Source organism: Xanthomonas sp. 3058 (assembly GCF_014199765.1).
In the GTDB taxonomy this organism is placed as follows: Bacteria; Pseudomonadota; Gammaproteobacteria; order Xanthomonadales; family Xanthomonadaceae; genus Xanthomonas; species Xanthomonas campestris_B.
Window position 1 is genome coordinate 1 of sequence record NZ_JACHOF010000017.1, and the last position, 57,671, is coordinate 57,671.

The 57,671-nt window shown below is 63.1% G+C and carries 29 protein-coding genes, 2 tRNA genes and 2 pseudogenes (1 of these 33 running past the window's edge); 12 read left to right on the forward strand and 21 right to left on the reverse strand.

Annotated features, from left to right (window positions below; genetic code table 11):
• Positions 1 to 80 precede the first annotated feature (80 nt).
• From GGR61_RS16810 to GGR61_RS16840, 7 genes and pseudogenes are all read right to left on the reverse strand, one after another.
• Positions 81 to 4,238 (reverse strand): annotated as a pseudogene (locus GGR61_RS16810) (hemagglutinin repeat-containing protein); the annotation flags it as partial.
• A 772-nt stretch (positions 4,239 to 5,010) separates the two neighbouring features.
• A pseudogene (locus GGR61_RS16815) lies at positions 5,011 to 9,564 on the reverse strand (hemagglutinin repeat-containing protein); the annotation flags it as partial.
• Between the two features lie 455 nt (positions 9,565 to 10,019).
• Positions 10,020 to 10,418 carry a hypothetical protein gene (locus GGR61_RS16820; RefSeq protein WP_184622792.1) on the reverse strand — a complete coding sequence of 133 codons (399 nt, stop codon included), beginning with the start codon at positions 10,416 to 10,418 and terminating at the stop codon, positions 10,020 to 10,022.
• 11 nt (positions 10,419 to 10,429) lie between these two features.
• Positions 10,430 to 24,694 carry a hemagglutinin repeat-containing protein gene (locus GGR61_RS16825; RefSeq protein WP_260288199.1) on the reverse strand — a complete coding sequence of 4,755 codons (14,265 nt, stop codon included), beginning with the start codon at positions 24,692 to 24,694 and terminating at the stop codon, positions 10,430 to 10,432.
• A 70-nt stretch (positions 24,695 to 24,764) separates the two neighbouring features.
• Complete coding sequence (locus GGR61_RS16830; RefSeq protein WP_184622794.1) at positions 24,765 to 26,465, reverse strand: ShlB/FhaC/HecB family hemolysin secretion/activation protein; 1,701 nt, start codon at positions 26,463 to 26,465, stop codon at positions 24,765 to 24,767.
• 291 nt (positions 26,466 to 26,756) lie between these two features.
• Entirely contained in the window at positions 26,757 to 27,029 is a 273-nt protein-coding gene (locus GGR61_RS16835) for a hypothetical protein (protein ID WP_184622796.1), read from the reverse strand.
• 124 nt (positions 27,030 to 27,153) lie between these two features.
• Positions 27,154 to 27,227 (reverse strand) — tRNA-Arg (locus GGR61_RS16840).
• 137 nt (positions 27,228 to 27,364) lie between these two features.
• Between GGR61_RS16840 and GGR61_RS16845 the strand changes: the two genes are divergently transcribed.
• The 6 genes from GGR61_RS16845 (at position 27,365) to GGR61_RS16870 (ending at position 33,307) form a co-directional block, all read left to right on the forward strand.
• On the forward strand, positions 27,365 to 28,897 hold the full coding sequence (locus tag GGR61_RS16845) for an aldehyde dehydrogenase family protein (protein WP_184622798.1): 1,533 nt from the start codon (positions 27,365 to 27,367) through the stop codon (positions 28,895 to 28,897).
• Between the two features lie 340 nt (positions 28,898 to 29,237).
• Entirely contained in the window at positions 29,238 to 29,522 is a 285-nt protein-coding gene (locus GGR61_RS16850; RefSeq protein ID WP_184408983.1) for a DUF4190 domain-containing protein, read from the forward strand.
• Positions 29,523 to 29,524: 2 nt separating this feature from the next.
• Positions 29,525 to 30,292: a class I SAM-dependent methyltransferase gene (locus GGR61_RS16855; protein ID WP_184408984.1), complete on the forward strand. Its 768-nt coding sequence runs from the start codon at positions 29,525 to 29,527 to the stop codon at positions 30,290 to 30,292.
• Positions 30,293 to 30,297: 5 nt separating this feature from the next.
• Positions 30,298 to 31,353, forward strand: coding sequence for a quinone-dependent dihydroorotate dehydrogenase (locus tag GGR61_RS16860; protein ID WP_184408985.1), 1,056 nt, complete (start codon positions 30,298 to 30,300; stop codon positions 31,351 to 31,353).
• Positions 31,350 to 32,402, forward strand: coding sequence for a UDP-N-acetylmuramate dehydrogenase (gene murB, locus GGR61_RS16865; RefSeq protein ID WP_184622800.1), 1,053 nt, complete (start codon positions 31,350 to 31,352; stop codon positions 32,400 to 32,402). The genes GGR61_RS16860 and murB overlap by 4 nt, the downstream gene beginning before the upstream one ends.
• Positions 32,396 to 33,307 carry a DMT family transporter gene (locus GGR61_RS16870; protein WP_184622802.1) on the forward strand — a complete coding sequence of 304 codons (912 nt, stop codon included), beginning with the start codon at positions 32,396 to 32,398 and terminating at the stop codon, positions 33,305 to 33,307. The genes murB and GGR61_RS16870 overlap by 7 nt, the downstream gene beginning before the upstream one ends.
• A 164-nt stretch (positions 33,308 to 33,471) precedes the next feature.
• Here the strand turns inward: GGR61_RS16870 and GGR61_RS16875 are convergent, their stop codons facing one another.
• Together GGR61_RS16875 and ispG are read right to left on the reverse strand one after the other, a co-directional pair.
• Positions 33,472 to 34,203, reverse strand: coding sequence for a phosphatase PAP2 family protein (locus tag GGR61_RS16875; protein ID WP_184622803.1), 732 nt, complete (start codon positions 34,201 to 34,203; stop codon positions 33,472 to 33,474).
• Complete coding sequence (gene ispG, locus GGR61_RS16880) at positions 34,184 to 35,449, reverse strand: flavodoxin-dependent (E)-4-hydroxy-3-methylbut-2-enyl-diphosphate synthase (RefSeq protein ID WP_184622805.1); 1,266 nt, start codon at positions 35,447 to 35,449, stop codon at positions 34,184 to 34,186. Before ispG ends, GGR61_RS16875 begins: the two co-directional genes overlap by 20 nt.
• Before the next feature lie 120 nt (positions 35,450 to 35,569).
• Here ispG and GGR61_RS16885 point away from each other — a divergent pair, with 120 nt between their 5' ends.
• Positions 35,570 to 36,796: an ATP-binding protein gene (locus tag GGR61_RS16885; protein ID WP_184408990.1), complete on the forward strand. Its 1,227-nt coding sequence runs from the start codon at positions 35,570 to 35,572 to the stop codon at positions 36,794 to 36,796.
• Positions 36,793 to 37,371: a response regulator transcription factor gene (locus GGR61_RS16890; protein WP_184622807.1), complete on the forward strand. Its 579-nt coding sequence runs from the start codon at positions 36,793 to 36,795 to the stop codon at positions 37,369 to 37,371. The genes GGR61_RS16885 and GGR61_RS16890 overlap by 4 nt, the downstream gene beginning before the upstream one ends.
• 647 nt (positions 37,372 to 38,018) lie before the next feature.
• Here GGR61_RS16890 and GGR61_RS16895 read toward each other — a convergent pair.
• Positions 38,019 to 39,005, reverse strand: a complete 987-nt coding sequence (locus GGR61_RS16895) for a cellulase family glycosylhydrolase (protein WP_184622809.1) — start codon at positions 39,003 to 39,005, stop codon at positions 38,019 to 38,021.
• Positions 39,006 to 39,346: 341 nt separating this feature from the next.
• On the opposite strand from GGR61_RS16895, the gene GGR61_RS16900 reads away from it, so the two are divergent.
• Positions 39,347 to 41,203 carry an EAL domain-containing protein gene (locus GGR61_RS16900; protein ID WP_184622811.1) on the forward strand — a complete coding sequence of 619 codons (1,857 nt, stop codon included), beginning with the start codon at positions 39,347 to 39,349 and terminating at the stop codon, positions 41,201 to 41,203.
• Between the two features lie 107 nt (positions 41,204 to 41,310).
• Here the strand turns inward: GGR61_RS16900 and GGR61_RS16905 are convergent, their stop codons facing one another.
• Positions 41,311 to 42,873: a sodium/sugar symporter gene (locus GGR61_RS16905; RefSeq protein WP_184622813.1), complete on the reverse strand. Its 1,563-nt coding sequence runs from the start codon at positions 42,871 to 42,873 to the stop codon at positions 41,311 to 41,313.
• Between the two features lie 257 nt (positions 42,874 to 43,130).
• Positions 43,131 to 45,743 carry an exo 1,3/1,4-beta-D-glucan glucohydrolase gene (locus tag GGR61_RS16910; RefSeq protein WP_184622815.1) on the reverse strand — a complete coding sequence of 871 codons (2,613 nt, stop codon included), beginning with the start codon at positions 45,741 to 45,743 and terminating at the stop codon, positions 43,131 to 43,133.
• A 436-nt stretch (positions 45,744 to 46,179) separates the two neighbouring features.
• Between GGR61_RS16910 and GGR61_RS16915 the strand changes: the two genes are divergently transcribed.
• Complete coding sequence (locus GGR61_RS16915) at positions 46,180 to 48,135, forward strand: alkaline phosphatase PhoX (protein ID WP_184408997.1); 1,956 nt, start codon at positions 46,180 to 46,182, stop codon at positions 48,133 to 48,135.
• Between the two features lie 888 nt (positions 48,136 to 49,023).
• Here the strand turns inward: GGR61_RS16915 and GGR61_RS16920 are convergent.
• The 8 genes from GGR61_RS16920 to pcnB all read right to left on the reverse strand — a co-directional run bounded on the left by GGR61_RS16920 (position 49,024) and on the right by pcnB (position 55,708).
• Positions 49,024 to 49,650 carry an AAA family ATPase gene (locus GGR61_RS16920; protein ID WP_184622817.1) on the reverse strand — a complete coding sequence of 209 codons (627 nt, stop codon included), beginning with the start codon at positions 49,648 to 49,650 and terminating at the stop codon, positions 49,024 to 49,026.
• 3 nt (positions 49,651 to 49,653) lie between these two features.
• Positions 49,654 to 49,998, reverse strand: a complete 345-nt coding sequence (locus GGR61_RS16925) for a type II toxin-antitoxin system prevent-host-death family antitoxin (protein ID WP_184622819.1) — start codon at positions 49,996 to 49,998, stop codon at positions 49,654 to 49,656.
• Between the two features lie 163 nt (positions 49,999 to 50,161).
• Complete coding sequence (pgi, locus tag GGR61_RS16930; RefSeq protein WP_184622821.1) at positions 50,162 to 51,676, reverse strand: glucose-6-phosphate isomerase; 1,515 nt, start codon at positions 51,674 to 51,676, stop codon at positions 50,162 to 50,164.
• A complete protein-coding gene (gene panD / locus GGR61_RS16935; RefSeq protein ID WP_184409001.1) occupies positions 51,673 to 52,053 on the reverse strand; it encodes an aspartate 1-decarboxylase in 381 nt (126 codons plus the stop codon). Before panD ends, pgi begins: the two co-directional genes overlap by 4 nt.
• Positions 52,054 to 52,161: 108 nt before the next feature.
• Positions 52,162 to 53,004: a pantoate--beta-alanine ligase gene (gene panC / locus GGR61_RS16940; protein WP_184409002.1), complete on the reverse strand. Its 843-nt coding sequence runs from the start codon at positions 53,002 to 53,004 to the stop codon at positions 52,162 to 52,164.
• Positions 53,001 to 53,816 (reverse strand): 3-methyl-2-oxobutanoate hydroxymethyltransferase, encoded by an 816-nt coding sequence (gene panB, locus GGR61_RS16945; protein WP_184409003.1) that lies wholly within the window; start codon positions 53,814 to 53,816, stop codon positions 53,001 to 53,003. The genes panC and panB overlap by 4 nt, the downstream gene beginning before the upstream one ends.
• Positions 53,817 to 53,851: 35 nt before the next feature.
• Positions 53,852 to 54,337 carry a 2-amino-4-hydroxy-6-hydroxymethyldihydropteridine diphosphokinase gene (folK, locus tag GGR61_RS16950; protein ID WP_184622823.1) on the reverse strand — a complete coding sequence of 162 codons (486 nt, stop codon included), beginning with the start codon at positions 54,335 to 54,337 and terminating at the stop codon, positions 53,852 to 53,854.
• A 3-nt stretch (positions 54,338 to 54,340) separates the two neighbouring features.
• Positions 54,341 to 55,708, reverse strand: coding sequence for a polynucleotide adenylyltransferase PcnB (gene pcnB / locus GGR61_RS16955; RefSeq protein WP_184409016.1), 1,368 nt, complete (start codon positions 55,706 to 55,708; stop codon positions 54,341 to 54,343).
• A 47-nt stretch (positions 55,709 to 55,755) separates the two neighbouring features.
• On the opposite strand from pcnB, the gene GGR61_RS16960 reads away from it, so the two are divergent.
• Together GGR61_RS16960 and GGR61_RS16965 are read left to right on the forward strand one after the other, a co-directional pair.
• A tRNA-Glu gene (locus GGR61_RS16960) sits at positions 55,756 to 55,830 on the forward strand.
• A 666-nt stretch (positions 55,831 to 56,496) separates the two neighbouring features.
• On the forward strand, positions 56,497 to 56,877 hold the full coding sequence (locus GGR61_RS16965) for a hypothetical protein (protein WP_184622845.1): 381 nt from the start codon (positions 56,497 to 56,499) through the stop codon (positions 56,875 to 56,877).
• A 120-nt stretch (positions 56,878 to 56,997) separates the two neighbouring features.
• On the opposite strand, the gene folE2 is transcribed toward GGR61_RS16965, so the two are convergent.
• Positions 56,998 to 57,671, reverse strand: partial view of a GTP cyclohydrolase FolE2 gene (gene folE2 / locus GGR61_RS16970; RefSeq protein WP_184409005.1) — the 3' portion only. The gene runs 250 nt beyond the window's last position; 674 of the gene's 924 nt are visible here — the last part of the coding sequence; its start codon lies off the right edge, out of view — the gene reads right to left on this strand; it ends in the stop codon at positions 56,998 to 57,000.

The following is a 57,671-nucleotide window of genomic DNA, read 5'->3' on the forward strand; positions in this document are numbered from 1 at the left end:
CCGGAAACGGCAAAAAAATCGAGGATCTGAGCGCCGTCAGCCTGGTCGATGTGGTTAGGCTCATCCTCCGATGCCGTTGATCAGACCATCCCTAGGCCATAAGTACCAATAAAATTACCAAACGGATCAACCAGATACTGCTGCTTCTTGTTCTGCAGGAACTCTCCTGGCGCAGAGTTTTCGAACAGCGTACTCGCGACGGTCTTGACCGGGCCGCCAGCAGCCGCCATCGCGACGTAGGCAAGCGCCATTGCTGTGTCTTGACCCAGCCAGTTGCTTGCCTTCTCAACGCCGCGACCACCACTCTCGATGACTCCGCTGACAAGCTGACCAGCGTGCAGGAGCCCACCGGACGATTTACCGACTACCTCTACCGTTGGAAGCTTCTCGACACCTCCAACAGCAACAAGAGGCTGTCCATCAGGACCAATGCTCTGTACATCTTCAACATAGACCCTGCCCACCATTCCAAGAAGAATCTTCTGATCCTCCAGGCCCAGCGCACCAAAACTCTTGCCGTATTCCTTCTGTGCCGATGCTTCAACCAGCGCCATGCCCGCCATGTTGTTGGCAACGCCAGGCGTTGTCAGCGCCGCCGCGAGGCTGGCTGGATCCGCGCCATTCTTGATTGCCTCGTTGATCAGCGTACGCATGCCTTGCAGCAAAGCCTCGTCACCGCCCGCCATCTCACGCAGAGCGTCGGAGGCTAGCAGCTGTCGCTTACCATCCCGGTAGTCGTAATAGCCGTATTGCTGGGAAGTATTGGCGGCGATGGCGCCCGACGTAGCATCCCCTATCAGACCGCCAGCGATCAGACCCAGGCCAATGCTGGCCAGGTTCATCGCTCCTTCGTGGGCTACACCATCGCCATCCAAGCCCTTATTGATGCTTGCTGATAGCTTGGTCAGTAATCCTTCGTTGGCAGCTACACCAGCAGCAGCGCCTAGAGCACTGCCCCCGCCCAGACTGGCCTGGAATACGCCTGCCAGTACCTGCGTTGCCATCTTGGCATTACCGCCATCGGACCACTGCTTCAGACTGGACTGAGCGGCGTCACGCCGCACCGCTGCTGCCGCACGCTCTTCATCGGTTGTAGCAGCTTGATAGTCCTCGGCTGCGGCTTTGAGCTCTTCTGTTGCCGCGTCACGCCGTGCAGCAATCACTTCCTTGGCAGTACGGAATCCGACTTCGCCTGCAACCTGGCTCAGCTCGACCTGTTCCTGCAACTTGTTCGTATCAATCGCCTTGACGCTATTGCCGTCAAGCATTGAGGTGCTACGTTCCAGACCTTCCAGGGCACTGAGATCCTTATTACGTATTTCAATAGCACCAGCAGCAATGTCACTGCGAGTAGTACTCGTTGCATTGCTATTGGCGCTGCCCAGAGCACTGAGTCCTGCACTTGCGGCGGATTGCGCTAATCCAGCACCACTGGTTCCCGCGCCGACACCGATGTTCGATGCCTTTGCCTTTGCTTCGTTTTGAAGATCGTCTACCGTCAGGCTGTCCGTGGACAGGCGATTGAGTGTCGCATCTGCCGTACTTGCAATTGCGCCGCCAACAAGGTGCGTATTGCCACCAACAGTGATATCAAATCCACCCTTGCCAGCCTGGATGCCGCTTTGTTCATTGACACTGGTGTAGCTGCTGTTGACCTTCTGTTGGCTGTAGTTCGCACTACTGCCGCTAAAGCCCCACACCAGCGTCATGCCTGCCTGTTGCTGCTTGCTCTTGTAGTCGCTGGTGTCTTGCTCACTTTGGATCAGCAGGTTACCGCCAACGTCGGCCAGCACTTTGTCGCCGATTGCTTGTGCGCCCTTGATCGTAGTGTCGTTACCACTGATCAACGTCAACCTGTCGTTGGCGGTCACTACGCTCTCAGCGTGTACGTCACTATTGCCCTTGGCACTGCCTTTACCAGCATAGGCAGTGAGATACACACCTGTCGTGGTCCCGACGCTTACACCAATCTCGCCACCGGCGTTCTTGTTCTCCGACTTATTGGTGTTGGTCTCCAGGTTGCTCAGCAAGTTCAAGTCGTTCGCCGCAGACAGCGCGACATTTTCACCGTTGATCTTGCTACCAATGACATTCAGGTCGCCGCCTGTTGCTGCGATGGTGACGTTGCCGTCGCTCAGGATTCGGCTACCGCCAGTGGTTTCCTCATGCGTGGTCGTCTTGCTCGACGCACTGCTAGCACCGATCCCGATGCGTAGACTCACACCGCCCATACTGCTGCCAGCGGCCGCAGCTGCCTGGTATTCGGCAACGCCATCACTGACGGCGTAACCCGCCTTCGCGGCATAGAGTGCTTTTAGGCGGTCATCCTCTACCTCTGAACCGCGTTTAGTCGCGCTGTACGCCGCTTCCGCTGCTGCAACCACGCCCCCGGTCAGCCCCAACGTGATACCCGCACTCTGCTGCTTGGACGTCTGCACCGTATCCACGGTGTTTTCCGCTGCAGCGATCGTGACTTCCTTGCCGACGATGGTGGTACTGGTCGCGCTCAGCACATCGCTACCGGTGATAGCCACCTTGTTGCCGGCGGTCATCGTCACCGATCCATCTGTACTGCCGACCAGGCTGCCGCTGTTGGTCACCTCGGTGACGTCCAGTCCATCGGTCTTCTTGGTGACACCCAATGCGACGCTGAATCCGCCGCCGCCGTAGAGACCGGACTTCTTGACGGTCTTTTCGTGTTCCTCGCTGTGCGTGTTCTGCACCGTGTCCAGCGTGATGTTGTTGCCTGCGGCCAACACCACATCGCCGGTGCTGGCGACCTGCGCGCCTTGCGACAGCAAATCGTTACCCGCCGCGATCTGCACCGTGTCGCCACTGAGCGTGGTGGTGACCGCCACGTTGTCGTGCCACTCGTCATGTGTGGTCGTGGTCTTGCTGGAGAACGTGCCCTTCTTCTTCTTGGTCATGTCCTGCACGGCATCGTGCTGCTCGCTGGCGGCGAGCAGGTTGACGTCGTTGCCGGCGGCCAGGCTGATAGCACCGTTCTTGCTTGCAGCGGTAGCGGCGGTCAGGGTGATGTCGTTGCCGGCCTGCATGGCCAGATCTCCGCCGGCACTGAACTCCGTGCCGTAGACGGTTTCGTCGCGGGTCGCGGTGGTCTGCTTGAAGCGCTTGCGCGTTTCCAGGGTGTTGCTGGTGTCCACCGTGGTTAACGTGCTGGCATTGATGTCGTTGCCGGCACTGATACCCAAGCCCTTGCCGGCGTCCAGCTTTGCGGCGACCAGGTTGACGTCGTTGCCGGCGCTGAGGATCAGGTTGCCGCCGGCAGTGAGCGCCTGCTGGTCGATGGTCTGGGTGGTCGTGGTGGTGGTGACGCGAGTCTTGCCGTTGCGGCTCTTGTAACTGTTGGTCTCGCTCTCGTTGAGGACGGATTCGACGGTGAGGTTGTTGCCTGCTGCGGCGATGAGATCACCGCCTGCGGTGACCTCGGCCTGACGGATGGTCAGGTCGTTACCGGCCGTCAACTGCAGACTGTCGCCGGTGCTGATGGTGGTGCGGGTGGCGACTTTGCCATCCAGACCAGTGGTCGGGGTCAGCGAGAGGTTGTTGCCCGCCTGCAACGCGGCGCTGCCGCCGGCCTTGATGGTCACGCCATGAAGTTGCAGGTCGTTGCCTGCGGAGACGATCAGGTCCTTGCCGGTGATGACCGAGACCGCATCGCCACCGCGCAGCAGGCCGTTATCGTCGCGCAACGCGCTGGGTGTAAGGCTGAGGTTGTTGCCGGCGATCAACGCCGCGCTGCCATCGGCCTGCACGCGGGTGCCAGTCAGCGTCATGTCGTTGCCGGCGAATAGTTGCAGGGTGTTGCTGGCGCTGATGCCGGACAGGATGCCAACGCCGTTGATGGCCTTGGACGCTTCGCTGACCAGGTTGTTGCCAGCCACCAGCGCCACATCGCGGCCCTGGATCTGGCCCTGGTTGAGCAGGTCGTTGCGGGCTTCCAGCGCCACGCTGCCGGTGCCGCTGATGCGGCCCTGGTTGAGCATGTTGCCGGCGGTGATGCTGACGTCGGCGCCAGCGATGACGCCCTGGTTGCTCATGGAGTTAGTGGCGTTGAGCTCGACGTTGCCGCCGGCAATCAAGGCACCGTTGCCGCGCAGCTGCAGCGAGTTGGAGGCCAAATACACGACCGGCACCAAGACCTTCTGGCCCTGGTAGTCCTGCTCCACCATCCACACGATGTCTTGTGTCAGCGCGGCGGCCTGCGCGGCGGTGAGGCCAACGCCCATGCTCAGCTGCAGCTGACCTGCCGCCGCCACGCCAGATTCCAGCAAGGCGCGGTACTGCGCCACGCCATCGGCGTAGTTGCCCAGATAGCGGCGGCCGGTGAGCTGGGTGATCTGGTCCAGCACCAAACGCTGCTCGTAGAAGCCATCGCCCAGGCGGGTCTGGGTCCACTCCGGGTCCACGCCCAGCTTGTCCAGCAGGAAGTCGCTGCTGATGAAATTGTCGTAGTTGACGAAGCGCGGATCGGTCTCGATCAGGTAACGGCGGCCGGGGCCATTGCTGACTATTCGTTGCGGATACTCAGACCGACATTTCCTCCGACGGCGTTATTATTGATATTTGGCCTGACCCATTTCAGATACTATCCTTCAGAAATTTACTCCGCCCACTTTCAGTTGAATATTTACTCTGACCCATTTATCCGGACAATCCAGCTTGGAACTGCACGGCATTGATGCTCATCAAGCCACCTCATTGGCTTCAGGTGATAGCAGCACCCACAAAGCGCGGCGCAGACACCGCGACTGGCGGCTGAAGCCCAACGCTAATCAAGATACATTTTGCGGTTACTATAACCTAATTCTTAATGCATTCCCAGCACCACATAAATAACACGAGAACTGCCTCTCAATCACTCCCTCATCGTACTTATTTTCTATATCGATCACAGCCAAAATTCCTTCATCACAAACAGGACAGATAATTTTTTCTTCTGGCCTAACTGACAAAACCTTGCCTATTTCAATCCACCTTTTCGTCAAATCAGTGATCAATTTTTTCACCGCTCATATATTTAAAAGCACGCTCTGCAAAATTAAAAGCCTCATCAGTCTCTTTAGCCGCCAGCGGCCCTGTTACACCAACAGATGAAGCACTTGTATTCAACCTATGAAGCTCGTGCAAAATAGTTTTCTGCAGCTCACCTTGAGATTTAAATGCATCCCTACCTATAATAAACCCATCTTCACCAAACATAGTCATTCCGGATGCAGGCATCCCTGGCTCATACATGATTTTTCTCCCACTAACGGTAACCTCCAAAGCAACACCTTGTCGATGCGCAGCTTCAATTTTCGCCAATTCATCCGATCTAACTATCGAACCCGCCTCTTCAAATACTTTAGATTCCACCACTGTAAAGCCAGGTATGATTTTTTGCGGAGGAACAGCACCCGCAAGCAGCTTAGGATCAATCCCTTTAACAATCTCTTCAAACTTACTAGCTGCGGCAGCCGCTCCACCACCGCCAGCAATAACTATGCTATGTCCGCCAGTTGCTTCGCCTACTATCGCATCAAGTGCACTGACTAACAATCGGCCACAAGCGACAAGATTGGACAAGCATGCTCCACTACCTACCGCTGCGACACCTATCGCAGCTCCCAAGGCGGGAACGCCAACGGTCAACCGACTGTCTCTACCAATACCTTTTCCGGCATACGTCAGCAGCTCCGGCTGGTACATCAGCTGCAGCTCATCCTTTTTCAAGCCTGCAGTGGCAAGGGCGTTAAAAACATCCCTGAATTGCTCTGGCGTACTCGCCAATGCCTTTCCATACAGATGAAAGTTGTCTCGCTCACTCGTGTCGAAGGCCTTTACGCCGTCGTATACGTTTTTATTCGTCTTCAGGAATTCGACAGCCGCCTCATTCATCGGCACATCACTCAATGCCGACTGGATCGTCGAGTCCACATGTGCCGCTGCCTCGACGAGCAATATCTGCTTGGCGCTTTCTACCGATATGCCCTGCGCTAAAGCAAATGTCGCGGCGTTTTCATTAATCCACCTAAATTCATCCGGGTGCAGCTGCCGATTAAACTGATCTCCCGCTAGCGCGGTCGCCGCGCCAACTTGCCCACCCGCAATAGCGCCAAGCGCCGCACTTCCTAGCTCCATGAGTGCGTTGTAAGTCGCCGGGTCGCTAACGCCGTTCCTGACCAGGTAATCCGACATCGCCGCCTTAGCTGCCTCAGCACCCGCAGCGCCAACTGCTGTCTGCAGAACGTTTTCGCCACCGAGTGCAGCAATCGCCGCGCCAGTCAAGCCATGCAGCAAAATCTTGTTCGTACCACCATCGCTCCATGCTTCCAGACGTGCCAGTGCCTGAGCTTTCGACGCTTCATCTGGTGCGCTAGCTAGATCAAGCTGGGCTTTTTGATACATGGCCGAAGCGACATCACCTACAACCCGGAACCCAATCTCTCCCGCCAACCCCATCAGTTCCTTTTGGTCTTCGATCTTCTTCTGATCGAAAATCTCCTTCAGCCCGGACTGCTGCAACTCGGTTGCATTGCGATCCAACCCTGCCAGCGCAGACTCGTCGCCATTGCGGATCTGGATCGTACCGGCGGCGATGTCGCTTTTGGTCGTGCTGTCTGAGCTGTCGCTGGCGTTGCCCAGCATGCTCAATCCGGCACCGATGCCGACACTGGCCATGCTGCTACCTGTGCCGCCGGCAACTGTTACGCCGCTGGTCTTGTACTCCGCTTTGTTCTGCAGGTCCTCGACTGTCAGGCTGCCGGTTGACAGCCGATTGAGGCTGGCATCGGCTGCACTGGCTATCGCGCCGCCGACCAACTTCGTGTTACCGCCCACAGTGATGTCGAAGCCACCACTGCCGGCCTGGATGCCGCTCTGCTCGGTCACGCTGGTGTAGCTGCTGTTGACCTTCTGCTGGCTGTAGCTGCCGCCACTGCCCGAGCCGGTCGCCAGGGTCAGACTGGCCTGCTGTTGTTTGCTCTTATACTCATTGGTGTCCTGCTCGCTCTTGATCAGCAGATCGCCGCCGACATTGGCCAGGACTTTGTTGCCGACAGCTTGCGCGCCCTGAATCGTTGTGTCGTTGCCGCTCACCAAGGTCAATGTATCGTTGGCAGTGACCACGCTTTCTGCGCGCAGATCGCTATTGCCCTTGGCGCTGCCCTTGCCTGCAGACACCGTGAGGTAGTAGCCAGTTACTGCACCGACACTGATGCCGATTTCACCGCCTGCGTTCTTGTTCTCCGACTTAGTGGTGTTGGTCTCTTTGTTACTGAGCAAGTTGAGATTGTTTGCTGCAGCCAAGGCCACGTTTTCACCGGCGATCTTGCTGCCAATGACGTTGAGATCGCCGCCGGTCGCGGCGATGGTGACGTCGCCGTTGCTGAGGATGCGGCTACCGCCGGTGGTTTCTTCGTGTGTCGTCGTTTTACTCGACGAGCTACTCGCACCAATGCCTACACGAAAGCTCACTCCAGCAGCATTGGCAGCACCTTGCGCGCCATCCGCCGCCGCAGCGCCAGTCTTGGTCGTGTTTCCTGCAACAGCTTGGCCGTCGTAGCCCTTCAGGCCATTGCCGACTAGCCCGACTGTGTCGCTGACCGCGTAGCCCGCTTTGGCGGCGTAGAGCGCCTTCAGGCGATCGTCTTCGACCTCCGAGCCGCGCTTGACTGCGCCGTAGATCGCCTGCGCCGCGTCTACAGCCCCACCGGTCAATCCTAACGTGATGCCCGCACTCTGCTGCTTGGAGGTCTGCACCGTATCCACGGTATTTTCCGCTGCCGCAATCGTGACTTCCTTGCCGACGATGGTGGTACTCGTTGCGCTCAGCACATCGCTACCGGTGATAGCCACCTTGTTGCCGGCGGTCATCGTCACCGATCCATCTGTACTGCCGACCAGGCTGCCGCTGTTGGTCACCTCGGTGACGTCCAGTCCATCGGTCTTCTTGGTGACACCCAATGCGACGCTGAATCCGCCGCCGCCGTAGAGACCGGACTTCTTGACGGTCTTTTCGTGTTCCTCGCTGTGCGTGTTCTGCACCGTGTCCAGCGTGATGTTGTTGCCTGCGGCCAACACCACATCGCCGGTGCTGGCGACCTGCGCGCCTTGCGACAGCAAATCGTTACCCGCCGCAATCTGCACCGTCTCGCCACTGAGCGTGGTGGTGACCGCCACGGTGTCCTGCCACTCATCATGCGTGGTCGTCGTCTTGCTCGAGAACGTGCCCTTCTTCTTCTTGGTCATGTCCTGCACGGCGTCGTGCTGCTCGCTAGCGGCGAGCAGGTTGACGTCGTTGCCGGCGGCCAAGCTGATAGCGCCGTTCTTGCTTGCAGCGGTGGCGGCGGTCAGGTTGATGTCGTTACCGGCCTGCATCGCCAGGTTGCCGCCGGCACTGAACTCCGTGCCGTGGACGGCTTCGTCGCTGGTCGCGGTGGTCTGCTTGAAGCGCTTGCGCGTTTCCAGTGTGTTGCTGGTGTCCACCGTGGTCAGCGTGCCGGCATTGATGTCGTTGCCGGCACTGATACCCAAGCCCTTGCCGGCGTCCAGCTTTGCGGCGACCAGGTTGACGTCGTTGCCGGCGCTTAGGATCAGGTTGCCGCCGGCAGTGAGCGCCTGCTGGTCGATGGTCTGGGTGGTCGTGGTGGTGGTGACGCGAGTCTTGCCGTTGCGGCTCTTGTAACTGTTGGTCTCGCTCTCGTTGAGGACGGATTCGACGGTGAGGTTGTTGCCTGCTGCGGCGATGAGATCACCGCCTGCGGTGACCTCGGCCTGGCGGATGGTCAGGTCGTTGCCTGCAGTCAACTGCAGGCTGTCGCCGGTGCTGATGTTGGTGCGGGTGGCGACCTTCCCATCCAGGCCGGTGGTCGGGGTCAGCGAGAGGTTGTTGCCCGCCTGCAGTGCGGCGCTACCGCCGGCCTTGATGGTGACGCCGTGCAGTTGCAGGTCGTTGCCTGCAGACATCACTAGGTCCTTGCCGGTGGTGACGGAGACCGCATCGCCGCCGCGCAAAAGACCGTTGTCGTTGCGCAACGCGCTTGGTGTAAGGCTGAGGTTGTTGCCGGCGATCAACGCCGCGCTGCCATCGGCCTGCACGCGGGTGCCAGTCAGCGTCATGTCGTTGCCGGCGAATAGTTGCAGGGTGTTGCTGGCGCTGATGCCGGACAGGATGCCAACGCCGTTGATGGCCTTGGACGCTTCGCTGACCAGGTTGTTGCCAGCCACCAGCGCCACATCGCGGCCCTGGATCTGGCCCTGGTTGAGCAGGTCGTTGCGGGCTTCCAGCGCCACGCTGCCGGTGCCGCTGATGCGGCCCTGGTTGAGCAGATTGCCGGCGGTGATGCTGACGTCGGCGCCAGCGATGACGCCCTGGTTGCTCATGGAGTTAGTGGCGTTGAGCTCGACGTTGCCGCCGGCAATCAAGGCACCGTTGCCGCGCAGCTGCAGCGAGTTGGAGGCCAGATAGACCACCGGCACCAACACCTTCTGGCCCTGGTAGTCCTGCTCCACCATCCATACGATGTCCTGCGTCAGTGCGGCAGCCTGTTCGGCGGTCAGGCCGACCCCCATGCTCAGCTGCAGCTGCCCTGCCGCAACCACACCAGCTTCCAAGAGTGCGCGGTACTGCGCCACGCCATCGGCGTAATTGCCCAGATAGCGGCGACCGGTGAGCTGGGTGATCTGGTCCAGCACTAGGCGCTGCTCATAGAAGCCATCGCCCAGGCGGGTCTGGGTCCACTCCGGGTCCACGCCCAGCTTGTCCAGCAGGAAGTCGCTGCTGATGCTGCGGTCTGTCGGGCACGCCCGCTCAAGCCGCCCTGTGCGCCGATGCCGTTGAGCGAGCTACCGCTGATGCCGCGCCCGTAGCTGCCGACGGCGCCGTTGCTGATGTTGGCACCATTGATGCTGACGCCGTGGTTGCCGGTCATGCTAGCGGCCAGGGCGGCATCTCGCTTAATTACCTCCGTCCCTGAGATTGTGAGGTTGCAACTGAAACCATACAAAAGCTTTTATTAAGAGGCGAAGTAGTTTCCGGATTCATCAACCCAAATGACAGATGGGATTTCATAGAAGTACATGTTCAAATCGTCATCATTTTCGTCTGTAGCCTCTTTCGGCCATCTCTCCCTAAGATAACTTACTATTTTTTCCGAGCTATCATTCCAATGAGCCTCAGTGTTTTCGATTGAAAAATCAGGATTTGGATTATTCGGGGAAACATAGCAGTCAGCCCCCGGGGCTACGAAAATTATTCTTCCTTCTTCAAGAAGCTTTTCTACTGCCGCGAAGAATATCTCTTTGTGCTGATAGAAATTAAGCTCAGGATAGTTGCCTCCCACGGAACTAAAAAGTGCCGAGAGCCATAGCCCAAAAGAGTCCTTTACCATTTCATCTAATTTTTTTATTTTCATTAACCTCTCCGTCACGGATTATTGATTATAAATTTAATTTCTGGGCTGTAAGTGGTGCCGGATGCCGATTTTGGTATATCGATAGTCCACGCAGCACCAGTTTGCGCTGATGAGGATGAAAAATTTCTCAAGTTGAAATTGCCTTTTGACGTTTTTATCACATAAACCTCGCCCTTTCCAGGCACAAGTCGTGAACTGGGCAAACTTTCCGAACCGGTAAGCTCCAAGAAGTAATTCTTAATTTCTGTTTCGCTAGCCCCGGAGAAAATTCTCGCGTTTCCAGGATTAGGGATTTCAACTAATGAACGATTTCCCATGTTAATTCCTGACCTAGAATTAAGCGGATCGAAAAGTTCACGCAGTTCAACCTCGCGATCTAGCCCAGGCGGCTTCCAAAATTCTATTTCTTTGACGGGATGTTGCTTTACTGAAGTCCCTGCCTCACTGTCTGCATCTGCGGACGCAACAGATGGTCTCGTTGTTAACGCCTTGCCTTCCAAATCTGCATTTTTTATGGAATTACGGATGATATTTGTAAGCTGACCTCCAACCAGTGCTCCCGCCTCTCCAACAGCAATGCCTGCCCACATCAGGCGTTGAGTCGTCGCCCAATCTAGGCCTTCGACATAGCCGGCTTCCGCCCAACGCCCCTGATCTTTCAACAGGAGTTGATAGTTATTCTTGAGCGCAAGCTCATCATAGGGTCCGATCTGATCGCTATATCCGCTGAAGGCAATAGAGCCTATCCCCAGAATCACCCCTTTTCCAATGGAAACAAGGTCACCCCGCAGGCCGGCTTGCTTATCAGCAGCGTCATACCCAAGCTTCGTCCCTACAAATTGCAACTCCTTGTTTCTTTGACTTGGCGCATGGTCAGGACTATGAATGTCTTCAATATAGTTCTTTATCGACTGATCGAAGCGTGATCCGTAAAGCGCATTCAGATTGACCGTAGGATCCTTCCACTCTTGGCCAGTACTTTGGAAGAAGGCATGACGATCCCCCATCGAATCCGTGTAGTAGCGTCCTTTCGATCCTTCGACAAGGAAATCTTCGGTAAGAGCATCTGTGCCGTTCAGCGCAGCCCAGTTCTCATCCTCTTTTGATGCAGCAAATCGATTCAGTCTGACGCGTGCTTCTTCTTCCGTGAGAGTTAGCCCATTCTTTGCCATGTAGTCGATGTATTCCTCGACGACTTGGTCGCTCTTTAAAAACTTCACCTCAGAAGGGTGCAGCTGACGATTGAACCGATCGCCCGCAACTGCGATGCCTGCGCCTGATGCACCACCTAAAACACCGCCTATGGCTGCACTACCGGCCTCCATCAGGCTATTAAAAGTCTCGCTATCGGGGTCAATATGTTGACTGACCAAATAATCAGCCATGACCTGTTTGGCTCTCTCAGAGCCTGCAGCAGAAATGGCACCGCCAAGTGCACTCTCCCCTCCCAGTGCAGCTACGGCTGCACCTGTAAGGCCATGCAACAAGACCTTGTTTGCCCCTCCGTCACCCCAACTTTTTCTGCGAGCTAACGCATCTGCTTCTGCCGCTTTGTCCCCAGTGGCCCTTGCCGAGGCAAGGTCGAGTGCGGCCCGCTCTTGCATGCTGCTAGCCAAGTCACCTGCCATCCGGAAGCCAATCTCTCCAGCGAGCCCCATCATTTCCTGCTGGTCGGCCATCTTCTTCTGATCGAAGATCTCCTTCAGCCCGGACTGCTGCAACTCGGTTGCACTGCGATCCAACCCTGCCAGCGCGGACTCGTCGCCATTGCGGATCTGGATCGTGCCGGCCGCAATATCGCTCTTGGTCGTGCTACTTGAGCTGTCGCTGGCGTTGCCCAGCATGCTCAGTCCGGCACCGATGGCAACGCTGGCCATGCTGCTGCCCGTGCCGCCGGCCACCGAGACGCCACTGGTCTTGTACTCCGCCTTGTTCTGGAGGTCCTCGACTGTCAGGCTATCGGTGGACAGCCGATTGAGACTGGTATCGGCAGCGCTGGCAATCGCACCGCCGACCAACTTCGTGTTACCGCCCACTGTGATGTCGAAGCCTCCATTGCCCGCCTGGATGCCGCTCTGCTCGGTCACGCTGGTGTAGCTGCTGTTGACCTTCTGCTGGCTATAGCTGCCGCCACTGCCCGAGCCGGTCGCCAGGGTCAGACTGGCCTGCTGCTGCTTGCTCTTGTACTCATTGGTGTCCTGCTCGCTCTTGATCAGCAGATCGCCGCCGACATTGGCCAGGACCTTGTTGCCAACAGCTTGTGCACCCTGGATCGTAGTGTCGTTTCCGCTCACCAAGGTCAAGGTGTCGTTGGCAGTGACCACGCTTTCTGCGCGCAGATCGCTATTGCCCTTGGCGCTGCCCTTGCCTGCAGACACCGTGAGGTAGTAGCCAGTTACTGCACCGACACTGATGCCGATTTCACCGCCTGCGTTCTTGTTCTCCGACTTAGTGGTGTTGGTTTCTTTGTTGCTCAGCAAGTTGAGATTGTTTGCTGCAGCCAAGGCCACGTTTTCACCGGCAATTTTGCTGCCAATGACGTTGAGATCGCCACCAGTTGCCGCGATGGTGACATCACCATTGCTGAGGATGCGGCTACCGCCGGTGGTCTCTTCGTGTGTGGTTGTCTTACTCGACGAACTGCTGGCACCGATGCCAAGGCGCAAGCTTACCCCCGTCGCATTGGCGGCACCTTGCGCACCATCGGCTGCGGCGGCGCCGGTCTTTGTCATGTTTCCGGCAACTGCTTGGCCGTCGTAGCCCTTCAGGCCATTGCCAACCAAGCCCACGGTGTCGCTGACCGCGTAACCCGCCTTGGCGGCATAGAGCGCCTTCAGGCGATCGTCTTCAACCTCCGACCCCCGCTTGACTGCGCCGTAGATCGCCTGCGCGGCGTCTACAGCGCTACCGGTCAACCCCAAGGTAATACCAGCACTCTGCTGCTTAGAGGTCTGCACCGTATCCACGGTATTTTCCGCCGCCGCAATCGTGACTTCCTTACCCACGATCGTGGTGCTGGTGGCGCTCAGCACATCGCTGCCGGTAATGGCCACCTTGTTGCCAGCGGTCATCGTCACCGAGCCGTCGGTGCTGCCGACCAGGCTGCCGCTGTTGGTGACCTCAGTGACGTCCAGGCCGTCGGTCTTCTTGGTGACGCCCAATGCGACGCTGAATCCGCCGCCGCCGTAGAGACCCGACTTCTTGACGGTCTTTTCGTGTTCCTCGCTGTGCGTGTTTTGCACCGTGTCCAGCGTGAGGTTGTTGCCTGCGGCCAGTACCACATCGCCGGTGCTGGCAACCTGAGCACCCTGCGACAGCAGATCGTTACCCGCAGCGATCTGCACCGTGTCGCCACTGAGCGTGGTGGTAACCGCCACGGTGTCGTGCCACTCGTCATGCGTGGTGGTCGTCTTGCTCGAGAACGTGCCCTTCTTCTTTTTGGTCATATCCTGCACGGCGTCGTGCTGCTCGCTGGCGGCGAGCAGGTTGACGTCGTTGCCCGCGGCCAGGCTGATAGCACCGTTCTTGCTTACAGCGTTGGCGGCGGTCAGGGTGATGTCGTTGCCGGCCTGCATGGCCAGATCGCCGCCGGCACTGAACTCGGTGCCGTAGACGGTTTCGTCGCGGGTCGCGGTGGTCTGCTTGAAGCGCTTGCGCGTTTCCAGGGTGTTGCTGGTGTCCACCGTGGTTAACGTGCTGGCATTGATGTCGTTGCCGGCACTGATACCCAAGCCCTTACCGGCGTCCAGCTTGGCGGCGAGCAGGTTGAGGTCGTTGCCTGCGCTCAGGACCAGGTTGCCGCCGGCAGTGAGCGCCTGCTGGTCGATGGTCTGGGTGGTCGTGGTGGTGGTGACGCGGGTCTTGCCGTTGCGGCTCTTGTAACTGTTGGTCTCGCTCTCGTTGAGGACGGATTCGACGGTGAGGTTGTTGCCTGCTGCGGCGATGAGATCACCGCCTGCGGTGACCTCGGCCTGGCGGATGGTCAGGTCATTGCCGGCGGTCAACTGCAGGCTATCGCCGGTGCTGATGTTGGTGCGCGTGGCGACCTTGCCATCCAGGCCGGTGGCCGGGGTCAGCGAGAGGTTGTTGCCTGCCTGCAGTGCAGCGCTGCCGCCGGCCTTGATGGTGACGCCGTGCAATTGCAGGTCGTTGCCTGCCGAGACCACTAGATCCCTGCCGGTGATAACCGATACGGCGTCACCACCACGCAGCAGGCCATTGTCGTCGCGCAAGGCGCTGGGCGTGAGACTGAGGTTGTTGCCTGCGATCAACGCCGCGCTGCCATCGGCCTGCACGCGGGTGCCGGTCAACGTCATGTCATTGCCGGCGAACAGTTGCAGGCTGTTGCTGGCGCTGATGCCGGACAGGATGCCAACACCGTTGATGGCCTTGGTCGCTTCGCTGACCAGGTTGTTGCCTGCCACCAATGCCACGTCGCGGCCCTGGATCTGGCCCTGGTTGAGCAGGTCGTTGCGTGCCTCGAGCGCCACGCTACCGGTGCCGCTGATGCGGCCCTGGTTGAGCAGATTGCCTGCGGTGATGCTGACGTCGGCACCGGCAATCACGCCCTGGTTGCTCATGGAATTGGTGGCGTTGAGCTCGACGTTGCCGCCGGCAATCAAGGCACCATTGCCGCGCAGCTGCAGCGAGTTGGAGGCCAGATAGACCACCGGCACCAACACTTTCTGGCCCTGGTAGTCCTGCTCCACCATCCATACGATGTCCTGCGTGAGTGCGGCCGCCTGTTCGGCGGTCAAGCCGACCCCCATGCTCAGCTGCAGCTGCCCTGCCGCAACCGCACCGGCTTCCAAGAGTGCGCGGTACTGCGCCACGCCATCGGCGTAATTGCCCAGATAGCGGCGACCGGTGAGCTGGGTGATCTGGTCCAGCACTAGGCGCTGCTCATAGAAGCCATCGCCCAGGCGGGTCTGGGTCCACTCCGGGTCCACGCCCAGCTTGTCCAGCAGGAAGTCGCTGCTGATGAAGTTGTCGTAGTTGACGAAGCGCGGGTCGGTCTCGATCAGGTAACGGCGGCCGGGGCCATTGCTGCGCCAGGCGTTGATGCCGCCCAGACCGTTGGCGGCGCGGCCCATGGCGGTGCGATCGGTGCCGGTGCCACTGGACAGGCGATACAAGCCACCGATGGGCAGATCGATCTGCGTCAGCGAGGTCTGCTCGCCGCCAACGATATTGGTGACCGGAATGGTGGCTTGGTCGACGCGGGTGCGACTCACGTTCGCCCCGGCCGTCACGCCGGTGCCGGTAGCAGTGGTCTGTACATTTGATTGATCGACCGTGCTGCGTACAAGCCCGCTATCGTTCGACATGACCGGTCCGACCGACATCGCGATGATGCCGCCGGACGCGGCCAGGGCTGCGTCTTGCGTGTTGGCGTCCACCTGCGTGCCTGCGCTACCGGCAGTGCCGGTAGCGACACGGATGCTGCTTGCACCGCCGTTTGCACGACCGATCACGGCTTGGCTGCCAACATTTGCGGCGGTCTGTCGGGTACGGCCGTTCAAGCCACCCTGCGCGCCGACACCATGGAGCGAGGCGCCGCTGATGGCGCGACCGTCGCTGCCGACAGCGCCGTTGCTGATGTTGGCGCCGTTGATGCTGACGCCTTGGCCGCCGGTCATGCTTGAACCAAGGGCAAGATAGCTACTATCGATAATCGAGGAGGAAAGCGAGTTCTGATCAGACTCGTAATAGCAAATTATCGGACGCTGGTTGGGGCGCTGCATACAATCATCGATCACGCCCCAAACTTTGTACTCAACATCCGACTGCCGCACACGCTGCTTCAATGCTAAAGCCTGATTGAGTACCGCGGCATCATCTACGACCGTTCCATCGGCAAGTCCTCCGAGCCCTCTCTGGTTAAGCCATAGGTTGGCAGCTGCGGCAATTGTTGATGCCGTGTTATTGATGTTTCCTGAAATACCGATATTGCCCCCCGCAACGATACGAGCTTCGGCACTGGCGGCGGTCAAGCGCTCACGATCAATAACTGAGTAGGTGCGGTAGACGCCCGGAGCATGACCAGTCCAAGGCCGGGAAGCTGTAGCGTTGTTGGGCATCTCTATCTGACCACGCTTGATCACCTCCTCGCCTGGCAGTGTCGCATTCGCTGCGATCCGCTCCTCGTTACTCAAGGGGCCGCTAACTGTCTGGATTACTCTTCGTGTGTTATTCAGCTGATTAGCAGCAATCAAAATACTCCCATCAGCCTCGATACTGCCCGACAGATTATTCACCACACCCGTACGCGACACCAGCGTACCGCCACCGTCCTGCGCGCCACCGATGGCGATACTGCCCAAGCTGAAGATGCGCGCGTCGCGGTTGAGCAGCTGGTCGCGCACGACGAGGTTCATGTTGCCGGTGGAGCCGAGCAAGGCCGAGCCATAGGCAGCATTGCCCGTAGCACCACCGAAGTCTGCGCCGTTGACCAAGGTGCCGGTATTTACCGAGACATTGCCGCCGACGATGCTGCCAGTGTTGTAGATGCTGTTTGCCACCAGCGACAGCGCGCCGTTGCCGGAAATGTTGCCTGCGTTGTCGATCACGTTGCCGCCGTTGAGGCGGGTGTCGTTGGATACGATGTTGGCACCAGCACGGTTAGCGATGCTGCCGGCCGTGATATCCAGGCGACGCGTTGCCTTGAGCGTGGCCTCGTTGACCAGGTTGCCGCTCACGCGCAGGTTGAAGTCGCCATTGCTGACCAGGTCGGCGCCGGCGCGATGGGTGTAGTCGCTACGCAAGGTCAGATCGAGCAGGTTTTGCGCCAGGATGCTGCCGCCGCCGTCGAAGCCGACGGTATCGATGAGCACATCACCGGCACCACCGGCCGCGCTGCCGGCACCGATCTGGCCACCTGCATTGTTTAGATTCTGCAGGTTCAAACGCACCGATTGCTCGGCCTTGACCTTGCCGTTCTGATTGTCCAACGTGGCGCCTGCGCGCTGCAGCAGAAAATTCGTGCCGGCGTAGATACTTCCGCCCTGGTTGTTCAAGCCATTGGTATTGGCGATCAGATCGCCACCGGCGACCAGCTGGCCACCATTGTTGGCGATGTTGGCGGCATCGATCACCACGCTACCGCGCCCACCGAGGTTGCCGCTGGTGTTCACCAAGGCACCGCCAGTGGTGATGCGCGTCAGTCCACTGCCGTTATTGACGATGCTGCCCTGGCCATTGTCGATGCGCCCACCCGACGCAGTCAGTGTATTGCCGGCGTCGAGCTGGCCGCCGCTATTGAGCAGCGCACCGGTGACAGCGACATTGAGATCGCGCCCGGCGCTGAGCTTGCCGCCTTGGTGATTATCGAGTTGGCCGCGTGCAGTGACGCTGAGATCGCGCCCCGCTTGCAGACTGCCGCCGGCGCTACTCAGATTTTCCGCAATGATCACTGCATCGGTACTGGCGCCGATCGTGCCATTGCCGTTGTCCAGGCCACGCGTGAGTTCCACGCGCGCACTGCCGCCCACACCGGCGTTGGCGACCGATTGCACCGTACCGCCTGCATTGCTGAGGCTGTCGGCACGCAAGGTCAGTGCACCCCCGCTGGCCTGCAGCAAGCCGTTACGGTTGTCGGTGGCGCCGCTGCTTTGCACGTTCAAGCCACGCGCGGCAACCGAACCGCTGACGTTGTTGAGGCTGCCTACCGTCAGCGTTGCATCGCCGGCTGCGGCAATCGCGCCGCTCTGGTTGTTCAACGTGCCGGTTGCGCCCAGGCTGAGCTGGCCCTGGGTCAGGATGCGTCCGTTGGTATTGCCGAAACCACCACGGCTGGTCACCGACAGGCTGCCGGTGCCGGCATGTTCAATGCGCCCTTGGGCATTTTCCAGGCTGGCTGCAGTGACGGTCAGTGCCTGGCCATTGCTGGCGATGGTGCCGGCGGTATTATCGATCGCGCCACCGACGCTGATGCGGGTCAGACCACTGCCGCTTTGCACAACACGGCCACCGGCGTTGTTCAACCTGCCGCCGTCGATGCTGAGCTGGCTGGCCTGCATCTGGCCGCCGACCGTGTTGAGACGACCGTTGTCGATACTGCCGACGGCCTGCACGCTGAGCATGCCACCAGCGAGCAGATCGCCTCCACGATGATCGAGATTGCCGCCGGTCGTCAGTACCACGTTGCCGGTGGCGCGTGTGCTGGTGCCAGCCAATTGCAACTGGCTGCCTTGCGCGGTGAGGTTGCCGCCTGCCAGCAGTTTGCCGGAGGCACTGAGCTGGCGATCGGCAATCAGGCTCAGCGTACTTCCGCTGCCGAGGCTTCCATCGGCCTTGATACCGGCACCCGCCGTGCCGGCAATGCTGATCTCGCCAGCACGAAGGGTTAAATTACCCGATGCGGTGGTCTGCCCGGCATTCTCGATGCGCGCGCCCTGCAGACCCAGCGTCGTACCGCTGACAGTCCCCTGCTGCCGCAACACGTTATCGCTGGTCATACTGATCTGCTGAGCGCTGACCTGGCCCGCAACATCCAAGTCGCCCTTCGCGCGCAAGTCCAGCGTGCTGCCTGCACTCAAGGTGCCGTTTTGTGTCAGCGTGCCATCGGCCTGAGCGGAGAACGCGTTGGCCGATGCCAGACTGCCCGCCAGTTGCAGATTGCCGCGGCTGATCAACTCGACATTGCCAAGCTCGCTACCCAGCTGACCGCTACTGCTGAGTTGCGCCGCTTCGACGCGCAAGCCGGCGCCTCCGATCAGATCGCCGCGATTGTCCACCGCACCGCTGGCAATCACGCCCAGACGTTGCAGGCCGTAAGCCTGGCCAGTTTGCTGCAGCGAACCGACGCCCAACGTCAGTTGGTTACCCGCGCGCATGGCGCCGGCGTTATCCAGCAAGCCCGAGATGGCAAACGTGGCGTCGCCTTGTGCGAGCAGCACACCGGCCACGGCATTGCTCGCGCTGGCGGCCGTAACGTTCAAGGCTTGCCCAGCGACGACTTGCGCTGCGTTGGTCAACGCACCGCTCGCGCTCAACACTACATCGCGATCGGCCTGCACCACCCCGGCAATCGCAAGGTTGCCAGTGCTGCGCAAATTCACGTCAGCGGCCGCATCGAGTGCACCACGACTGTCAATCGCAGCACCCTCCAGGTTGATCGTGCCACTGCTTTGCAGCACTGCAGCCTGCCCGGTGGCGACGCGTGCGCCGCGCAGATTGGCATCACCCACCGCGACCGCCTGGCCATTCAAGGCCAACGCGCGCTGCGCCCGTAGATCGAGCAGCGACGCAGACTGCAGCGTGCCGGTGGCGGTCAGGTCGCGCTTGGCCTCCAGCGCGACGGACTGCGCTTTGAGCGAGCCCGCTTGTTGCAGGTCACCACCAGCGGTTGCCTGCAGTGCAGTTGCTGCGGCGACGACGCCTTGCAGCGTCATGTCGCCCTGACTGGTCAGGATGACGTCGGCGGCTTCGCTGCCGAGCTGCCCGCTACTGCGCAACACACCCGCATCCGCCCGCAGCGCGTCCTTGGCGATGAGGGTGCCGCGATTGTCCAGAGTGCCGATCACCTTGGCGGCCAATGCCTTGCCCGCGATGGCCGTACCGCTCTGATCCATACTTGTTGCGGCGATGCTCAGATCCCCGCCACTCTGCAGGCTGCCGGCGTTGCGCAAGGTACCGGTCGTCAGCGAGACGCTGCCATCGGCCGCCAACACCCCGGCGGCCACATTGTCGACCCCACCGGCTTGCACCGAAAGATCGCGGCCAGCAAACACCTGGCTCGCGTTACCGAGCGTACCCGTCGCGCTCAGCGCAACATCTCGACTGGCCTGCACCACGCCTGCGAGTGACAGGTCACCGGTACTGCGCACGTGCAGATCGGTTCCGGCATCGAGCGTGCCAAGGCTGTCGATTGCCGCGCCATCCAGCGTGATTGTGCCGCCACTCTTGAGCACCGCATCGTGCCCGGTAACCACGGCGTTGCCGCGCAGCTTGGCGTCGGTGAGCGCCTGTGCCTGGCCATTCAAGGCCAGCATCCGCTGCGCCTGAAGATCCAGCGTGGACGCCGACAGCAGCGTGCCGCCGGCAGTCAGATCACGACCAGCCTGCAGGGTTATCGACTGTGCATTGAGCGAGCCGGCTTGCAGCAGGTCGCCACCAGCCGTTGCCTGCAATGTGGTTGCTGCCGCCACCACGCCTTGTAGATCGATGGTCTTCTGGCTGGTCAGTGTCAGTGCGCCATTCACCGAACCCAGCTGCCCACTGCTGAGGATATTGCCCGCAGTGATGGTGAGATCCTTGCCTGATACCAACTGGCCCGCATTTACGAAGGCATCGGTCGAAGTGATCGAGACCGCATCGCCACTATAGACACGGCCGCGCTGCACCAGCGAACCTGCTGTCAGCTCAAGACCTTGCTCACCATGCAAGGTGCCGCTGTTGTCCAGCACACCCGCAACATCCACATCCAACTTGCGCAACGCGCCCAGGGTTGCGTCCGCAGTGTTGTTGGCGCTGGCAGCACGTACACTCAGATCGCGTGCAGCAACGACGTTCGCGCCATTGCTCAATGCACCAGTAGCGGTCAGCGCGATGTCGCGCCCGGCCTGTACCACGCCGGCCAAGGTCATATCGCCTGCACTGCGCATGCCCAGATCGGTCGCCGCATCGAGCGAGCCACGGCTATCGATGGCTCCGCCATCCAACGTGATGGCGCCACCGCTCTGCAGCACTGCTGCGGCACCGGTCAGAATATTCGCGCCGGTGACACGTGCGTCGCCCTTGCTCGATGCTTGTCCATTCAACGCGAGCGTGCGCTGTGCCTGCAGGTCCAGCGTGGATGCCGATTGCAGGTTGCCGCTTGCAGTGAGATCACGGCCGCCCTGCAACACAACCGACTGCGCCTTGAGCGAGCCAGCCTGCTGAAGGTCGCCGCCGGCAGTTGCGCGCAGTGCTGTGGCCGCTGCAACCACGCCCTCCAGTTGCAACGTACCTTCACTGGTCAATACGACGTCGGCAAGCTCACTTCCCAACTGCCCGGTACTGCGCAAGGTGCCCGCATCGATCTGCAGCGTATCCTTGGCGATCAGGTTGCCGCGATTGTCCAATGTGCCCGCAATCGTGGCGTGCAGCGTCTTGCCGGAAGATGCGCTCCCGCTCTGGTCAATGCTTGCTGCGCTGATGCGCAAGTCGCCACCGGCCTGCACCCGACCGGCATTGGTCAGCTGCGCGGCAGTGGTTAGGGTCACACTGCCCTCACCCGCCAACAGGCCAGCCGCAGTGTTATCCAAGCTGCCTGACTGCAGCGACATATCTCGGCCCGCAAACACCTGCGCCGCGTTATTGAACGCGCCGCTGGCGCTCAAACTGACGTCGCGCCCACCCTGTGCAACGCCTGCCAGCATCAGGTCGCCCTGACTGCGGATTCGCAGGTCGCCACCGGCATCCAGCTTGCCCTGGCTATCGATCGCAGCACCGTCGAGCGCGATCGCACCAGTACTCTGCAATACCGCATCCTGGCTCGTCGTCAGCATGGCAGCACGCAGCGAAGCATCCCCACCGACCCAGCCTTGCGCTGCATAACGCAGTGCGCGTTGCGCACGCAGATCAAGTGTGGAGGCCGATTGCAAGGTGCCGGCAATAGTGAGATCTCGCCCCGCTTCCAACGATGCAGTTTGTGCTCGCAATGATCCGGTCTGCTGCAAATCGCCCGCCGCGTCAGCGTGTAACGCCGTTGCAGCGGCGACCAAGCCTTGCAATGCGATATCGCCCTGGCTACGCAGGCGAACGTCTGCCATCTCGCTGCCGAGTTGTCCGCTGCTGCGCAAGCTGCCTGCATCGATCTGCAGCGTGTTCTTGGCAATGATGTTGCCAGTGGTGTCGAGGGCACCGATAACCGTTGCCGAGAGCGTGTTGCCTGAACTGGCACTACCGCTTTGCCTCAGCGTGCCTGCCGCTAGCTGCAGATCATTTGCTGCGTACAGAGTGCCTGCATTGTCCAATAAGCCAGTCGTGCGTAGACGTGCATCGGTATCGGACGAGAACGCGGCACCCTGCGCATTACGCAACGATGCTGCATCCACATCCAACGCAGCGCCCGCGATCACTTTGGCACGGTTATCCAGGTCCGTGCCCGCCTGCAATCTGGTGGCGCCGGCACTTTGCACGGTTCCGCTCAACGACAGATCAGCCGCACTTGCGATACGCAGATCGCCGCCGGCGTCGATCAGGCCATCATGTTCGATGGACGCGCCACGCAACTGCACTGCGCCATCGCTGCGGAGTTGTCCATGCTGACGCAGGGTTCCATTCGCCTGCAGATCGATATCGCCTGCCGACCGCATGACGGCATCGCTGATGAGCTCGCCGGTTGCGACCATGGTCAATGCACCACGCGTGGTCTGCAGCGTGCCCGAGAGATCGGCATCGCCGCCGCTTCGAAGGTTCATGCTGCCCGCATTGACGGTGCCGGAGAGCTGCGCCCCCGCACCGGCATCCAGGGCCAATACGCCGCCTGCCACAGTGTTCCCGCGCAGGCTCAAATCAGTGCTGCTGCGCAGCGTGGTATCACCGCGCTGACTGCCGATATCGCCGCTGCTTTCCAGCGTTGCGGCATCCACTGTCAAGGCATTGCCAGCGACAAAGCCGCCGCTGTTGACCAAACCACCAGCAATCGTCACCTGCCCATCGCGCGCGGCAGACAGGCTGCCCGCTGTGGTCATGCTGTTGGCCTGGATGCGCAGATCACGTCCGGCGTAAGCGCTACCGGCGCTGCTCAATGCACCAGCAGTGCGTAGATTCAGATCTTCGCCGGCAGACACGGCACCGCGCTGCGCGATATCAATGCTCGCCGCGTCCAGGACGACAGCATCCGCCGCAACCAATTGCCCCTGCACATCGAGTCGACCACCGGCCTGTACATCAGCATTCTGCCCGGCTTGTGCCAAGCCGCCCAAACGTACGTTGCCGCTCGCGTTCAAGCGCAGCGCTGTCGCCGCGTCCAAGGTGCCGAGTGCGTCGATCGTGAGTGCATTCAGTGCAATGGCAGCACCACTTTGCAACGTGCCGGTCAACGCAATCCGTGCGGCGCGTACAGTGACGCCTGACCCGCCATACGCGACACCGCCGCTGCGCAGCACGCCGTCAGCGCCCAGGTCCAACGCACCGGCCGCATGCAGGCTGCCATCGGCATTCAGTTCCGAACCGAACAGACGGATCGACCCTGCGCTACTGCGTCCGACATGGCTCAATGTGCCACTGGCCTGCGCATCCAATGCAGCACTGGCCACCAGATCGCCGGCCAGATTCACGCGCACACCCCGCAGACGCACATCCCCCTGCTGCGAACCCAGGACGCCACGCTGATCCAGATCTCCTGACGCGCGTAGATTGACGCCATCGCGCGCTACAGTGGTGCCGCTCAGGCTGATCTGGCCTGCGCTGTCGATCTGCAGATCGCCGCTCTGCGCAGCCAAGGTGCCACGGCTCACCACGCCCACACCCGCCTCGGTGGCGATCAGGCGAATGCGGTCGGCGTACATGCCGCCAAGCTGCGCCACGTCGATACCGATCGATGGGGCTGCGCCATCGGCGCCCGGCACCATGTCGAGCAGCATGCCGTCGTAATTGATGCGTCCAGCGCCTGCAGCCGCCACCAGTTCTTTGGTCCAGATCGAGCCATCGACGCTGAGCTGGCGGGATAGCAGATCCAGGCGATCCACATTGAACGCGTCCAGACCGTTGTTGCCGATGCTGAGCGCACCGCCGGTGATGGTGAAGCCGTTCAACGCACCATCGCTGCCCAGATTGGGCGTGCCAGTGGTCAAGGTAACGCGCGAGCTGTTGAGAAATCCGCAACCGTCGCAGGAGATACCGTTGGGATTTGCGATCACCAGCTGCGCCTTGGCGCCGGCGATTTCGGTGTAGCCCTGCAAGCGACTGCTTGCCGAGGTCACTTCGTTGAGGATCAGCGACGCAGCACCGCTGCGCTGTAGATTGTCGTTGCCGGCAACATAGCCGCCCAGTTCCGTCTTGGAAATCTGCGCACTATTGTTAAGGATCAACCCATTTGGGCCGACGTTGAAGTTGCTGTATCGGTTGTGCGAAATGCCGCGCGCATTGGGCGCGACGATGTCCACCACCGGCACGCCATTGACCGCGACCTGCTGGCCAGGTGTCTGCCCACCGGGGTTAGGCGTGGGCGCAACCTGCGCCCACGCCGGAAACGATGTCCAGGTCACCGTGCAGCACAGCAACAACGCAAGCGCACGCTTGCTCTGTTCGACCAGGTAACCACGCACGCGCATCGCCTCGGTATCCATCGCTTCTCTCTCGCCGCCCGCAGGCGTCATCAATCAACAAACGCGCGGCCGGCTGGCGGCGCGATCCATGTCAGAACTGGTAGATCACACGCACGCCGTATGCCGGCTGTGCACTTCCAAAACCGTCCGGGCGATGGATCGCCCAACCGGCAAATGCATCGATGCTGGCGCCGAACCAACCACCGCGCAGGCCCACTGCGCCACCCACCAGACTGCGGCCACGTAGACCGCTGGCACTGGTGCCATCGATGCGGCCCGCATCCAAGCCCAGGTACGGCGTCAAGCCAATTTGCTGGATCGGAACACTCAGGGTGTTGCGCCAGTACGCGCCCTTTTCGGCACCCAAGGTTGCTTCGCCGTCGAAGCCGCGCACGCTGTAGCGACCACCGATGGTGACGAACTCCGAGCCGAGCAGTAACTCGCCGGCAGTCTGCGCACGCAGACTGCTTTCCCATGCCACCGGCAGCGGACCCAGCTTGAACGGCATGGCCGTGCTCACGTCCAAGGTGGTCACGCCATAGCGGAATGTCGGAAACCCGATCTGCGGGTCGTAACCGGTCCACTGGCTGTCGAACCACGGCGTGCCACGCCGATGCGCGATGCGCACGTCCAGCTGCATCGCCCCCAGGTAGCGACGATGGGTAAAGTAAAACTCCGCGCTGCTGGTATCGCGACGCTGGATGCCGATCTCCACACCATCCAGGTAGCTGCGCGCACGCCGCCTGCCAACCGTGACGCCGGCCGATGTCTTGCTGGTGCCGTTACGGTGCAGCACACGCTGGATATCCAGCTGCGCGTTGCTGGACTCGCCGCTGGACTGGAAGGTCTGCAAAAATCCATCCACGCGCTGGTGATAGCGATACGACGAGGCCGACACCGCAAACGTCCACCATCCCCATGGCAGGTTATAGCTCAGGCTGTTGCCGCGCGTGCCGCGCTCTTCATCGCGCGTAGCCAGATCATGGCTGTAACCGATGCTGAGCAGATCGTTGAGGCCAAGCGGGTTGTCCAAGGAAAGATCCAGCCCGCCCTGCACACGGCCGGTGGCTTCCACGCCCGAATCGTCGGCGTTGACCACGCCACGCCAGCGCCGACCATGCTGCAAGGTGATGACCAGATCCGATTCGCCCGGCGCCTCACCAGGTGCGATATCGATCTTCGCGTCCTGCGAGGGCAGCCGCTTGAACTGCTCAACCGCCTGCTCGATTGCACGCAAATCCAGCAAGTCGCCATGGCGCAGCGGCAATGCACTCTTCCAGTACTCGCCACCGGTGTCGGACACTACGCGTACCGAACGCAAGCGACCGGGCATCAGCTCAAAGCGCAGTTCCCCACGTGACAGATCCTGTTCGGGCACTCCGATGCGGGTGGTGACCAGGCCACGCGCGACCAGTTGATCCAATGCGCGCCGCCGGATGATGTCGATCCCGGCGCGGCCAATGCAGCGCCCTTCATAACGACGCAGCGACGTCCACAACCACGCAAAGCGCGCAGCATCCTGGCCGGCACCGGACAGGCGCACACGCGCGATCGGAAAACACAGTTCCTCCTTGGGCAGCACAGTGCTGCGAACGTCCACGCGCTCGGCATCCTCGCGCGGGCCGGCGAAGGGCGCTTGACGTTCTTGTTCCTGACGACGTTGAATTTCTTCGGCCTGGCGCAACTGCTCCTGCCGATCCAGTGTTGTCGGTGCCGACTGTTGTGCAGCCGCCAGCCCGGCGACCGCCCACAGGCAAGCCGCCAGCGCCAATGGCGCGGATCGCATCCACATCTGTCCCGCCCCCTGTGCAGCGGTCGCGCCATTGCAGCGCCGCCACTCACACCATCATGCCTGGCCGCCAAAACGGCGACTCAACCCTTGAGCACGATGAAATGCGGCGCAACTGTGCTGCAAGCTCAAGCGCCGGTCAACGCGCCGTGTAGGGGTCACCCTGTAAGAAAAATCCGACCTTTTGAAATTCGTGACATAAATCACGTAAATACTGAGCATCGTGGATGCGGTGGCGCTGCCGACACACATGCTCTGGTGCCGAAGAGCCAATGAACGTCCTGCAACTAGCAGCTAAATCAGCATATGGAGTAATGCCATTTCGGCATATTCCTGCACAAGCATGACCATTCCTGTCCAGTGCAACAGTCGCTTGAACCAGAATGTTGGCCGATTCCACATCGCCGCCACCTGTTTCGCATCGCTTGCTAGAACGACGCCAGACATATCCATGCAGCCATCCTGGTGATGAGCCAGCACAACGATCTGGATTTCGAGATCATCATCAATGCCGGCGGCACCGACCAGACGGCATGAGCGCTCGACGCTTTCAACGTCAATCTCCACGGCCGCGCGTGGTGCATCCCGATATCGGAGCTTGCGCCGTGGCAAGGTTACACAGAGCAGTAATGCGAGGCCCAGGCAAGTCGAAAACAAGACTTCCCAGGAATGCCAAGCGATTGAATTCTTGTGACCCCGGCCCGATTCGAACGGGCGACCTTCCCCTTAGGAGGGGGACGCTCTATCCAGCTGAGCTACGGGGCCAAGGGCGGCATTGTCGCACGATCGTTGCGATTGCCAAGCCGGTGGGCGGTTGGCGGAGCCTGCTAAAATCGGCGGCTACCCGTGTCGCCGGTTGGCTTTGACCGCCACGCGACTGCCCCGACTTTCTTGGAGATCCCATGTCCGCTGACCTGCTCAAGGCGCTCGACCTCGCCGCGTCCAATTCCGGTACCTATCTTGGCGAGGCGACCTGGTCGCAGGCCACCGGTGCCGGGGTGCTGCAGCCGCTCAATCCGACCACCAATGCGGTGATCGCCGATGTGCAGGCGACCACGCCGGAGGACTACGAGCTGATCGTGCAGCGCGCACAGGCCGCCTTCAAGGTATGGCGGACCACGCCTGCGCCGCGCCGTGGCGAAGCCGTTCGCCTGTGTGGCGAAGCGCTGCGCGCGCACAAGGATGCGCTGGGATCGCTGGTGGCGCTGGAAATGGGCAAGAGCAAGCCCGAGGGGGATGGTGAAGTGCAGGAAATGATCGACATCGCCGACTTCGCGGTCGGCCAGAGCCGCATGCTTTACGGCTACACCATGCATTCGGAGCGCCCGGGCCACCGCATGTACGAGCAGTACCAGCCGCTGGGCCTGGTCGGCATCATCAGTGCCTTCAACTTTCCGGTGGCGGTGTGGGCGTGGAATGCGTTTTTGGCGGCGATCTGCGGCGATATCTGCATCTGGAAGCCGTCCAACAAGACCCCGCTGACCGCGATCGCGACGATGAAGATCTGCAATGCGGCGCTCAAGGAGGCCGGTTTCCCGGACATCTTCTTCCTGATCAACGATGCCGGCACCTCCCTGTCGGAGAAGCTGGTCGAAGACACCCGCATCCCGCTGATCAGCTTCACCGGTTCGACCCAGATCGGCCGCGTGGTGGCCGAGAAGGTCGCGCATCGCCTGGGCCGTTGCCTGCTGGAGCTGGGCGGCAACAACGCCATCATCCTGGACGAAACCGCCGACCTGAAGCTGGCCATCCCGGGCATCGTGTTCGGCGCAGTTGGCACCGCCGGGCAGCGCTGCACCACCACGCGCCGCCTGATCGTGCACGAATCCATCCATGACAACGTGCTGGCCACGCTGGTCAAGGCGTACAAGCAGCTCGACAGCAAGATCGGCGATCCGACCGACCCGGCCAACCTGATGGGCCCGCTCAACAGCCAGGGCGCGGTGGAGCAGTTCCTGGCCTCGATCGCCAAGGCCAAGGCGGCCGGCGGCACGGTCGAAGTGGGCGGCACCGCGATCGATCGCCCGGGCAACTTCGTGTTGCCGGCCATTGTCACCGGGCTGCAGAACAGCGACGCGGTGGTGCAACACGAGACCTTCGCGCCGATCCTGTACGTGATGAAGTACAGCACGCTGGATGAAGCGATCGACCTGCAGAACGGCGTGCCGCAGGGCCTGTCGTCGTCGATCTTCACCCAGAACCTCAAGGCGGCCGAGAAGTTCCTGTCCGCTGCGGGCAGCGATTGCGGCATCGCCAACGTCAACATCGGCACCTCCGGTGCGGAGATCGGCGGCGCGTTCGGTGGCGAGAAGGAGACCGGCGGCGGCCGCGAATCCGGCTCGGATGCGTGGAAGGTCTACATGCGTCGCCAGACCAACACGATCAACTATTCCGACTCGCTGCCGCTGGCGCAGGGCATCAAGTTCGATCTCTGATCGAAGGCGACAAGGCGCGTCTGGCAATCGCCGGCGCGCCGTTTTCCCGCGACGCCGCACCCCGATGTGCCCGCATGACGTGATGCACAGCCAACCGGCATCCCTCCGTGCATGGCACCGGACGGGCAGTCAAGCACCAGCCTCGTGTGCGACAACAGACCCCAAAGCGGCGCGACCGAGCGCCGCATACGCAGCGCTCCCGGCTCTTTCGGCCGCTTCAGTCAGGCCAAATCCGATCACGCCGCTGCGTTTGACCACAGACGGCGCGCCATTCGAGCGGCGGCTCTGGGATAATCAGGCCACGCCAGCCGTCGGCTGCCCTCTTTCTCAGGAGTCAATGATGAACGCTGTCGTTCGACAGACCAGTGCCATGGCGGTGGTCAGCCTGGTCGCAGGCATTCTCGGCTGGACGCTGATCCCGTTCCTCGGCAGCGTGTGCGCCATCATCACCGGCCATCTGGCGCGCGCGGAAATCCGCCGCAACCCACAGGGGCTGGACGGCGACGGGCTGGCGATCGGCGGGTTGATTCTCGGCTGGCTGGCGGTGGCGACCTGGCTCGCGGCGATCGGGATCTTCATCCTGTTCTTCGGTGGCATGGCCTGGCTCGCGGCGGCCAACAGTTGAGCATGGCCGCGCCCTCCTCCGCGCAACGTTTCAATGACCGCGTCGCGGCCTATGTGCGCTACCGGCCGAGTTATCCGCCCCAATTGCTGCGCTGGTTGCACGAAGAGCTGGGCGTGACACCGGCGACAGCCGTTGCCGATATCGGGGCCGGGACCGGCATCTCCAGCCGCCTGTTCCTGGAAGCTGGCTACCCGGTGACGGCGGTGGAGCCGAATCCGGCCATGCGTGAGGCCGCGCTGCAGTGGCTGGCGGAGTTCCCCAACTTCCAGGCCATCGACGGCACCGCCGAAGCCACCGGGCTGGCCGATGCCAGCGTGGGGCTGGTGTCTGCGGCGCAAGCCTTCCACTGGTTCGACACGCAGGCGGTGCGCGCAGAGTGGGCGCGCATCCTGCAGCCCGACGGGCTGGCCGTTATCTACTGGAACAGCCGCGAGCTGGACACCACCGCGTTCTTGCGCGGCTATGAGCAATTGCTGCTGGACTACGGCACCGACTATTCGGCGGTGGCCGAACGCTATCAGGACGATGCCACCATGCAAGCGTGGTTCGGCGAAGGCTTCCGCGCGATGGCGCGCTTTCCGAATGTGCAGCGCCTGGACTTCGACGCCTTGCGTGGCCGGTTGCTGTCGTCCTCGTATGCACCGCTGGCCCACGATCCACGTCATGCTCCGATGCTGGCTGCGCTGCGCACGCTGTTCGATGCGCACGCCCGCGATGGGCTGATCGACTTCCAATACCAGACCCGCGTTTTCGCCGGGAGATTGAACTGACCTGCATGTATTCGCTTGCCCGCCCTTTCCTGTTTACCCTCGATGCCGAGCGCGCCCACGCGCTGGCGCTGCGCTCCATCGACACCGCATACCGTACCGGCACCACGCCGCTGCTGGCCAGGCGCCCGGTGCCGCTGCCCACGCCCGCGTTCGGCCTGATGTTTCCCAATCCGGTCGGTCTTGGTGCCGGCCTGGACAAGAACGGCGAGCATATCGACGCGCTGCTGGCGCTGGGTTTCGGCTTTGTCGAAATCGGCACGGTGACGCCGCGCGCGCAGGAAGGCAATCCGAAGCCGCGCATGTTCCGCCTGCCCGAATACCAGGCAGTGATCAACCGCATGGGCTTCAACAACCTGGGCGTGGACGTGCTGGTGGCCAACGTGCAGCGTGCGCGCCGTCGCGGCGGCCTGCTCGGCATCAACATCGGCAAGAACAAGGACACGCCCAACGAGGACGCGACCAGCGACTATCGCTATTGCATGGAGCGGGTGTATCCGCTGGCCGACTACATCACCGTCAATATTTCCTCGCCCAACACCGCCGGTCTGCGCGAACTGCAGGAAGAACAGGCGCTGCGTCGGCTGATCGCCGACCTGCGCGAAACCCAGGAAGCATTGGCCGCGCAACACGGCAAACGCGTGCCGATGCTGGTGAAGGTGGCGCCGGACCTCAACGACCGCGACATCGATGCTGCCGCGCGCGTACTGGCCGACCTGGCGGTGGATGGGGTGATTGCCACCAACACCACGGTGACGCGCACCTTGATCGCCAACCATCCGCTGGCTGGCGAAGCCGGCGGCTTGTCGGGCGCGCCGCTGCTTGGGCAATCCACGCTGGTGCTGCGCCGCCTGCGCGCGCGCCTGCCCGAATCGATCCCGCTGATTGGCGTGGGCGGCATCAACTCCGGTGCGGACGCGGTGGCCAAGATGGCGGCCGGTGCGACGCTGGTGCAGTGCTACAGCGGGCTGGTGTATCGCGGTCCGCCATTGATTGGCGAATGCGTGGACGCGATCCGCCGCCGCCGCGAAGCACCCAGCGGCGGTGCGGTGTCGCCGCTATGAGCGTCAGCGTGCAGGCTGGCTGGCAATTGCGCGAGCACGCCCCGCTGCGGGCGCTCAATACCTTCCACGTCGATGCCACGGCGCGCTGGTTGCTGAGCATCCAGGCCCCCGATGCATTGCCGGACGCACTGGCCACCCCGGAGATTGCCGGGCAACCGCTGCTGGTGCTGGGCAGCGGCAGCAACGTGTTGCTGGCCGGCGACCCGCCGGGCTGCGTGCTGTGTTTCGACAACCAGGACATCGCCATCCTTGCCCACCATGCCGACCATGCCATCGTGCGTGCCGGTGCCGCGGTCAACTGGCATGCGTTGGTGCTGTATTCGCTGCAGCAAGGTTTATCCGGGCTGGAAAATCTGGCCTTGATTCCCGGCACCGTCGGTGCCTGCCCGATTCAGAACATCGGCGCATATGGCGCGCAGGTGAGCGATTTCATCCAGGTGGTGGAGGCTTTCGATCGGCATGCCCAGCAGTTCGTGCGATTGACGACAGATGCATGCGCCTTCGGTTACCGCGACAGCGTGTTCAAGCAGCAACCGGACCGCTATCTGATCGTCGCGGTGGAATTCCATCTACCGCTGCTGCACGAACTGCGACTGGATTACGCCGGCATCCGCGAAGAACTCGCCAGCATGGGTGCCGAATTGGCAGGTGCGGCCGACGTGGCGCAGGCGGTGATCAATATCCGCCGACGCAAATTGCCGGACCCCGATGTGCTCGGCAATGCCGGCAGCTTCTTCAAGAACCCGCTGCTGCCGAGCGAACAGATCGCCGCATTGCACGCCACGTTTGCCGACATGCCGGTGTACCCCGGCGAGCAGCCCGGCCAAGGCAAGTTGTCGGCGGCCTGGCTGATCGAGCAGTGCGGCTGGAAAGGCAAGCGCGAGGGCGATGCCGGCGTATCGCCGGATCACGCCTTGGTGCTGGTCAACTACGGCACCGCAAGCGGCGCGCAGTTGCTGGAGTTTGCACGGCGCATCGCCGAATCGGTACGCGAGCGTTACTCGGTGATTCTGGAGCCGGAACCGCGTGTCATCGGAGCGCATTGGTGACAGCGCAGCAGGCATCACGACGTGCTGCGCTGTGGATGCTCACCAGTACCTTCGCCTTTGGCCTGATGGCCATCTGCATCCGGCTGGCGGCGAGCAATATCGCCACCACCGAGATCGCGTTCTTTCGTAACGCGTTCGGGTTGCTGGCGCTGCTGCCGTTGATCGTGCGACCGGGTAAGCCGCTGCCGCGCACCCGGCAGTTGCCGCAGTATCTGGCGCGCACGCTGATCGGCCTGGCCTCGATGCTGTGCGGGTTCTGGGCGATCGGCCACCTGCCGTTGTCGCAGGCGATCTCGCTGTCGTATTCCACCCCGTTGTTCGTCACCGTGCTGGCGGTGGTATGGCTGCACGAACAGGTACGCATGCGCCGCTGGCTGGCGGTGGCGGCCGGGTTTGTCGGTGTGTTGGTGATCCTGCGGCCAGGCTCGTCCACCTTTACGCCGGGCCTGCTGGTTGCGCTGTTGGCGGCAATGATCAGCGCGGTGGTGGCGATCCAGATCAAGCAACTCTCGCGCAGCGACGACTCGGACACGGTGGTGTTCTACACCTATGTGTTCTGGGTGCCGATGTCGCTGATTCCGGCGCTGTTCCAGTGGGCCTGGCCGCAGGGCATCGACTGGCTCTGGCTGGTGGCGATCGGCATCTTCGGCACTGCCGGGCAGTTGTTCTGGACGCGTGCGCTCAAGCTGGGCGAAGTCTCCGCGTTACAGCCGATCAGCTTCATGCAGCTGCCGCTGGTGGCGCTATTGGGCTGGTGGCTGTTCGGCGAAGCGATCGAACGTCATACCTTGACCGGTGCCGCCATCATCCTCTGCGCCAACGTCTATATCGCGCACCGCGAAAGCGTACTGGCGCGTCGCGCGGCCACGCATGCACCGGTGGAAGGTGCAAAGCCGGGCGAGTGAGTGCGCGCGGCCATCACACCACTGCGTTCACCGCCAAGCGGGGCAGCCTGGGCGAGTGAGCGGCAAGGTTGGCCATCGACACAGCTCCGGGGCGGATCCATCCCTGCGTCAGTACAGCGCGCGAAACGCGATGCGCTGAACCGCCCTGGCCGCCGCGGTCACCGCTAATCGGCAAACGGCACGCGCCCGGGCTGCTGCGCACCCGCAACTGCCTGCTTGCGCCAATGTGGACGCCGCGTACCGTGGAACATGACCAGATACAGCCCGACCACCCATACCAGCGCCGCCGACCATCCACCCAGAATGTCGGAGGGATAATGCACGCCCAGATAGATCCGCGACACGCCCACCAACAGCGCGAACGCGCTGGCAGCGAGCGTCACCGGCCAGCGCCAGCGTGTGTTCCAGGCCAGTGCGATGACCACTGCAGCAAGCGTCATCGAACCCATTGCATGGCCGCTGGGAAAACTGAACGTGCTTTCCGGAGCGATCGATTCCCATAAGCTCGGGCGATCGCGCTGAAAGAACTGCTTGGCGCCCATGTTCAGCAACGCCGAGCCGGCAAAGCCCAGCGCGGCAAAGGTGCCTTCGCGCCAACGGCGCAACGCCAGCAGCACCAGCACGATGGCGATATCGGCAGGAATCACCCCGTACTGATAACCAATCTTGGAGATCACCCCGAAAAACGCATCCAGCCCTGGGGTGGCGATGCTGCGCATGCTCCACAGCAAGGGCTCGTCGAAGTAGACATTTTCCAGTTCGTGGACTTCGTCGGCCAGGTCGACGAACAACCCCAGCGGCAACAGCACGCCGGCAAACAGCAACGCCATGCGCCAGGCATTGCTGCGCAGCCACCCCCTGAATCCAGCCGGCGATTCAGCCGGCGCGGCGAACATAGGTACGTTCGACGTACTGATCGATCAGATCGATGAACTCGTAGGCGATGTTCTCGCCACGCAAGGTGACGCTTTTTTCGCCATCGATGAACACCGGTGCCGACGGCGCCTCGCCAGTGCCCGGCAACGAGATGCCGATATTGGCGTGGCGCGATTCGCCCGGCCCGTTGACCACGCATCCCATCACCGCCAGCGTCATGTTCTCGGCGCCGGGGTTGGTCACCTTCCACTCCGGCATCTTGGCGCGCACATGGTTCTGCACTACCCCTGCCAGCTCCTGGAAGAACTCGGAGGTGGTGCGGCCGCAACCGGGGCACGCAGTGACCATCGGCGTAAAGGCGCGTTGGCCGGTGGTCTGCAGCAGTTCCTGCGCGACGATCACTTCCTGGGTGCGCGACTGGCCCGGCTCCGGCGTCAGCGAAATGCGGATGGTGTCGCCGATGCCTTCCTGCAACAGCACGCTCAGCGCCGCAGCCGAGGCCACGATGCCCTTGCTGCCGATACCGGCCTCGGTCAGGCCCAGATGCAGCGCGAAATCGCAGCGGCTCGCCATGTCGCGATACACCGCGATCAACTCCTGCACCCCGGACACCTTGGCAGACAGGATGATGCGCTCGCGCGCCAGACCGAGCTCCACCGCGCGCTCGGCCGAATCCACTGCCGAGCGGATCAATGACTCGCGCAGCACACGGCCGGCGTCCCACGGCGTGTCGCGCCTGGAGTTTTCGTCCATCAACTGCGCCGCCAGCGACTGGTCCAGCGAGCCCCAGTTGGCACCAATACGCACCGGCTTGTCGTACTGGATCGCGAACTCGATCAGCTGCGCGAACTGCAGATCCTTCTTCTTGCCGAAGCCCACATTGCCCGGGTTGATGCGGTACTTGGCCAACGCTTCGGCGCAGGCCGGTTCGGCGGCGAGCAGCTGGTGGCCGTTGTAATGGAAGTCGCCGATCAACGGCACCTCGATCCCCATCATCCGCAGCTTGTCGACGATGCGCGGAATGGCCGCAGCGGACTCGGCGTTGTTGACGGTCAGGCGCACCATTTCCGAGCCGGCGCGCCAGAGTTCGGCCACCTGCTTGACGCTGCCGGCGATGTCGGCAGTGTCGGTATTGGTCATCGACTGGACGACCACCGGATGGCCGCCACCGACGGTCACGCTGCCGATCTTGACGGCCTGGGTGATGCGGCGCGGCCAGGCGGTCGCGTCTGCGGGAGGGGTTGGGCGGGTCACGGCGTCATACATCGCGCTATTTTAGCCTGTCCGCAGGCCGCTTACAGCTGAAGCCGCACGTGAGCCGATCCCTGCGCCGATGCGACGCTTTGTCGCAGGCCACCACCTCCCTGAGCGCATAGCATTGCCGTGATGAACAGCTCTGACGCTTCCTTCCTGCGCACCCTGTGCAGCCTGCGCTGGCTGGCCACCGCCGGCCAGGCGGCCACCATCCTGGTGGCCACAGGGCTGATGGGCTTACACCTGCCGCAACAACCGCTGTGGGCCGGCGTCGCCGCGCTGGCGGTGTTCAACCTGTATGCGCAGCTGCGCGTGGCCCATCGCGGCGCGGTGAGCCCGGCGACCGAGTTCGGCCATATCCTGGTCGATGTCACCGTGCTGACCTGGATGGTGGGCTGGAGCGGCGGCATCGCCAACCCGTTCGGCTCGCTGTTCCTGGTGTTGATTGCCCTGGCTGCGCTGGCGCTACCGCTGACCTGGGCGATGGCGGTGGCGGCGTCGTGCGTGGCCGGCTATGTCATCAGCGCCGCGTTCGGCCTGCCGCTGCCGTACGGCAGCTTCGACCCGCTCAGCCTGCACATGTGGGGCATGGCGGCAAACTTCCTGCTGTCCACGGTGGTGGTGCTGGCGTTCGCCACCCGGCTGGCCTTGTCGATGCGCGAACGCGAGCGCGAGATCTCCACCCTGCGCGAGCGCTTTGCGCGCAACGAAGGCATCGTGGCGCTGGCCACGCATGCGGCCTCGGTCGCACACGAGTTGAATACCCCACTGGCGACGATGACCTTGCTGGTCGACGACATTGCCGACCAATGCGACCAGGCCGAACTGCGCGAGGATCTGGAGACCTTGCGCGAACTGCTGGTGCAGTGCCACGAACGCGTCCTGGCATTGGCCGCACCCGCCGACAACGGACACCTGAGCCGCGAAGTGGCGGTCAAGGACGTGCTCGAACAATGGCGACTGGTGCGCCCGACCATCGAGTTGCGCCGCAACGACGACGCACCGATGCGCCTGCTGCTGCAGCCCGGCGTCAGCCATCTGTTGATGGTGTTGCTCAACAACGCGGCCGATGCCGGCGAGCGTGCCGGGCGCCCGCAGATCGACCTGACCCTGCGCGTGGAGCAGGACCATCTCAGCGGCGAAGTCCGCGACTATGGGGTCGGCTTCGACACCTCGCAGGCCATGTTGCCGGGTACCTTGTTCAACAGCGGCAAGCACGACGGCATGGGTGTCGGGCTGGCGTTGTCGCATGCCACCGTCGAGCGGCTGCAGGGCGAGTTGTGGATGCTGCCCGCCGAAGGCAGCGGCGCCCGCGTCGGTTTCCGTCTGCCGCTCTCCGAACACGAGGCACTCGCATGACAAGCACTCCTATCCGCACCGGCCTGCTGGTCGATGACGACACCTTGTATCTGCGCACACTGCAACGCAGCCTCGCCCGCCGCGGCGTGGAGACGCTGACCGCCACCGATGCGGCCAGCGCACTCTCGACCGCGCGCAGCACCTTGCCGGATTTTGCCCTGGTCGATCTCAAGCTGGGCAACGATTCTGGCTTGAACCTGATCCAGCCATTGCGCGAAATTCGCGCGGACATGCGCATCCTGCTGGTCACCGGGTACGCGAGCATCGCTACGGCGGTGGAGGCGATCAAGCTCGGCGCCGACGACTATCTGCCCAAGCCGGCCAACATCCCCACCATCATGCGTGCGCTGGGCGAAGAGGACGATGAGCTGCCCGAACCGGACGAAGAAGAAACCGCGCAGGAAATGATGACCCCGCTCAGCCGTCTGCAGTGGGAGCACATCCAGCAGGCGCTGCATGAAACCGGCGGCAATGTCTCGGCTGCCGCGCGCCTGCTCGGCATGCACCGCCGCTCGCTGCAGCGCAAGCTGACCAAGCGGCCGAGCCCGGGACCGTTACGCGAACCAGGGCGTTGAGGCCTGGCAACCAATCGTTGAACCGTGGCGTTTTTCAGGTGCTATTCGAGGCTTGATCCGTTCAACCATGGCGTTGTTTTTTGGCTCGATCCGATGCTTGAGTCAAACGCTCGGTGAGTCGGAGGCGCGGTGCCCTCACCGCACCAGGAAGTTGGTCGGTGGTCGCATGAAAAGCCGTTTGGCGCACGCGTGTCTGACCTTGAGCCGGCGCACCAGATCGAACAACGCGCATCACGCACTGCGCTTACTACTCTTCACTGTGCACACCGATCATCCCGACAAGTCCTTGTCTGCGCACCGTCGCGGGACCTTGAGCGGCATGAATGCCGCGCCAGAGCCTTATCTGTTCGGATTCTGGCAGTTTAGGTGTCGAGAGCGCGGCGAGGACACCGCACCAGTTGCCGGCTGTTTTGTTGAAAACCATGCACACCGACCATCTCCACTGGTCCTTGCCCGCCCACCGTCGCGGGCTCTTACGCGGCATGGATGCCGCGTAAGAGCCTACACAGACGTACTTGCGGCGTGTCCTGCGATGGTGGGTGGGCAAGGGCCCTGCAGCCAAACGGCAGATCGATCGCTCTGCAGCTCTGCAGTAAACCATCCACGCGTCCCGAAAAACCAAAGACCCTGACCGCAGGGCTTCAATTTCAACGCGGGCCGAACACGCTCGCTCTGCGCGAGGTCTCGGTGATTCCGTCGGTGCCCAGGATCAAGTTGCGCCCCCAGGTGCTGAGGCGCATGGCATTCCAGCCGATGGCAATGTCCAGCGATTGGGTGCTGTTGTCGTTGCCCGACCACGACCAACCCATATAACCGACGCCGTATTCGCGGGCACGCCGCATGATCGCCGCTTCGTCCACGTGTGCACCGCGATGATCGCCGCCAAATTCGCCGATCACCAGGGCCAGCTTCTTGTCGCGGAAGGCGCGCAGGTAGCTGTTGACCTTGGCATCGCTATTGAACACCTCGTACATGTGCACGCTGAAAATCAGATTGCGGCGGCTGTCGCGGGCCAGCAGCGCGGCGGCGTTGTCGCGCATGTAGAACTTCCAGTCCTGGCCCCAGTTCGGCGCATCCACCATCAGTGCGTGGGTCAACCCGCTATCGCGCAAGGCGGCGATTGCGGTCGCATGGCCGTTGACCCATTCGCTGGCGCTCAACTGGTTGCCGAACGGTTCGTTGCCGATATTGATGATGACGTGGTTCTCGTTGCCGATCAGCGTCTTGCGAATGCTGGTCCAATAGGCGGCGGCATTGGCCAGATTGCCGGCAGCGCCTTCTTCGCCGTAGCCGGTGGTGTCATGCACTTCCAGCACCGCGATCAGACCAAGGTTCTTGCAGCGCGCGATGATGCGCGCCACCTCGGCCTCCGGCGTGCGGCTCCAGCGGTGGCCGGAACTGAGCACCACACGCACGCTATTGGCGCCGGTCGCTGCGATGGCGGCCAGGGCCGCGTCGGTACGGCCTGCATACCAGGCGTGCGGCAGATTGACCCCGCGCAGCACCAGGGCACTGCCATTGGCCTCACGCAGTTGCGTGCCGGAGACCGACAAGCCCGCCTGTGCGGCGGAGGAGAGCAGCAGACCGGCCATGACCAGCAGCATGCGCTGCGCGTAGGACATCACTGTTTTCACGATCGATCTTCCGGACAGGGGAACGTCGCAGCCGCGACGGCAAACCGCATCACCACCGACCCTGTGTCGACTCAGCGCGTCTTTGCTGACGACGCAGATCACACAGGCGAACGCAGCTCGGGCAGATCGACACCACGCAGGCGCTGCGGGTCGATATGGCTCAGCTAGATGCCTCGGCTACACCCTGTCATCGGCAGCGGGCCGGCAATATTGAGAGCGGCGTACCGGCAGAAAAGCCCGCCGTTAGCCGCCGCGCGCGGTCGCGCCGCCACAGCCCACCATCAACTGAACAAACCGGTGGCCGTCGATCAAGCGATGACGCTTCAGGCCGATACGGACTCATGCAATCCCTGCCCGCAGTTGCCGAATCCCTTCTTCCGCCCGTGGTCGATGAGTCCACCCGGCTGGCCGTCCTGCGTGGCTTGTGCCTGCTGGACTCGCCACCGGACCCGGTCTTCGAGACCATCGCCGCCATGGCCGCCCGTACCCTGGGGGCGGAAATCGCGTTGGTGTCGCTGGTGGACGAGCATCGCCAGTGGTTCAAGGCGCGTGTCGGCCTGGAGGCGCAGGAGACCCCGCGCGACCAGGCGTTCTGCGCGCACGCCATCCGCTCCGACAAGGTGATGGTGGTGCCGGATGCGCGGCTGGACCCACGTTTTTGCGACAACCCGCTGGTGCTGGGCCCGCCGTTCATCCGCTTCTACGCCGGCGCGCCGCTGACGCTGCGCGATGGTCAGAGCATCGGCACCCTGTGCGTGATCGGCACCAGCCCGCGTCCCGGGCTGGACGCCGACGCAATGACGCACCTGGAAGGCCTGCGCGACCTGGCCGTGCTGCGGGTGGAAAACCTGCGCAGCACCACCTACCGCGATGGCCCGACCGGCTTGCCCAACCGCTCGCGCTTCGCCGAGGATCTGGATGCCTGGCTGCCGCAACGCGACACCGCACCGGCCACCACCGCAGTGGCCGTGGACATCTGCGGCAGCGATTATTTCCGCGACATGGTCAAGGCGCTGGGCTGGGATTATGCCGACGGCTATGTGGCGCTGGCCCAACGTCGCCTGGCCGCGTATCTGCCGGGCGGGACCGCGCTATATCGGCTGGAACCCACCACGTTCGGGTTCCTGGCCCAGGCCGAAACGCAGCGCCTGGCCACACTGTGCACCAAGATTTCGAAGGCCTTCGCCGAGCCGCTGGAACATCAAGGCATCCCGCATACTGCGGTTGCCTCGATCGGTGCGGTTTCGCTGCAGACCAGCTATGGCGCGGCCGACACCATCCGCTCGCTGACGACCTCGGTGGACGTGTCACGCGAGCGCAGCCTGCCGTGGAGCATGTACGAGCGCAAACACGACGTCGCCCAGCGCACTACCTTCCGCCTGCTGGCCGCCCTGCCCGCTGCGCTGGACAGCACCAGCCAGCTGCGCCTGCACTACCAACCGCGCGTCGACCTGCACGACCACCGCTGCGTGGCGGTGGAAGCACTGCTGCGCTGGCAGCACCCGATGATCGGCCCGGTGATGCCCTCGGACTTCATTCCGATGGCCGAGAAAACCGCGCTGATCAACCGCATCACCGCCTGGGTCATCGACAACGGCATCGCCCAGGCAGCGCGCTGGCAGCAACAGGGTCTGGATTTCAACCTGGCATTGAATGTGTCGGCTGCCGACCTGGACCGCCCCGGCTTTGCCGGCCTGCTGCGGCGCGGACTGGAGCGGCACAAACTGGACCCGCGCCGGCTGGAGATCGAGTTCACCGAAAGCGCGATGATCCGCCACCCCGAGCACCTGGCCGAGCAATTGGCGGCCATCGCTGCGTTGGGCGTGCATATCGCCATCGACGACTTCGGTACCGGCTACAGCAATTTCAGCTATCTCAAGCAGCTGCCGGCCAGCTCGTTGAAGATCGATCAGTCTTTCGTCCGTTCGCTGCCGGACAGCCGCACCGACCGTACCCTGGTGCCGGCAATGATCCAGCTCGGCCACAGCCTGGGCCAGCGCGTGGTCGCCGAAGGCATCGAATCGGCAGAGGCGTACACGCAGCTGCGCGCCTGGGGCTGCGACGAAGGTCAGGGCTACTGGATCGCCAAGCCCATGCCGGCAGCCGCATTGGAAACCTGGTTGCAGACGCCGTGGCACACGCACTTCGAAGCGCCGGTCAACCTGCTCGCCGCGAGCCTGGCCGCAACGCGGGTGTAGTCGGCCAGCTGCCTCGCTTGGCTGGCTGGCCCTGAAACGCAACGCGGCGCGACACCTGCGTGCCGCGCCGCGTGCGCAGACCATCTGTCAGCCTGGTGCGAGCGCGATTACCAGAACACCGTGTACAGCACGATCAGGATCGCCACCACACCGGCGGCGCCGAGCTTGAAGCCCAGCGTGGTGCCGTAGGCCACATCGTCGGTGCGGATCAGATCGCGTGCCTGCGTCGGCGCAGTCATCAACGACACCAGCACCGCCAGCACCAGCGCTGCCACGAACACCACGCCGATGCGGTCCATGAATGGCAATTCCGGCCAGGCGAACTTGAGCGCGAACGACAGCACCACCGAGCCGATCGCTGCGGTGAGCGCACCGGCCTCGTTGGCGCGCTTCCAGAACAGGCCGAGCATGAAGATCACCACCACGCCGGGCGTAAAGAAGCCGGTGAATTCCTGGATGAACTGGAAGCCCTGATCGAAGTTGCCCAGCAACGGCCGCGCGGTGAGGATACCGATGACCACCGCCACGATGGCCACGATGCGACCCACGCGCACCAGCTGCTTCTGCTCGGTCTGCGGGCGGAACTTGGCGTAGAAATCCAGGGTGAAGATCGTCGCCACCGAGTTGATCTTGGAAGCCAGCGAGGCCACGATCGCCGCCACCAGCGCGGCGAACACCAGGCCCAGGATGCCGGTCGGCAACAACTGCATCATGGTCGGATAGGCCTGGTCGGGCTTGGCCAGATCCGGCGCCAGCACCACTGCGGCAATGCCCGGCACCACGATCACCAACGGCATCAGCAATTTCAGGAATGCCGCGAACACCATGCCCTTCTGCGCCTCGCCGATGTTCTTGGCGGCCAGCGCGCGCTGGATGATGTACTGGTTGAACCCCCAGTAGCTGATGTTCATCACCCACAGACCGCCGAGCAGCACGCTCAGGCCGGGCAGATCCTTGTAGAACGGGTTGTCCTTGCTCAGGATCATGTGGAAGTGCTCGGGATGCGCACTCCACAGGTGCTTGAAGCCGGCCAGCACGCCAGCGCCATCGCCAATACGCGCCAGGGTCAGCCCGGCCACCAGCAGGCCGCCCAGCACCAGCAGCGTGACCTGCACGATATCGGTCAAGGCGACTGCTTTGAGACCGCCGTACAACTGATAGACCAGCGCGAACACGCCGATCAACGCCAGCGCCAGGGTCTGGTCCATGCCGGTGACCTGGCTGACCGCGATCGAGCCCAGCCACAGGATCGAGGTGAGATTGACGAACACGTACAGCAGCAGCCAGAACACCGCCATCAGCGTGCGGATCCATTTGCCGTAACGCTGCTCCAGGAACTGCGGCATGGTGTAGATGCCGTTGCGCAGGAAGATCGGCAAGAAGAACTTGCCGACGATCAGCAGCGTCAGCGCCGCCATCCACTCGTAGGACGCGATCGCCAGCCCGATCGCATAGCCGGAGCCGGCCATGCCGATGATCTGTTCGGCCGAAATGTTCGCAGCGATCAGCGAGGCGCCGATCGCCCACCACGGCAACGACTTGCTGGCCAGGAAGTAATCCTCGGCGCTCTTGCTGTGGCCTGCCTTCTCGCGCGATACCCACTGCGCGAGCACGAAGATGCCGGTCAGATAGACCAGCACAATCACGATATCCAACGTCGCCAAACCCACTGCATTCTCCTGTCTGGCTCTGGGCCGTGCGTCGTGGACCGGACAAGCCTGCAGACTGCCGCCGCCCGCACCGCGTGCGTGGCGGCAGCGCGGCGAACCGCAGCTGCAGGCCGTCCCGACCCATCGACGCGCGCGTCCCGCGGCGGCTGATGACACCACCGCTGAGGGTGGCCGCTATAAAACGTCGCCGGGGCCGGCGACGCGTGTGTGTCCTTGTTACCTGAGCAAACCCGCAAGCGCGCCTGCGGGTTTGCTGCTTACTTGATCGGGCAGTCGAGCGTGACGTCGGCTTCGTTGAGCGCGCCCAGCGCGATCTTGGAGATCGACAACTCCAGCGCCGCAGCGCTTTCAATGCCGGCGACCTGGGCAAGTTTGGTCACGTCGGCACCGGCCACCGCGAAGCACTTCAATGGCACGCCGACCACCTTCCATTGGCCTTGCGGCAGCGCGGCCAGGGTCTTCTGCGCATCGACGCGGCCGCTGCATCCGTCGCCACAGCCCACGCCCAGCCACACCGGCGCGGTTACCGCGCTGTCGCGGCGCACGGTCAGCTGCAACTGCACATCGCCGTTGCTCTCGCGCGAGACATCGACCGGCTTGCCGGACACCAGCAACACGCTGGAGGCCTTGGTACCGGACCACACCAGACGCCGCGCGTCTTCCTGCGCCTTGTGGTCGACCGCAGTCATCTGCAGGCTGCCATCGGACAGGCCCACCGGCAGCGTGGTCGCCGGCATGTTGGCCTGGCCGGCATTGGACAGCTGCATCGCAATGCCCAGCGCCGGCTTGCCGCGCACGAAATACACCCCACCGACGGACTGCTCGCCGGACACCCCCGATTCCTCCGGCAACGCAGCCAGGTCGCCCTTGTCGGCGTAAGTCAGGCCGTAGCCGAACTTGAACTGCGGGTCGTAATCCTTCTGGCCCACGTTATTGGCGAACTGCACCGCAGTCTTGGGCCAGGAGAAGCTCAGCTTGCCCTTGAAGTCGTTCTGTACCGTGCCATCGGCCTTGCGCAGCAGCACGTCGGCAATGCCCTCGCCTTCCGAACCCGGCAGCCACGCAGCGACGAACGCATCGGCCGCGTTGATGTACGGGTTCATCCACAACGGACGCCCACTCAAGAACACCGCCACCACCGGGATGCCCTCGGCCTTGAGCTTCTTGATCAGTGCCAGTTCGCTGTCGTCGCCCGGCTTGTACAGCAGGGTGGCGATGTCGCCCTGGAACTCGGCATACGGGTTTTCGCCGAACACCACCACCGCCACGTCCGGCTTGGTCTTGTACGCACCATCGACGGCCAGCTCGGCTTTGCCGCCGGCCGCCTTGATCTGCTTGTCCAGGCCTTCCCAGATGGTATTGCCATTGGGGTAGTCACTGCGCTTGGTGCCGGTGCCCTGCCAGTTCAGCGTCCAACCGCCGGACTGCTTGCCCATGTCGTTGGCGCCATCGCCGACCACCAGCACGCGCTTTTTCGGGTCCAGCGGCAGGATGCCGGCCTGGTTCTTCAACAGCACCAGCGACTCGCGCACCGCCTGGCGGGCGATCGCGCGATGTGCCGGCGCGCCCAGCAATTCGTACTTGCCGCCAAGCGGGCGCTTGGACGGCTTGCCGGCTTCGAACAGACCCAGACGCAGCTTGACGCGCAGGATGCGACGCACCGCATCGTCCAGGCGCTGCGCCGAAATCTGGCCCGACTTCACTGCCGCCAGTTCGGTGTCGTAGATGCCCTTCCAGCTGTCGGAGGCCATCGCCATGTCGACGCCGGCAATGAACGAGGCCGGGCAGTTGTCGTTGCTGCAGCCCTTGACCTGGCCGTGGCCATTCCAGTCGCCGACCACGAAACCGCCGAAGTTCATGCGGCCCTTGAGCACGTCGGTCAGCATGACCTTGTTGCCGTGCATCTTCTCGCCGTTGAAGCTGTTGAACGAGGCCATTACCGTCTGCGCACCGGCCGCGATCGCCGGCGGATAACCGGCGGCGTGGATGTCGCGCATGGTGGCTTCGGACACCTTGGTGTCGCCCTGGTCCTTGCCGTCGGTGGTGCCGCCGTCGCCGACGAAATGCTTCACCGAGGAAATCACGTGGCTGCCGTCGAGGAACTGCGGCGTGCCCGGCACGCCCTGCACGCCTTCGACCATCTTGCCGGCGAAGCTGGCCACCACCTCCGGCGACTCGGAATAGCCTTCGTAGCTGCGGCCCCAGCGGTCGTCCTGCGGCACCGCCACGGTGGGCGCGAAGGTCCACTCCATGCCGGTGACGCGGGTTTCGGCGGCGGTGACTTCGCCGATCTGCTTGATCAGCGCCGGGTTGCGCGTGGCGCCCAGGCCGATGTTGTGCGGAAACAGCGTGGCGCCGACGATATTGCTCTGGCCGTGCACCGCATCGATGCCGAAGATGATCGGGATCGCGTTGCCGCCCTTGGAAGTGTCCATCGACGCTTCATAGAACGCGTCAGCCAGCTTCAGCCACTCGGCCGGGCTGGCGTTGTACTTACCGCCCGGATCGGAATTGCCGCCGGCCAGCACCGAACCGATGCGGTACTTGCGCACATCGTCCGGGGTCATGCTGGCGATGTCGCCCTGGATGGTCTGGGCGACCTTCTCTTCGACGCTCATCTTGGCCATCACATCGGTGATGCGCTGCTCCAGGGCCGGGTCCTGGGCGAATGGCCACTTCGGCGACGGCCACTGGTCGGGATGAATCGTCGTGGACGACTCGGCAGGCGCAGCGGCAGGCGCGGCCTTGCTCGCCTCGGCAGCAGTGTCCTTGCCCTGACAGGCCGCCAGCATCAGCACCGCAGCAGCGGTCGCCAGCGAGAGGGCACGGCGCGCGCTGGGCGTGGCGGTACGACGAAGCAACTTGTCCAAGATCCAGATCTCCAGATGGTTCCCCACGGCCGATGCGTTGCGCCGCAGGCCATTAGGCGGCGTACGCTTGCGTGATTCCCCTACCCTGTCAACCAGCCTCGCCCATATGCCAAATGACGGCCAACTTATTGGCCGGGGCTATAGCCTTGGAATACCGGCAGCCGCTGACAAACGCACGCAGAAATCGGCGAATCGACGGCAGCGCCTGATCCCGGGCAGTCGCACACTTTGTTGCAACGCACCACCGCGCTCGGGATGCAGTGCGCAGGCGGCGTGCCGCCACGCGCTGTGGCCGGGTTCGCTTGGCCATTCGCATCGCAACGTGCGCCAACCGGCGCGCTCGCCGTCAAACAACTGTCATACGACCGGCCTAGCGTGACCGGCGTGCCGATGTGCCATCGGCCCTTGTTGATCGTTGCCTTTGCCTGGAGTTTCGATGTCTGCCTCCCCCGATCCGTCCCGCCGCCGCCTCATGCAGGTACTGGCGTCCGTTCCCCTGTTGCCGCTGGGCAGCGCCAGCGCCGCCGCCCTGCAGCAACTCAGCGGTGCGGCGTTGGCCGCGCGGCCGCTACGTCCATCGGAAAGCTCCGCTCAACTGGTGTCGGCCACCTTCCATGGCATGCCGGCGCCCAGCCTGGCCAACCCGGCCGCCATGGCCACCACCACGGTGGGCTCGGCGCTGACCGTGGCACGTAGCGACGGCAGCACGCAGCGCTATGCACTGGCCTACCACCCGTTCTTCGTCACCGGCGACCAGGTGCCCGACGGCAAGGGCGGCACCGTGCTGGCTGGCGGCTATTACGACATCCAGCACCGGCCGATCATCGACCGCTCCAAGCCCGGTGCCGAACGCCCGTTCTTTTCCGACTGCCCGGACGGCTCCTCGCTGCTGACACTGCCCGATGCCAAGGTGCCCGGAGTCAAGGGCAACCACGTGTTCGCCGTGGTGCAGTTCGAATACACCACCCGCGACCAGGCAGGCAACGACACCAACCGCCACCTGCCCGCACCGATCGCAGTGCTCACGCTGGACCAGGACCCGGCCACCGGCAAGCTGTCGCTGGTGAAGTACCACAACGTCGACACCGCGCCGGTGCACGGGCTGTGGACCACCTGCGGGGCCAGCCTGTCGCCGTGGAATACCCACCTGTCCAGCGAAGAGTACGAACCCGACGCCACCGCGCTGGCCGGCAACACGCAGTTCCGCAGCTACAGCACGCATCTGTACGGCGACCCGGAAAAAGCCAATCCGTATCACTACGGCCATCTGCCCGAAATCACCGTGCACCCGGACGGAACCGGCAGCGTGCGCAAGCACTACTGCCTGGGCCGCATCTCGCACGAACTGGTGCAGGTCATGCCCGACCAACGCACCGTGCTGATGGGCGACGACGCCACCAATGGCGGGTTGTTCATGTTCATCGCCGACCGCAAGGCGGATCTATCGGCCGGCACCTTGTATGTCGGCAAGTGGCACCAGACCTCCGGCACCGGCCCCGGCGCGGCCACGCTGAGCTGGATCAAACTTGGCCACGCCACCAGCGCCGAGATCCAGGCCATGGCCGACCGCCTCACCGCCGCCGACATCCTCGACGTGCATCTGAGCGACCCCGGCGATGCGTCCTTCACCAAGATCCCGTTCAACGGCACCTTCAACTGGATCCGCATCAAGCCGGGCATGGAAAAGGCGGCGACGTATCTGGAAACCCACCGCTATGCGGCCCTGGCCGGCGGCAGCCTGGGCTTCACCAAGCTGGAAGGCACCACCGTCAACGCCAAGGACAAGGTCGCCTACATGGCGATGTCCTACATCGTCACCAGCATGCTCAACGGCTCGGGCGATGTGAAGGTGCAAGGCCCCAATTCCGGTGCGGTGTACGCGTTGAATCTGCGCGGCGGCCGCAAAGACAGCAGCGGCGCGGCGATCCACAGCGACTGGGTGCCGATCGACATGGCCGCCCCGGCCGCGCTCACCGGCCACGACCTGGCCAAGGCCGATGCGCTGGGCAACCTGGCCGACCCGGAGCGCCTGGCCAACCCGGACAACCTCAAGTTCTCCGAGTCGCTGCGTACCTTGTTCATCGGCGAAGACAGCAGCCTGCACGTCAACAACTTCCTGTGGGCCTACAACGTCGATCACGGCACGCTGACACGCGTGCTGTCGGTGCCAGCCGGTGCCGAATCGACCGGCCTGCACGCGGTCGACGAAATCCACGGCTGGACCTACGTGATGAGCAATTTCCAGCATCCCGGCGATTGGGAAACCCCATTGCACGACACCGTCAAGGCCACCCTGGATCCGCTGATCCGCGCCAACTACAAGGATCGCTTCGGCGCAGCGGTGGGGTATCTCACCGGCGATCCGGTGGCGGTGAAGTTGGGCAAGGCGTAAACGCATGACATCGCCGCTCGCAGCGCCCACAACGCGCTGCGAGCGGCATTGTCTTTCGTCCGTTGTATCAACTGCGCGACGGGCGCTTGTTTGAGAGCGCGCTGGTATATGGACATCTCATGCGGACAACGCGATGCGTTGTGCGATCTATCTGCAGTCGCGTCTGTGCGATCGCGACGTGCGTGCGGCACAGACTCAGAGCGGCCAACAAAACGTAGCGAGCGCTCGCCTGGCGGTGAGTGCAGTGGTTTTGTCGGCCGCATCTTGGTGGATGCAGTCAGAGATTCAGATCAAACGCTGCGTGCGTCGAGGGCGCGGTGCCCTCACCGCTCGCGGGACACGCCGTAAACCCATCCCTGGGGGCTCGGTGGCGGCATCCATGCCGCCACACGGTCCCGCAATCGGTGAGGACACCGCACCAGAGAGTTGGTCGGTAGTTTGATGAAAGCCTACCTGTTGATCGCGTTGCGTTTTGCGTTGCGAAGCTGATCGGCCGCAGCGTTGTCCGAATAACACACCATGCCTTGCTTGCCTTGCTTGCAACCATGCGCACCGACCATCTGGACTGGTCCTTGCCCGCCCAGCGTCGCGGGACCTTACGCGGCATGGATGCCGCGTAAGAGCTTACAAGGACGTACTTGCAGCGTGTCCCGCGGCGCTGGGCGGGCAAGGGCCCTGCAGCAAATTCGCAGATCAGCCGCGTACCGACCTGCCGATGACGCTACAAGGACGTACTTGCAGCGTGTCCCGCGATGGTGGGCGGGCAAGAGCCCTGCAGCCAGGCGGCAGATCAGCCGCCCTGCAGTAGACCGGTGTGAAGTAGTTTCACTAGCCACTCCTATCTTCAATCAGGTAGACGACTCGCGCAGGCCAGCCCGGATGTGCGGCTCAAGACGCGCGACGCGTCTCCAATGCCGCCATCACGATGGGTTTTGCCCAGTCCGGCACCTGCGCCAACGCTTCTAACGTCGTCGGGTAATGCAAGCCGGCGCGATCCAGTTCCAGCACCAGCAGCGGCTCGGTCTGTCCTGCCGCATCGGCGGGCGCGCTGTTGTCGTAGACGTGCAGCACGGCCAGATGCGGCAGCAACGCGATCAGGTTGGCGCGCGAAGCATCGAAGCGCTCGCGGATCTTGTGCTCCGGGATTGCATGGCCGCCGGCTGCAACACGCGCCGCGACGCGCTCCAGGTGCAACTCCACGCTCGACAACCCGCAGAACCACACCGCCACCGCGTGCTGCGCGCAGGCCTCCTGCAGCAAGCGTGGGATGGTCGTGGCGCCCAGCGTGGTTTCGAATGCGTAGTCGCTGCCATCGGCCATTGCCTGGCGCAGCCGCCGCACCCCTTCCTGCCAGGCTTGTGCGTTGGCGTCCTCCAGCGTCCAGCCCTGCTCCACCAGTTGCCGGGTGAACGCGTCCGGGTTGAACCAAGTCGCACCATCTTCCTGCAGCAAGCTGCCCAACAGCGAACTCTTGCCGGCGCCGTTGACGCCGGCAAGCACCAGGAGATTGCCCATGGTTTAGAGCGACGGACCCAGCGCGACCTTCCTGCCCCGGCGTGCCGGCTTGCCGATCACCGTCGCCAGGCCTGCGCCAGCGGTCACCGCAGCAAGATGCACATCGAACTTCACCTGCAATGCCTGCAACGACTGCGCCCGCGTCGAAGCGGTGGCCGCCGCGCTGGCTTCACTCACCAACCGCCGGTATTCCTCGGCATCCACCACCACCGCCTCGGGGTGATTGTGGTTGGTGATGACCACCGCCCCGTGCGAGCGCACCTTGCGCATCAGGCTGGGCCAGCCCTTCACCTTGATGTCGGCGGCGGGAGATTTTTCGAGCTCGGGCAGATCGTGGAGGCGAGACATGAGACGGTCCTGCGGAGAGGCGACCACCGCCACACTACTCCCAACCGCGCATTTTGGGAAATTTGGCCATTTTAGGCCATTAGCCCTGTTTGCTGTCGTGCCCTGTAAACACACCGAGGCCCGAAGGCCCCGTTGTCCGCCACGCCTGGCCAGGCGCCTGCGCTCAGCCGCGTAACTTGGACAGCAACTCGCGCGTCACCGGATCGGCTACATCGGCCGACTCGCCTTTCAGCGCCGGCAACAGCTGGCTGGCCAGCTGCTTGCCCAGCTCCACACCGAACTGGTCGAACGCGTTGATGCCCCACATCACCGACTGCACGTAGACGCTGTGCTCGTACATCGAGATCAATGCCCCCAGCGCTTGCGGGGTCAGCGCATCGAGCAGGATCACCGTGCTCGGGCGGCCGCCCGGATAGCTGCGATGCGGGTCGCTGCTGTCCTGGCCGTTGGCCAGCGCCTCGGTCTGCGCCAGCACGTTGGCCATCAGCGCGACGTGGTTGTCCGCGTACGGATCGTCGTTGTGGACGGTGCCGATGAAGTCGGCCGGCACCACGCTGGTGCCCTGATGCAGCGCCTGGAAGAAGCTGTGCTGCACGTCGGTGCCCGCACCGCCCCACCACACCGCCACGGTGTCGCTGTCCACCGCCGAGCCGTCGAGCTTGACCCGCTTGCCCAGGCTTTCCATCACCAGCTGCTGCAGGTAGGCAGGCAGCAGTGCCAGACGCTGGTCGTAGGTCATCACCGCATGGGTGGCGCTGCCGAGCAGGTTGCGGTTCCACACCGCCGTCAGGCCATGCAGCACGGCAACGTTTTCTTCCAGCGGCGTGTTGAGCGCATGCGCGTCGAACTGCGCGGCGCCTTCGAGCAATTGTTCGAAACCTTCGAAGCCGATCGCCAGCGCAATCGGGAAACCGACCGCCGACCACAGCGAATAACGCCCGCCGACCCAGTCCCACATCGGCAGCACGCGGCCCGGTGCGATGTCGAAGGCCTTGGCGGCGCGCTCGGGATTGGCGCTCACCGCATACAGCCGCTCGCTGCCACCGAGCCAGGCATGCAGGATACCGCCGTTGAGCAGCGTTTCCTGGGTGCCGAAGGTCTTGGAGATCAGGATGCCGGCGGTACGCGCCGGATCCAGCGTGGCCAACGTGCGTTGCATGGCGGCGCCATCGACATTGGACACGAAATGCACGCGGAACCGCGCACCCGACGGCGCACGCAAGGCATCGGCCACCAGACGCGGGCCCAGGTCCGAGCCACCGATGCCGACACTGACGATATCGGTGACGTCGGTGGCTTCCAGTTGCTCGATCAACGCACCCATGCGCTGGCGCACTTCTGCCGCGGTGGCATAGGCCTCAGAGGCCACCGGCGCGTCGGTCAAGTCACCGCGTAATGCGGTATGCAATGCAGCGCGCTGTTCGGTGACATTGACCTGCTCGCCGCGAAACAGGCGCTGGAACGCACCGGCCAGATCGCGCTCGCGCGCAATGGCGAACAGTGCATTGAGCGCGGGGCGGTCGTACTTCTGCCGCGCAAAGTTGAAATACAACGGACCGACCTGCCTGGCGTACTGCGTCGGCCGTTGCGGCTCGGCGGCAAGCAATGCCGGGATGGCAGCGCCGCGCAGGCGCTGGGCGTGGGCGTGGAGCGCGTCGAATCCGTTGGTGTGTGTCATGCGGCCTGCGTGGGGATGCTGTGGTTGGTATGGGAGATCGCGTTGTGCGCATCCACATATACCAGATTGGGTTGAAAGGTCTTGGCTTCGTCTTCGCTCATGTTCGCAAATGCGGCCACGATGATCAGATCGCCCACCTGCACGTGACGCGCGGCGCCGCCGTTGAGCGAGATGATGCCGCTGCCTGCATCGGCACGGATGGCGTAGGTGCTGAAACGCGCACCGTTGGTGACGTCCCAGATATGCACCTGCTCGAATTCGCGGATGCCGGTGGCTTCCAGCAGCAGGCCGTCGATGGCGATCGAGCCTTCGTAATTGAGCTCGGAATGGGTGACGGTGGCGCGGTGGATCTTGGCTTTCAGCAGGGACAGGTGCATGGACGGGCAACGGCAAAGGAAAGCCGGCATTTTAGCCGAAAGCGCACGCTCCCACCGGCCTGCGCCATCACCGGGGATGAGGACTTCAGCCCGGCCGTGCGGCGGCCCTCAGAATTCCAGGTTGTCGATCAGGCGCGTCGCGCCCAGGCGTGCGGCGATCAACGCCACGCGCGCACCGGCATGGCTGTCGCCCGGCTCGCTCAGATCGGGCAGCCGCACCACCGCGTAATCGACCCGGAAACCGGCCTGTTCCAGCGCCTGGGTGGCAGTGGCTTCGACCTGCGCACGCGGCGTGCCGGCGGCATACCCGTCGCGCATCTGCAGCAGTACCTGGCGGATCTGGGTCGAACGCGGACGCTCGTCGGCCGACAGATATTGGTTGCGCGAGCTCATCGCCAGACCATCGGCCTCGCGCACGATGCTGCCGCCCAGGATCTCGATCGGAAACGCCAGGTCGGCCACCATCTGGCGGATCACCGCCAGCTGCTGATAGTCCTTCTTGCCGAAGGCGGCCACGTCCGGCTGCACTTGATTGAACAGCCGCGCCACCACCGTGCACACGCCATCGAAATGCCCCGGCCGGCACACCCCTTCCAGCACGTCGCTGACGCCCGGCGCATGGATCGGCGTGGCCAGCGCGGTACCGAGCGGATACATGGTGTCCACGTCCGGCAACCACAGTGCATCGCAGCCGGCATCTTCCAGACCGCGCAGGTCGGCTTCCGGCGTGCGCGGGTAGCGCGCGAAGTCTTCGTTCGGACCGAACTGGGTCGGGTTGACGAACACGCTCGACACCACACGGTCGGCGTACTGGCGCGCCAGCATCACCAGCGAATAGTGGCCGGCGTGCAGGTTGCCCATGGTCGGCACCAACGCCACGCGCAGGCCTTCGCGCTTCCAGCCGGTGACCAGCGCGCGCAGGGTGGAAAGATCGGTCAGGGTCTGGATCATGCGGCGTACGCGTGGGCTGCATCGGGGAAGCTGCCGTCGCGCACGGCCTGCGCGTAGGCGCGCACTGCGCCCGCCACCGAGCCGCCTTCGGCGAGGAAATCCTTGACGAACTTGGGACGGCGATGGCCGCTGTCCAGGCCCAGCATGTCATGCATCACCAGCACCTGGCCATCGCAGCCGGGGCCGGCGCCAATGCCGATGGTGGGCACGCTGAGCTCGGCGCTGATCTGTGCGGCGATCGGCGTGGGCACGCATTCCAGTACCACCAGGCTGGCGCCGGCATCGACCACCGCCTGCGCATCGCGACGCAACTGCGCGCCGGCTTCGCCGCGTCCCTGCACCGTGTAGCCGCCGAAACGCAGCACCGATTGCGGGGTCAGCCCCAGGTGCGAGCAGACCGGAATCTCGCGCTCGACCAGATAGCGGATCACCTCGAGCTTGTGCCCGGCACCTTCGAGCTTGACCATCTCCGCGCCGGCCTGCAGCAGCTGCGTGGCGGCATCCAGCGCACGCTCCGGCGTGGCATCGGCCTGGAACGACAAGTCGGCCACCAGCAACGCGCGCTCCAGCACACGCGCCACCGAGGCGGTGTGGTAGACCATGTCGGCGGTGGTCACCGGCAGCGTGGACGCATGTCCTTGCACCACCATGCCCAGCGAATCGCCGACCAGGATCAGGTCCACGCCGTTGGCATCGAAGGTGCGCGCAAAGCCGGCGTCGTAGGCGGTCAACATGACCAGTTTTCGACCCTCGCGCTTGGCCTGCGCCAAGGCGGGCACGGTCCAGGGCTTGCTGTCGGTCTGGCTGCTCATGAAGTCATTACGTGGGGTGATAAGCCGACCATTATCTACCCAATCGGCTCCAGCCCGCAGACATCGATGGCCTGCAGCGCGTGCCGCACTGTTCCATTGCCCGGAATGATCGCCTCTGGCGCAAGTTCGCTCAGTGGCAGCAGCGCAAAGGCACGCGCCTGCAGATGCGGGTGCGGCACCTGCAGGCGCGGCAGATCGATCACCTGGTCGGCGTACAGCAGCAGATCCAGATCCAACGTGCGCGGGCCCCAGCGCTCGCCGGCCTCACGCTGCCGACCGAAGGCCTGCTCGATGCCGAGCAGAGCCTCCAGCAGTGCCAGCGGTGCCAACCCGGTGCGCAGCTGCGCCACCGCATTGATGAAATCGGGCTGGTCTTCGCGGCCCCAGGCCGGCGTGCGGTACAGGCGCGAGGCCGCAATCAACGTGGACTGCGGCACCTCGCCCAGCGCGGCGATGGCCGCGCGCACGCTGGCCTCGGCCGGGCCCAGGTTGGCGCCCAGGCCGACGAAGGCGGTCTGCACGCCCTATTCGCCTGCGGGCGCGCCGGTGCGACGGCGACGACGGCGACGCTTGCGCGGTGCACCCTCCTCGCCCTCGTGATCGGCCTGCGCGGTTTCGATCGCATCGACCAGTTCCTGGCCGGAGGACTTCTGTGCCTCGCGCCAGAACTCCACATCGGCGGCGTGATCGGCCGAGGCGAACTGGCGCAGCACCAGGAAATCGAACGCGGCGCGGAAACGCGGATGCGACAAGGTGCGGAACACGCGCTTGCGCTGACGCGAGGAGAACCGGGTCTGCAGCAGCCAGATTTCCTGCATCGGCAGCGAGAAACGGCGCGGCAGCGCGACCCGTTCGAGCTGGTGCAAGGTGACCCGATCGGCGGCACGACGCTGCGCGTCTTCCGGCTGCACGCCTTGCGCCTGCAAGCCCATCAAGGTGCGGCAGAATGCCGGCCACAGCAGCAAGGCGAACAGGAACGCTGGCGAGACCGGCTCGTCGTTGGCCACGCGCGCGTCGGTGTTGCGCAGGCCTTCCAGCACCATCGCGCGCAATGCGCCGCTACGGTTGGACTTGAGCGCCGCCGCACTTTCGGGGAACAGCGCGCCGAGCAGGCCGTAACGCTCCAGGCCCTCGAAACTGGCTACACCGTGCCCGGACAGGAACAGCTTGAGAATTTCTTCGAACAAGCGCGCCGGCGCGGCTTCGGACAACAGACCAGCCAGACGCGGGATGGGCTCTGCGCTGCCGGCTTCGATATCGAAGTTCAACTTGGCCGCCAGACGCACCGCGCGCAGCATGCGCACCGGATCTTCCTGGTAGCGCAGCTCCGGGTCGCCGATCAGCTTCATCAGGCGCGCCTGCACGTCTTCGAAGCCGCCGCAGTAATCGCGCACCGAGAAATCCTCGATCGCGTAGTACAGCGCGTTGCAGGTGAAGTCGCGACGGATCGCATCGTCTTCGATGGTGCCGTAGACGTTGTCGCGCACCAACCGGCCGTTATCCAGCTCACGGTCGCCGCTGCCATCGTCGATGTTGGCGCGGAAGGTGGCCACTTCGATGATCTCGCGGCCGAACACCACATGCGCCAGCCGAAAGCGGCGGCCGATCAGGCGACAGTTGCGAAACAGCGTCTTGACTTCTTCCGGCGTGGCACTGGTGGCCACGTCGAAATCCTTGGGATGGCCGCCAACCAGAAGGTCGCGAACTGCACCGCCAACCAGGTAGGCACCAAAGCCCGATTCGCGAAGGCGGTACAGCACGCGCAACGCGTTGGGGCTGATGTCCTTGCGCGAAATGGTGTGCTGATCGCGAGGGATGACGCGCAGCGTGAACGGAGATGGAACTGAGGATTCGATGATGGCGCTTCCGTCTTGTGTTGCAGGATTGCCCAACGGCTTTGGGCGCACTATACTAGCCCGCTGCACAAGACGCACCAAACGCTCCCTTCGTCTAATGGTTAGGACGTGGCCCTCTCAAGGCTAAAACAGGGGTTCGAGTCCCCTAGGGAGCACCACGTGCCTCGCGCTGCAGACCACGCCAAGACCCCGCATTGCGGGGTTTTTGCGTTACGGACGTCTGGCTCTGCACACGTCTCCTGCAGCGCAGAAAGGCTGCGCGAGCGCTGTGCAGTCAGGGCCTGCAGTCTTCGTCACGTGCGCGGCAACTGCGCGGCGATGGCGATGGCCGAGATCGCTTGTGCCGACAACGTGCGGCGCTGCGCTGCGCAGTCGTGACACGACCGCTTCGATCACGCGCGGCCCGACGTGCATTGACGGATGCGCAGCGGCGCGAGGCAGCCCTACCCTCCATTGCGTCCACAGGCACTGCCGCACGATCGACCACCACGCGAATGCCGCGCACGTGCCACGCAGCGGCGGTGCATGCGGCATGTGTCATCGCCTCGGGGTCCGACCCATCCATTTGATGAGCCGCAGCGCAGCTCCAGCATCCGACGCTGGAAGTCGAGGAGATGGTCCCGCCTCAGACGTTTGACCAAGAGCTACTGCATGTCGTTTGATTGCGGGCCGGTGTTCGGCCAGCGGCAGGGCGTCAGATTGAGCGCCTGGGCAGCAGACCCAATCGGCTCAAGGCCATGCGCATGAACGCCATGATGACTCGGAGGTCAGAAGTGAAAACGACGGCTGCCTACATGATCGACGAGAACATCATCCTTCAAGCCATGTCACTCACCGACAGTGGCTTATGGATTGCGCATGGCGACGTCCTGTCCATTCGCTCAGACGATCGCTCAGGCCTTGTCAGCGGGATAAAGAACTCGCTTGCACAATCGACCGTCGATATCGCGCACCCGCCTCAGTCGGAATGGAAGCATCTCCAGCGCCCCCTTCTGCAAGCGGCAGGCGTCAGAACCTGGACCGCGCTGGGGAAGCAGGCAAAAGCGGTGAGCATCGAATATGCGGACGGCAAAGTGGCGTTTATTCCGGCAATCAATTTCCGCGAGCATGGCGGCCACGCGAGCGACGAACAGACGATCCATTGCCGCCTAGACGATGACGACCTGAGCGCCAGATTGATCGAGGCCTTTCAATACGCGAGTTAGGGGGCACGGCCTTCACTCGATGCGGATGCGGCGCAGTGGAATCGACGTCCAGTGCGGCCGCATTGGTGAACCGGCGCAGGAAGCCACAGTGACCGAAAAGCGAGGATGCGCTTGGCTCGATTACTCGGCAAACGGCTGCATGCCAGTGGCCTGGTTACCGGCCTCGGCAACCGCATCGTGGGCGTGCAGGCTTTCGAAATGGCGGACTGCCACATCGAACGACGCATAGCGCTCGGCCAGCACCTTGCGCAGACGGCGCGCGGCATCTTCCACATACATCAGGTTGGCGCCATTCAAGCGAGCGAACGCCTGCTCATCGATCCGCCGCACCGCTGCCTGGACCGGGGTTGCCAGCGCCTGTTCGCACAGGCCGACCAACTCGCGGATATCGAACCGCTGCACGCACGCGATGAGATCAACGCGCACCTGCGCCACGCTGCGCTGGCTATGCGGGGTGGCATATGAGCCGTTGTGCTGCAGCCACTGCGCAACCTCTTCGAGCGGCAAGGCATCGCGCCCGGCGTGTTGCTGCAAGAACGCATCGCTGAGCAACTGACGCGACAACGCCGCCGAACAGGGGCAGGTGGACGCATACAGCACGTCGATCTGCAACCGGATCTCGCTGCGCCCTGCCCTGCATTGCGCATCGATCCGCACCGGATAGGCACGCCAGCCGCTCAATCCTTCGCTGCGCAATGCCGGCATCCGCAGCATCAGTTCGAAGGTCAACGTCAGACGCGCCGCACGGCTGCCGCAATCGGCATGACTGTCGATCAGCGCCTGCAGCAGCTGCG

Excerpts from the sequence above, each read along its gene's own strand:
- GGR61_RS16860 (WP_184408985.1), top strand. The coding sequence starts at position 30,298 with ATGTATTCGCTTGCCCGCCCTTTCCTGTTTACCCTCGATGCCGAGCGC.
- panC (WP_184409002.1), bottom strand. The coding sequence starts at position 53,004 with ATGATCCAGACCCTGACCGATCTTTCCACCCTGCGCGCGCTGGTCACC.
- murB (WP_184622800.1), top strand. The coding sequence starts at position 31,350 with ATGAGCGTCAGCGTGCAGGCTGGCTGGCAATTGCGCGAGCACGCCCCG.
- GGR61_RS16900 (WP_184622811.1), top strand. The coding sequence starts at position 39,347 with ATGCAATCCCTGCCCGCAGTTGCCGAATCCCTTCTTCCGCCCGTGGTC.
- GGR61_RS16890 (WP_184622807.1), top strand. The coding sequence starts at position 36,793 with ATGACAAGCACTCCTATCCGCACCGGCCTGCTGGTCGATGACGACACC.
- GGR61_RS16825 (WP_260288199.1), bottom strand. The coding sequence starts at position 24,694 with ATGGATACCGAGGCGATGCGCGTGCGTGGTTACCTGGTCGAACAGAGC.
- GGR61_RS16850 (WP_184408983.1), top strand. The coding sequence starts at position 29,238 with ATGAACGCTGTCGTTCGACAGACCAGTGCCATGGCGGTGGTCAGCCTG.
- GGR61_RS16915 (WP_184408997.1), top strand. The coding sequence starts at position 46,180 with ATGTCTGCCTCCCCCGATCCGTCCCGCCGCCGCCTCATGCAGGTACTG.
- panD (WP_184409001.1), bottom strand. The coding sequence starts at position 52,053 with ATGCACCTGTCCCTGCTGAAAGCCAAGATCCACCGCGCCACCGTCACC.
- GGR61_RS16920 (WP_184622817.1), bottom strand. The coding sequence starts at position 49,650 with ATGGGCAATCTCCTGGTGCTTGCCGGCGTCAACGGCGCCGGCAAGAGT.
- pgi (WP_184622821.1), bottom strand. The coding sequence starts at position 51,676 with ATGACACACACCAACGGATTCGACGCGCTCCACGCCCACGCCCAGCGC.
- GGR61_RS16875 (WP_184622803.1), bottom strand. The coding sequence starts at position 34,203 with ATGTTCGCCGCGCCGGCTGAATCGCCGGCTGGATTCAGGGGGTGGCTG.
- GGR61_RS16885 (WP_184408990.1), top strand. The coding sequence starts at position 35,570 with ATGAACAGCTCTGACGCTTCCTTCCTGCGCACCCTGTGCAGCCTGCGC.
- ispG (WP_184622805.1), bottom strand. The coding sequence starts at position 35,449 with ATGTATGACGCCGTGACCCGCCCAACCCCTCCCGCAGACGCGACCGCC.
- panB (WP_184409003.1), bottom strand. The coding sequence starts at position 53,816 with ATGAGCAGCCAGACCGACAGCAAGCCCTGGACCGTGCCCGCCTTGGCG.
- GGR61_RS16845 (WP_184622798.1), top strand. The coding sequence starts at position 27,365 with ATGTCCGCTGACCTGCTCAAGGCGCTCGACCTCGCCGCGTCCAATTCC.
- GGR61_RS16820 (WP_184622792.1), bottom strand. The coding sequence starts at position 10,418 with ATGAAAATAAAAAAATTAGATGAAATGGTAAAGGACTCTTTTGGGCTA.
- GGR61_RS16965 (WP_184622845.1), top strand. The coding sequence starts at position 56,497 with ATGTCACTCACCGACAGTGGCTTATGGATTGCGCATGGCGACGTCCTG.
- GGR61_RS16855 (WP_184408984.1), top strand. The coding sequence starts at position 29,525 with ATGGCCGCGCCCTCCTCCGCGCAACGTTTCAATGACCGCGTCGCGGCC.
- GGR61_RS16830 (WP_184622794.1), bottom strand. The coding sequence starts at position 26,465 with ATGTGGATGCGATCCGCGCCATTGGCGCTGGCGGCTTGCCTGTGGGCG.
- GGR61_RS16925 (WP_184622819.1), bottom strand. The coding sequence starts at position 49,998 with ATGTCTCGCCTCCACGATCTGCCCGAGCTCGAAAAATCTCCCGCCGCC.